Source organism: Rossellomorea sp. NPDC077527 (assembly GCF_044542955.1).
GTDB lineage: Bacteria > Bacillota > Bacilli > Bacillales > Bacillaceae_B > Rossellomorea > Rossellomorea aquimaris_E.
The window spans coordinates 173,015-229,253 of the sequence record NZ_JBITVL010000002.1 but is presented as its reverse complement, the minus strand read 5'-3'; the positions used below and the strand labels follow the sequence as shown (position 1 = coordinate 229,253).

Genomic DNA, 56,239 nt, shown 5'->3' with positions numbered 1-56,239 from the left:
AATCGTAGGCGTTGACCGCTTAAAAGTCCTTCATATCAATGATAGTAAGAATGAACGTGGAGCGGCTAAAGACCGACATGAAAACTTAGGGTTTGGTCATATTGGATTTAAGGCACTGAATTATATCGTGCATCATCCACAGTTAAAGGAAGTTCCTAAAATATTGGAGACTCCGTATGTAGGGGAAGATAAGAAAAATAAAAAACCTCCTTACAAGTTTGAGATCGACATGCTGCGTAATCAAACCTTTGATGAAGAGGTATTAACAAAAATATTGAATCAGTAAAATTTGGAGGAGGACATGGCTCAAGATTTGAGAATCCTCCTCTTTCTTTACTATCTGATGAGTTGCAAAAAGAGTTGGTTGATTTCCTTGGCCTTCGCAGGACCAATGACCCTGGCCAGATTCTTAACTAACCGGCTTCTTTTGCTATCATCAAAGATATTGATGTTTTTTCCTTTCACGCTTGCAACGATTGCATTCGCCTGTTCTGGCGTCAGTGAAATGTTATATTGTTTGGCATACTTGAATAATTCATCATTTGTAATATGGTTGATTTTGTGATTGATCACATTTTGTAATAGCTTCATGTTTATCACTCCTCAACTGATACATATGTCGCTCACACCAAGAAAGTGACACTTTTATTTGAAAAATAAGTGATGAAAGGATAGGAATTGACGATGACTCAAAGAGTACATAAGAAGGAAAGTCCCCTTCATTTTATTTACCGTCTGTTTTTCATTACACTCGGAGCTGGACTCGCAGCTGTATCAATTGAGCTGTTTCTCGTGCCGAATAATATCATTGATGGGGGAATCATCGGTATCTCGTTGATCTTAAATTATTTAGTTTCCGATTCCATCCCTTTCCTTAATTTTTCCACCCTGTTGGTTCTGTTGAATCTTCCCTTTATGTATTCAGGATATAAACAAATCGGAAAAACCTTTGTTGTATCTTCACTGTTTGCCATCGTCGCTCTGGCAATCATAGAAAGTCTCCTTCATCATATGGACCCATTCGTAACAGAAGAAATCCTTGCAACCGTCTTTGGAGGATTGATTCTTGGAGTGGGCGTTGGGCTTGTCATCCGTCATGGAGGATCATTGGACGGAACGGAAATCCTGGGAATTCTGTTAACGAAGAAATTGCCATTTTCCGTCGGAGAGTTTGTGATGTTCATGAATATTTTCATCTTCGGATGGGCGGCGTTTGTCTTCGGGATCGAAGAGGCTATGTATTCGGTCATGACCTATTATATCGCTTTCAAGACGATCGATACGGTCATTCAGGGTATGGACGAAACGAAAGCGGTCATCATCGTTTCCGATCATTATCTGGAAGTATCGGATGCCATTTTACAAAGGCTTGGACGGGGTACAACCATGTTAAAGGGACGTGGTGGTTATACGGATAATGATAAAGAGGTCATATATGTCGTGGTCACAAGACTTGAAGTCACAAAATTGAAATCCATCGTTGCCGATGTGGACTCAAATGCATTCATCACCATCATGAGCACCCAGGAAACAAAAGGGGCACGATTCAAGTCGGCCATCCATTGATCCGTTCAAAAGCGATTTGAAAGACGCTAAAGGACTACCCAAGTAGGGTAGTCCTTTTCTGTAATAAACAGAATCATTTACAATCAACTACACATCATGTATACTACCCTATGTACTTTTAAATCGTAATGATTCTTATAAAGAGAGTGGATGTTAATGGATACCTCAAATCCAGTGATTAAAATAGAAGATGTGAATTTCGGTTACGAGCGAGAGAGAGTGCTCGAAGATATAAACCTCAGCATACCAAAGGGTGCTTTTCTTGGGATCGTGGGTCCAAACGGTTCAGGAAAATCAACATTATTAAAGCTTGTTCTTGGTCTATTGCGTGTAAAACAGGGGAAGATTGAGTTGTTTGGTACACCTCAGCCTAAATTCAAAGAATGGGATCGGATTGGCTTCGTATCTCAGAAGGCCAACAGCTTCAACACGGGATTTCCGGCAACTGTCTATGAAGTGGTAGCGAGTGGTCTAGCCAAGAAGGCTGGATTGTTCAAGCGTGTGTCTTCTGCATACAAGCAGGACGTGTATCAAGCGATTGAATCTGTCGGCATGACCCGGTTCGCCAAACGGAATATCGGAGAACTATCAGGAGGTCAGCAGCAAAGGGTATTCATTGCAAGAGCACTGGTGAGTCATCCTGACGTATTGATCCTGGATGAACCTACGGTAGGGGTCGACGCCCGGAATGTCCAGAACTTCTACGATATGTTAGAAAGGTTGAATAAGGATCTGGGTATTACACTTGTGCTTGTCACCCATGATATCGGATCCATTTCAAACAAAGTGACTCATGTTGCATGTTTGAATAAACATTTACATTTCCATGGCAAAACAGAAGAGTTTGAGAAGCTCAAGGAAAATCAGCTTTCCTCTTTTTACGGTCATGATGTACATTTCTTGAATCATGAGCATGAACATCATTCATGATCGATCGGAGGGATTAATATGCTTCAAGCAATATTTGAATATGAATTTTTACAAAATGCTTTTCTTACAGGAATCCTGATAGGGATTATCGCTCCATTATTGGGGGCATTCATCGTCGTAAGAAGATTATCTCTCATTGCCGATGCACTGAGTCACGTTACCCTTTCCGGTATTGCAGCGAGTCTGTACCTGAGTAAAATGGTTCCTGGATTTGCAGGGTTGAACCCTCTATACTTTGGAATGGCGTTCTCTGTGATGGGGTCTTTATTCATTGAACGATTACGAATGGTATATAAGCATTATCAGGAGCTGGCCATTCCAATCATTTTATCTGGGGGAATCGGGATAGGTGTCATTTTCATTTCACTGGCAGACGGTTTCAACACAGATTTATTCAGTTATTTATTCGGGAGTGTCAGTGCAGTCAGCAGGGGAGACTTGTATCTGATTGGTGGTATCAGTGTCCTTGTCATTGCCGTGATTGTCTTATTGTATAAAGAATTGTTTCTTCTATCTTTTGATGAGGATCATGCAAAGGCGTCCGGGATACCGGCTAAGGCTATCCATTTTATCTTTATGATTATGGTTGCGCTAGTGATTGCTGCATCCATGCGCATCGTGGGAATCCTTTTAGTATCATCATTAATGACTTTGCCTGTAGCTGCAAGTATCAGGATTGCAAATGGCTTTAAACAGACAATTGGATATTCCCTATTATTCGGAGAGATTTCTGTCATCGTCGGATTAGTCAGCGCTTTTTATCTGAATCTTGCCCCTGGTGGAACGATTGTCATGACAGCCATATTGATTCTCCTCATGACAATTATGATAAAGAAGATCAACTCGTCCAGTCATACTTCTAAAGGTGAGGTGTAGAAATTGAACGTAACCGAAGCAATGGATTTATTAAAAACGAAAGGTTATAAACATACAGGTAAACGGGAACAACTACTTGAATTGTTTTCTAGTTCAAATAAGTACTTAACGGCAAGGGACGTATTGGAGTACATGAAAGCAGATTATCCCGGACTCAGTTTTGATACCATCTATCGTAATTTGAGCCTGTTCGTTGAACTTGGAATACTGGAAGAGACAGAACTATCCAGTGAAAGACATTTTAGATTCACTTGTGAAAGTCACCATCATCACCATCACTTTATCTGTATGGATTGTGGGAAAACGAAAGAAATTCACACATGTCCGATGGAAGCATTAAAAGAAAACTTATCTGAAACAGGGTATGATATTTCAGGTCATAAATTTGAGATATATGGAAAGTGCCCGCAGTGTCAATAGAGATCCTTTTAGGGTCTCTTTTTTTTTGCTTATAGTCGAAGTGTTTAACGACTCAAAAAGAAGGGGAAAAATAGTAGTATTGAAAGAAGAGGAGATGTAGCCATGGAATCTGTACCATTTAGTCACTGTCCTACGAATAAGAAAAATTGCGTCAGCACCATTGACCTTACATCCTATCATCGTATCGCACCTCTTCCCATCAACGGAGGGGTTGAGGATACGAAAGAACAAATTCATAAGGCACTGAATCAATTCGATCATGTGGAAATCGAAGAAGAACAGTCGCATTACGTGCATGCGGTATTTACTTCCAAATGGTTGAAGTTTAAGGATGACTTGGAAATTTACATTGATGAAAGCGCCAATCTTTTGCATATGAAGTCAGGCTCACGCCTTGGATATTATGATTTCAAGGTAAATAGGAATCGAGTGGAGCAGTTTAAATCATTTTTTAACCAGCAATAGAAAAAGCCTCTGGGTAAAGAGGCTTTTTTCTAAGATTGATTTCGAAGCCAGTCCTGAACCCAGGAGTCCGCTTCATGCCAATCATTTACCCTGATGACTCCATCGGGAATCGCTTTTTGATTGTAGGGTGTATTGAACAATACAACAGGGATGGAGAGTTCTTCTGATATGGCTACTGCATTATCATGTTTATCTTCAAAGAAGATATCGACATCATGTTTTTTAGCAGTGGAAATTTTATCATGTGATCCGATTAATTCTATATGGTGATACATGAGGTCCTGTTTATCGAACCATTCTTTCGTTATTTGAATAAGGTCCGTTCTTCTAGCGCTGATAAAATACAGCTCATGTTTTTCTTTCCATTGGTCTAGGATCTTCTTGGCACCGTGAGCAAGGGGAGATTCTTGGTATATGACAGGCTCCGCTTGTTTGAACCATTTTCCAAAAGTTTGGGGTGAAATGTCCAAAACCTCTGTCAGTTCGTACTGGGTGATGTCTTGTAAAGTTAAATTTAATTGAAAATGATCATTTATGTGAGGCAGTAAAGATTCTGGTGACGTTACTGTCCCATCAATATCGATTCCAAAACGTTTCATTCTTTATCATGCTCCTCTGTCTAAAAACTCCTTCAATTTTAACACAATCCCCACGTTGAAATAACCTTCAAAAAATAAATTCCCATATGAATGAAAAAAGGGAAGGGTCCGCTAACAAAAATGACAAAGATTAGCATAGTAAAATGGGCGAACTGACACACAATAAGAAGGCTCCCAAACACAGAAAGTGAGGGATTGCTGTATGAGTGATGAACGACGCGAATTAAATAGCGTTGATCGAAATCTTCAAGATATCGACGTGTATTACGACAATCCGGAAACAGATGTGGATAGAGATGATTATCGTGAAGAAACAGCAGCAGAAATTGCTGCTCCAATGAATGTCAGCCGCGACTTTGAACATGATGCCGTAGAAGATACGACAACGTCAGGTCGTGTGTTAGGGTACTCTGCCCTTGCACTATCCATTCTTTCCTTGTTTATTCTTCCGGTCATAATGGGAGCAGCTGGAATCGTACTTGGATTTGTGGCAAGGCGCAGGGGAGCAGAAATGCTTGGTGCCTGGGCAATCGGAATTGGGGCCGTATCAATAATCGTAGGATTATTTGTACTGCCGTTCTTTTAAAATCAATCGTTTTTCTTGAAATTGGGAGCGTTTCAAGAATTAAAAAGAAGAGGACTGACATAAGTCAGTCCTCTTTTCATTAATCCGATTAAACTTCTAGTTCCTTTTCGTCCTTTTCAGCTTCCTGTTTCGCGAAATATTCCTCCGCGATCTTGTCAATTTCTTTCTTTAATTCCTCTACCATCGTCTCTTCAGGAACTTTACGGACTGTTTTTCCTTTGCGGAATAGAAGTCCTTCTCCGCGTGCTCCAGCTATACCGATATCTGCCTCTCTGGCTTCACCTGGTCCATTCACTGCACATCCAAGAACAGCTACCTTGATAGGTGCCTTAATGGTTGAAATGTATTCTTCCACTTCATTGGCGATTGAAATCAGGTCGATTTCGATCCGGCCGCATGTTGGGCAGGAAATCAATGTAGCGGCATTTGACGCTAATCCAAATGATTTTAATAGTTCCCTTGCGACTTTTACTTCTTCTACAGGATCCGCACTCAAGGAGATACGAAGGGTATTGCCGATTCCAAGGCTAAGGATAGCGCCTAGACCTGCCGCACTCTTTACGGTTCCAGCAAATAATGTGCCTGACTCTGTGATACCAAGGTGAAGAGGATAGTCAAATGCTTGAGCCGCTTTTGTATAGGCTTCAATAGCTAAATTAACATCAGATGCTTTCATGGATACAATGATGTCATGAAAATCAAGGTCCTCGAGGATTTTAATGTGATGAAGGGCGCTTTCGACCATACCATCAGCAGTTGGGTATCCGTATTTCTCAAGGATTTTCCGTTCCAGGCTTCCTGCGTTTACCCCGATCCGGATCGGGATACCTTTCTCTTTCGCTGCTTTGACGACGGCTTCAACCTTTTCGCGGCGACCGATATTACCTGGATTGATACGGATTTTATCAGCACCGCCTTCAATGGCTTTCAAAGCTAATTTATAATCAAAATGTATATCGACAACAAGTGGGATATTGATTTGTTTCTTAATATCAGCAATGGCATTTGCAGCACGTTCATCAGGGCATGCAACCCGTACGACCTGACATCCAGCTTCTTCAAGCCGATGGATCTCTTTAACCGTTGCTTCAACGTCATGCGTTTTTGTTGTAGTCATACTTTGGATGACAAGTTCGTTATTTCCGCCAATAGTTAAATCTCCGACTTTGACCGGACGTGTTTTTGAACGATGTATAATTTCACTCAAGTGTAATTCGCTCCTTTAGAAAGGTTCTCAAAGTTTCATTATAAGTAATACGAAGCTATTGTAACAGTGTTTTGTGTGAAATGACAAGAAATAGGTGTTTTTTTGGAGCAAGGGTTCATTGATAATTCGGTATTTTATAGGTTTTTCCTATTTGTATTTTTGCAGGGGACACCTCATTTAATTCCTCAAAGTCGCTAATCACTTGATCAATGGAAACGGGTATGGATCCATCAAGAAGGTCTTCCACTAGGCTCAATACTGTGTCACCTGGCTTGATTTCCATTTCCACATAAGGGAGGGAGGAAGAAGTTTCTTCTCTTTCAGCAGGGACTGAAGGCTGCTGTGGATTGGCATTTACTTGGGGCTGTGTGGTTGCGACGGTCGCTTCTTTATACAGGAGCCTTAACGTTCCCTCATTTAAATCATAATACACACTGTATAGAAGAATGATAATACCAAAGAATATAGCCATTCTTTTCATCTATATTTCCTCCCGATTAGTTTGATGTCTGAATGGTCTCAAGAAGGAGTTGTAAGAAATATGAGGGATAAGCTTCTCCCCTTTATCATTGGTTTACTTCCTATATTGATGGTACTGGGAAATTCAATGCTCATTCCCATCATTCCCAGAATAGAAGCAGATTTGCATTTAAGCAGCGGTTGGTCCGGATTTATTTTAAGTTCATTTACGATACCTGCAGCCCTGGTCATTCCATTTGCAGGGGCATTGTCAGACCGTTATGGAAGAAAACGGATCATTACGATTTCACTATGGGTGATGATTCTAGGAAGTGTCCTTTGTATCTTTAGTCGAGAGTATGTCGGTCTTTTTATGCTAGGTAGAGGATTACAAGGTGTAGGGGCAGCGGGAACGACACCTCTTGCCATGGCGTTGATCGGTGATCTTTATCAAGAGCAGGAACGGTCAAAGATGCTCGGTTCATTGGAGGTTTTTAATGGTATCGGCAAAGTAGTTGCCCCGATTACAGGTGCCACTCTCGCTCAACTTGTATTGTGGAATCAATCCTTTTGGGTCTTCCCGTTATTATCGATCCTGATTTTGCTTGGTTTACGAAATACGGTGGAATCTAAAAAAGAAAGTCATAAAATGGACAAAAAAGCATTTTTTACCCTTTTCATGTCAAAGAGCCGTTTATTGATACCTCTCTATTTGATTGGGGGAACAGGCTTATTTTTATTATTCGGCATGCTCTTCTATCTTTCCTACCATATTGAAAATACTTTTCATATTGACGGATTTTTTAAAGGATTTTCTTTTATTTTCCCATTAGGTGCGATGACAATGTGTTCCTATTGGTGCGGGAAGAGATTGAAGACCGATGAAGAGTTAGGGTGGGCATATTTAAAGTACGGTGTGGTTATGATGTCCATCCCATTAGGGCTGTTAAATCTGCTCTCTGCATTAGGGTTTCTAATGTTTTTCATCACGTTAAGTTTTGGAGGATTAGGTTTGATGCTGCCTGTCATCAATACATTCATTACAGGCAGCGTACCTGAGCAACAGAGGGGGCTTATTGTAAGTCTCTATGGAGCGGTGAGATTCGGTGGTGTGGCAATGGGGCCGATTGCCTTTGGGGTATGGAGGGTGGATCCTACACAGATGTATGCGATTGCCTTCAGTTTCTCAATCATCAACGTCTTTCTTTTTATTTTTCTTTCTTTACGGACAAAAGGTGAGTTCCACCCTGAAATTCAATAGTTTCAATTAACAAAACAAAGTCCCCATCCAGAGGAACGGGGACTTTGTTTAATGGCGTATTTTCCTTTGAGGAATTTCTTTCACTACTAAATAAAGGATGATGGTAATGACAAACCAATCCAATATGGGAGCGGCTGGAATCTTGGTTTGCAATAATTCCATTAGGGTAAAAAACAAGGTAGATACAGTAGCTGAATAGGCTGTGATTCGGAAGCTTTGTCGATATTGTAAATTCCGCTTAAGGACATTTGCGAACGTAACGCCTATAAGAGCAAAAATGGTTATCTTTAAAAACGTCATCCCCGAGGTAAACAGGTAAAGGATAAATAGCGCAACGGGGATCAGTATCCATTTCAAATCGATTAAGGAATCAAGCAAATCAAGCAAACCTTCTTTCGATAAGGCTGTATCACCGAACATAGAATAGGAAGAAGATTGAACGTTACCCTGATTAATGACAACGAATTCCTTCTGTAAGAAAGCAATCGTATTTTCATTCTTGTCAAGATCTTCTTCATTCACATGACCGGTATCGTCAAGTATGATGGTGATGTCATCCTTTTCCATGGTAAAGGGTTTTGTCCATTCAGAAGATAAGGAACCGTTCTTAATAGAAAAGGATGGCAATTCTTTTTCGACAGACTCTCTTAGTGTATCGAGGGCATTTGTGGTAAACGATACAAATTGGACTGCTACAGGGAGGATGGAAATAAGTGCTAACAGGAAGATGAAACGAATCGTTTTTCCTATTCCCTGGAACCGGAATTTTGCAATATCTTTTGGGGAATAGATACTTTTATACAACTGCTGAAATACATTCATTAAGTTTTTTTCTCCTTTCGTGCATACCTCTTCTATTTTATGCTTGTCTCTATACTTCATCAAGTATAGACAGCCTAAAATAATTTAAAATGAATATCATTTGTAACATAAATGTAATAAAAGTCGACTTTTATTAACCTATTGTAAATTTGGGGTAAAAAGTATTTACGTTTGAACCATTATGTATTAAAAATGATATGGGGTTTTTGTTGTTTAATGTCGAAAATATATGTAGGGGTTGAAAAAATGGAATTAAATTGGCAAGAAATGTTGTTTCAGTTCTTTGGAGGACTGGGTATTTTCCTCTTTGGGATAAAGTATATGGGGGACGGACTTCAGAAGTCTGCCGGTGAACGCCTGAAGGAAATTCTGGATAAGTTCACGACCAATCCATTCATGGGTGTATTGGCAGGTATTTTTGTTACAGTCCTGATCCAATCGAGTAGTGGTACGACGGTTATCGTTGTCGGACTGGTAAGTGCCGGTTTCATGACCCTTAGACAAGCAATCGGTGTCATCATGGGTGCAAATATTGGTACAACGGTGACAGCCTTTATCATTGGTGTTGATATTGGAGAATATGCCCTTCCGATCATTGCGGTCGGTACCATCATGCTATTCTTCTTCAAAAATAAGAAAGTCCATAACTTTGGTCAAATGATTTTTGGATTTGGAGCATTATTCTATGGTCTTGAATTAATGGGTGGAGGGATGAAACCTTTACGATCCCTTGAAGCATTTCATGATTTGACCGTAAGTATGAGTGATAACCCAATTCTTGGTGTAGTGGTCGGTACATTATTTACTGTCATCGTTCAAAGTTCTTCCGCAACAATCGGTATCCTGCAGGAGTTATACAGCTCCAACCTGGTTGACCTGCAAGCAGGATTACCCATTTTATTCGGGGATAATATCGGTACAACCATTACAGCCGTTCTGGCAGCCCTTGGTGCATCTGTAGCAGCAAGACGTGCAGCAGCGGTCCATGTACTATTTAACTTAATCGGGACAACTATTTTCTTAATCATATTGCCGTTTTTCACTAAGTTTGTAGTCTTCCTACAATCTACATTTAATCTAAATGAACCAATGACGATTGCATTCGCACACGGAACATTCAACCTTACGAATACAATCATTCAATTTCCGTTCATCGCCATCTTGGCGGTCATCGTAACAAAGCTGATTCCAGGTCAGGACTCTATTGTCGACTATAATTCAAAGCATTTAGATCCTGTGTTTATCGAGCAATCTCCATCCATTGCATTGGGACAAGCGAAAGAAGAAGTTCTACGTATGGGAGCATTTGCGGTTAAAGGTTTGCAGGAAACAAATGAATTCTTAAAGTCGAAGAGCTCTAAAAATGCAGAAGCTGCTTATCAAATTGAAGGTGCCATCAATAATCTGGATAAGAAGATTACGAACTATCTCGTCGATTTATCTTCTGCCTCCCTTTCAGAATCAGAATCTGAGCGTCATTCGATTCTGATGGATACAGTACGCGATATTGAACGGGTAGGGGACCATTTCGAAAACATCATTGAATTAATCGAATATCAACAATCAAATAAAGTGAAAATTACAGATGATGCCATGTCTGATCTTGAAGTCATGTTCAATTTGACTATTGAAACAGTTGAAAAGGCCATCAAGTCATTAGATTTGAACGATATTGAAATTGCCAGAGAAGTGGCTGAAAAAGAAGATCAGATCGATAAGATGGAACGTAAGCTCCGTAAACAACATATCCTTCGTCTGAATGAAGGGAAATGTTCGGGCCAAGCAGGTATCGTATATGTGGATATCATCAGTAATTTAGAGCGTATTGGTGATCATGCCGTTAATATTGCTGAAGCAGTATTGGGAGTAGAATAAGGCAAGTCAAACTGACCTCTTTGATAATTGTCAAAGGGGTCAGCTTTTTTTATACTCAAAGTGAGGTGTTGAGACGTGGAGATCGTTTACTGGAGTATCATTATCATACTCATGGTTTTATCGTTTGTCGGTTTGGTGTACCCGATATTGCCAAGTGTCATCTTTTTAGTGGGCAGTTTCTTATTGTATGGCGTGTTTTTCAGCTTTGAGCCTTTTAGTGGGCTGTTCTGGACTGTGCAGATCCTCTTTGTTGCCCTTTTATTCGGTGCCGATTATATGGCGAACCTGATAGGAGTCAAAAAATTCGGCGGAACGAAGGCAGGTATATGGGGAAGTACCATCGGACTACTGGTTGGTCCATTTGCCATACCTGTAGCAGGAATATTAATCGGTCCCTTCCTGGGTGCTGTCATAGGAGAATGGGTCGTCCATCGGACAAACCTGAAGACTGCCGTAAAAGTGGGAATAGGATCCGTGGTAGGCTTCATCTCAAGTGTATTTACAAAAGGAGTCATTCAAATCATTATGACAATCTATTTCTTTTGGATCATTTAGTCCGCTGTGTTTAGGGATTAGGGTTAAGACATTTACCTTTTGTTGATTGGAGTGGAAGGTGCTCGACTCCTGCGGGAAACGCTGGACAGGTGAGACCCCACAGGGCTTTAGCCCGAGGAGGCTCACCGCCAGCCCCGCGGAAAGCGAGCACCTGGAGCGCAAATCAAACACTCCTTTCTTAATTTGAATAATGACAAAAAAATTTTCAAATGACTAGTCAGCAGATTATAGGGTATTTTATTCTTGTAAGAAAAAAGTAAGAGATTGAAGGCAAATTATTTGAACAGCTATAGTTGTTTTGGTAATCTTATACTGAAACGGCCTGAATATTGCTATTCAGGAAACTATACATAGGGAGGAATTTACAATGGCTTACGAATTACCGCAACTACCTTACGCATATGATGCATTAGAACCTCATATCGACAAGGAAACAATGAACATTCACCACACAAAACACCATAACGCATACGTTACAAAAGTAAATGATGCACTTCAAGGACACGATGATTTATTAAGCAAATCCATCGAAGATCTTGTTTCTAACTTAGATGCTGTTCCTGAAGGTGCTCGTACGGCAGTACGTAACAATGGTGGCGGTCACGCTAACCACTCTCTATTCTGGACGGTATTATCACCGAATGGTGGAGGCGCGCCATCTGGAGAATTAGCAGATGCTATCTCTTCTAAATTCGGAAGCTTCGATGCATTTAAAGAAGAATTCGCGAATGCTGCTGCAACACGCTTTGGCTCAGGCTGGGCTTGGCTTGTAGTAAACAACGGTGAATTAGAAGTAACAAGCACACCAAACCAGGACAGTCCTTTAATGGAAGGGAAAACGCCTGTTTTAGGTCTTGACGTTTGGGAGCATGCTTACTACCTGAACTATCAAAACCGTCGTCCTGATTACATCGGTGCTTTCTGGAACGTTGTAAACTGGGATGAAGTAGCGAAGCGCTACTCAGCTGCAAAATAATTAAATCTATGCCAAAAGAGAGGTTCCTTAAGGAACCTCTCTTTTTTTTGTATAAGTTCCTTCCCTTTTTCAAAAGATAGGGATACGTTAAAGGGGAGTTTTCACATGAGTAGCTTTAAAAAGGTATTAGGCGACATTGAATTAACGAGGGATCTGACTTTGCTCCTGTTAATCGGGGGATTGTACTCATTGAGTATTGCCCTCTCGAACACATTTGTGAACATCTACCTGTGGAAGCAATCAGGTGAATTTATTGATTTGGGTATATATAACTTAACCGTTGTCATCTTTCAGCCTCTGACGTTTATATTGGCTGGAAGGTGGGCAAAGAAAGTGGACCGGGTGATTGTTTTACGCTTCGGTGTTATTTTTTTGGCTCTCTTTTACATATCCGTATTGGCATTCGGAGAATCGGCAGAGGATTTTCTTGTCGTATTGGGGGCGTTACTGGGTATTGGTTATGGCTTCTACTGGTTAGCGTTCAATGTGTTGACCTTTGAAATCACCGAACCGGAAACGAGAGATTTCTTCAATGGCTTCCTTGGGACTCTCACTTCGGCCGGAGGAATGATCGGCCCGATCCTTGCCGGTTTCATTATTTCACGGTTTGCTTCCTATAAGGGATATACCATTGTATTTGGACTCTCTCTTTTATTATTTACCATCGCGGTGATAATGAGCTTTTTCTTGAAAAGAAGGCCTGCATCGGGGAGGTATTTATTCCTCAGAATTCTGGAAGAAAGAAAACATAATCACAACTGGCGTCTCATCACCAATGCTCACTTTTTTCAGGGACTCAGGGAAGGGACCTTCATCTTTATCATTTCTGTCTTTGTTTTCATCAGTACGGGAAGTGAATTTGCCATAGGTACCTTCGGCTTGATAAACTCAGGTATCGCTTTTATTGCGTACTATGTTGCTTCCAGAGTCATAAAGAAGAACTTGAGGAAACGTGCCATCCTACTTGGTGGAGTGCTACTCTATCTGGCCATATTCCTGATTGTATTTGATGTAACCTATACGAAATTATTGCTTTATGCAGGCGTCATTGCCATTGCCTATCCGATATTATTGGTACCTTATATATCTATGACCTATGATGTCATCGGGACAGGATGGAATGCGGCTGAAATGAGAATCGAATATATTGTCGTAAGGGAAATTTTCTTGAACCTCGGAAGAATTGTATCTGTTCTTTCCTTCATTGTAGCCGTGACCTTTTTTAACCAGGAAGAAAGTATTCCCATTCTCCTGTTGATTCTCGGGGCAGGACATACGCTGATCTATCTGTTTGTACGAAAGGTCGTTCTGCCTTTATAAGGAACTTTAAGCAAAGAGAGGGAAAGATTTCCTCTCTTTGCTTATGGCTAGATTATCCTTGAAAAATTCTATAAAATAAGGAGAGAAGAATCGTGATTCTGTAAATCCTTCATTGCACAACATAAAAGGTAACAGAGCAGAGATAAGAAGAATTTTTACATAGAGGAAGGGCTGGAAGAATTGAAAAAAAATAAGAAAAAAAGAAAGACGCATGTTCCCGTTCGGATGAATTTGCTGTTCTTTGCCGTGTTCTTATTGTTTTCTCTTCTTGTTCTTAGACTTGGACTTGTTCAGATTGTGAATGGGGAGAGCTATAAGAAAGAAGTGGAAAGAACAGAAGATGTAGTGGTCAATACAGGTGTACCACGGGGGAAAATGTATGACAGGTACGGCAATGTGATCGTCGATAATGTCCCGCTGAATGCGATCACGTATACCCGGGCGAATAATACAAAGATCGAGGAAATGATGGAGGTTGCATCGAAGCTTTCTGAGTATATCGAAAAGGATACAGAAGACGTAACGGAGAGGGACAAAAAGGATTATTGGTTAATCAATCATAAAGATGAAGCAGATGCAAAAGTGTCTGATGCTGAAATCAAAAAGCTGCAAAACAATGAAGAATTATCGGAAGATGATGTAAATAAAAAAGTGTATCAAATGAGATTGGATCGAATCACAGAGAAAGAGCTTGCCTCACTCACAGAAAAAGATCTGGAAATCATCGCAATTTATCGTGAGTTCTCAAGTGGATATGCATTGAATCCACAAATAGTGAAGAATGAAGGAGTCACACCACAGGAGTTTGCAGCTGTCAGTGAACACTTAAGTGAACTTCCTGGTGTCAATACCACTACGGATTGGAAGCGTTCATATGTATTTGATGATACATTACGAACCATCTTAGGAAATGTTTCTTCTGCAAGGGAAGGACTTCCGAAGAATCTGGTAGATTCATATTTAGCTCAAGACTATAACAGGAATGACCGTGTAGGAAAAAGCTATGTTGAGCTGCAGTATGAAGACGTGCTGCAAGGGCAGAAAGAACAAATCAAAAACGTGACAAAAGGCGGCAGTGTGCTTGAATCCGTTCTAGTGCAACAAGGACAGCGTGGCAAGGATATTGTCCTGACCATTGATATGGAGCTGCAGCGTGAAATCGAAAAAATCATCGAAGAAGAATTAAGCAAGCAGATTGTCCATCGGGGGGCATCACCCAACCTTGATCGTGCGTTTGTCGTGATGATTGACCCGAATACCGGAGAAATCCTGGCTATGGCGGGTAAACAATATGTGAAAAATCCTGAAACGGGTAAATATGAGATGCGTGATGCAGCACTTGGAACGTTTACTTCTTCTTATGAAGTAGGTTCAGTGGTAAAAGGTGCAACCGTACTAACAGGCTATATGACCGGTAAATTGACGCCAGGGGAAGTTCTGATCGATGAACCTTTAAGAATCAAAGGGACAAAACCGAAAACTTCCTGGTTCAATAAATACCAGCAAATTCCCATGACAGATTTATATGCACTGGAGAAATCCTCGAACGCGTATATGTGGAAAGTCGCTTTAAAAATTGCTGGTGGCAGATATGTACCGAATGAACCGATTGTTAATAATCCCGAAGCATTCGATATTTTTAGAAACCACTATGCTCAATTTGGTTTAGGTGTCCCGACTGGAATAGATTTACCTGGTGAATCTGCGGGTCTTACAGGAACGAAGACAGATCCCGGTTTCTTACTGGACTTGGCGATTGGACAATTTGACACGTACACAACCATGCAGCTTGCACAGTACGTTTCCACAATCGCCAATGATGGGTATCGTGTACAGCCTCATATTATGAAGGAAATAAGGGAACCTACAAATGAAAAGGAAAGTCTCGGTCCAATTCTTTTTGAAAAAGAAACAAATGTACTGAACCGAATCGATGCCACACAGGCACAGATCGAACATGTTCAAAATGGCTTCTATCGCGTCTACCACAACCCTGAAGGTACGGGTTACTTGTTTCATGACGCTCCGTATAACGCGGCGGGGAAATCCGGTACAGCCGAGACGTATGTTGATGGGGAATTGAACTATAACACCACCTTGATCGGATATGCTCCTTTTGACAACCCTGAAGTAGCTTATGCTACGTTGGTTCCTTCATCACATATCCAGGCAAGCGGCGTGTCCGATCCTTATGTAAATAAATACATCTCTAGACGGGTAATGGATAAATATTTTGAGTTAAAGAAGAAACGTGCTGAAGAAATGAAAGATCCGACTTCAGTTAATAAGAAAGTAGAAAATGCTGAAGAAGCAGAAGAACAGATGCAACAGGAAAGAGAAAAGAATAACTAATTAAAAAAGCTGATTTATGGGAAAATTGTTCCATAAGTCAGCTTTTTTTGGAGGAAATTTGAAAGGAAAGGGAAGTTTAAACAGAAAAATCCAAGAAATTGGTGTATTTTTTATGGTTAATACATAATTCGTTGAATGTTGTTCAATACTAGTGATATAAGGGTTTTAAGCATTTATGAACCGCGGAATCATGAAGGAAAATGTCGAATTTACAAAACCTTTACAATCGATTAAAACACAATTAACACTCATCTATTAATCTATTACTCGTAGGACAAAACAACCAATATTCTAGGGGGAATTAAAGAATGAAGAACTTCAAGAAATACGGTCTGCTTTTAATCATCGCAACGCTAGTAGCATTTGCTGCTGCATGTGGGAATGGAAGTAGCACAGATGAAAATGCTGGAGACGAAAAAGAAGGTTCAGAAACAGCTTCTGGTTCAATCGTAGTTTCAGGTTCTTCTGCAATGCAACCACTTGTTGCAGCAGCAGCTGAAGAATTCATGGCAGAAAATCCGGATGCAGATATCCAAGTTAACGCTGGAGGATCTGGTACAGGATTATCTCAAGTTTCTGAAGGATCAGTTCAAATCGGTAACTCAGACGTATTCGCTGAAGAAAAAGAAGGAATTCCAGCGGATGAGTTAGTTGACCATAAAGTAGCGGTTGTAGGTATGACAGCTGCAGTTAATCCTAATGTTGGTATCGAAGACATTTCTAAAGAAGATCTTAAAAAAGTATTCACAGGTGAAATCAAGAACTGGAAAGAACTTGGTGGTAAAGATCAAAAGATTACTCTTGTAAACCGTCCAGACTCTTCTGGTACTCGCGCAACTTTCGTGAAATTCGGTCTTGATGGAGAAACTCCTGCTGAAGGAATCACTGAAGATTCATCAAATACTGTCAAGAAAATCATCAATGAAACGGATGGAGCAATCGGTTACCTTGCTTTCTCTTACTTCACAGATGACAGCGTAACTCCATTGTCAATCGACGGAGTTAAAGCAACTGACGAAAATGTTCAAAAAGGTGATTTCCCAATCTGGGCATATGAGCACTCTTACACTAAAGGTGAGCCTGATGGTTTAGCTAAAACGTTCCTTGATTACATGATGAGTGAAGATGTTCAAAGTGGTTTACTAAAGGATCAAGGTTACATTCCTTCTACAAAAATGGAAGTAGAACGTGACGCTGAAGGAAAGCAAACGAAGAAATAATTGGTGAGTAATTAAATAAATTGATAGGGTAAATGCGGAAGGGCATTTACCCTATTATCTCGTATTTAGGGGTGTTTACGGATATGGAAAACAAGTTACCTGCCTCAAAGAGGCTAGTCAAAAGTAATAGATCTTGGATGAACGGTGAATTTAAGGGAAGATTTTTAGTGACACTAAGTGCAATCATTATGATTGCCGCGACACTATCTATCACCATTTTCTTAACTTCAAAAGGTTTACAATCATTTATTAAGAATGGTGTAAGTCCAATTGAGTTCTTAACCAGTCCTGATTGGAATCCTACAGGTGAGAATCCACTATTTGGTGCTCTGCCGTTTATATTTGGATCGTTTGCTGTTACGATTCTTTCTGCCTTAATAGCAGCTCCATTAGGAATAGGCGCGGCTATTTTTATGACAGACATCGCACCATCATGGGGAAGAAAAATCATGCAGCCGATTGTCGAACTCCTTGTCGGAATTCCTTCCGTTGTTTATGGATTTATAGGGCTTACAGTATTGGTACCTTTTATTCGCAATCATACTTCTGGTATTGGATTTTCACTTCTGGCGGGGATGATTGTTTTATCCGTGATGATTTTGCCTACCATCACGACGATTGCCACTGATGCTATGAGTTCATTACCAAAAAGCTTGCGTGATGGGTCATATGCTTTAGGTGCAACAAGATGGCAAACCATTAGAAAAGTATTAGTTCCAGCTGCTTTACCAACCTTATTGACAGCTGTCGTATTAGGTATGGCAAGAGCATTTGGTGAAGCATTAGCGGTACAGATGGTAATCGGGAATACGAGGGACCTTCCTCAAAGTTTAGTGGATGCATCAGCGACATTAACAACGATCATCACATTAAACATGGGCCATACAACGTATGGAAGTGTGGAAAACAACACGCTATGGTCAATGGGTCTTATTCTGTTGATTATGTCTTTCGTATTTATCTTATTAATCCGTTACTTATCATCTAGGAGGAAAATCTAATGAATAGTAAGAGAGCAGACAAGATCGCCACAGGTTTTTTCATTGGGATAGCAACGATCATCATTGCGCTGTTAGTTGCTCTATTTTCTTATATATTGATTAAAGGTCTCCCATATGTGACATGGGATTTCTTGACAACACCATCGAGTGCGGTACGTGCCGGTGGAGGAGTACGAGATCAATTATTCAATTCATTCTACATCTTGGTCATTACGATGATCATAACGGTTCCGCTTGGTGTTGGCGGAGGTATTTATATGGCTGAATACGCAAAGCCGGGTAAAATAACGAATACGATCCGTTCTTGTATTGAAGTATTGGCATCATTACCATCTATCGTCATTGGAATGTTTGGATTATTGGTGTTTGTTAATACAACAGGTTGGGGATATACCATTATAGGTGGAGCATTGGCCCTTACGGTGTTTAACCTCCCTGTATTAGTACGTGTGAGTGAAGATGCCATCAGAGGTGTACCTCGTGAGTTGAAAGAAGCAAGCCTTGCTCTTGGAATTACAAACTGGCATACGGTGAAAACGGTACTCATTCCAGGTGCATTCCCATCTATTCTGACAGGTGCGATCCTGGCATCCGGACGTGTATTCGGAGAAGCAGCAGCACTATTATTTACAGCAGGGCTGTCTACTCCGAGATTGAACTATATGGATTGGAATCCATTCTCGCCTACTTCACCGCTGAATTTGTTCAGACCGGCTGAAACACTGGCTGTTCATATATGGGCAGTCAATACCCAAGGGTTAATTCCTGATGTAGACGAAAAAGCAGCTGGTGCATCAGCTGTCTTGATTCTTTCTGTCTTGATCTTTAACCTGGGTGCACGGTTCATCGGAAGCTACATTCATAATAAAATGACAGCGACAAAATAATAGAAGGTGTGATAGTACATGTCTGTTCAATTAGAAACGAAACAGGAGCGCTCTTCAAGAGTAGCGGATAGAATCAAAAAAGAGACCATCATCGATGTTCAGAATTTAGACTTCTATTACGGTGATAATCACGCAGTGAAAAATATAAATATGGAAATCGAAAAAAATGCTGTAACGGCTTTGATCGGACCTTCAGGTTGCGGAAAATCAACATTTTTAAGAACGGTCAACCGCATGAATGATTTAGTGCCGATCGCCCGTGCAGAAGGGAAAATCATGTATGAAGATGTCAATCTTCTAGGAAAGGACATTGATGTCGTTGCCCTGAGGAAAGAAATCGGGATGGTTTTCCAAAAACCGAATCCATTCAGCAAGTCTATATATGAAAACATTGTTCATGCTTTGAAATTCTCTGGAATCAAAAAGAAGAGTGTGTTGAATGAACTGGTAGAAGAAAGTCTGACAAAAGCGGCACTTTGGGATGAAGTAAAAGACCGCCTTCATACTTCAGCACTGTCACTATCTGGTGGGCAGCAGCAGCGTTTATGTATTGCAAGAACGATTGCGATGAAGCCTACTGTCATGTTATTGGATGAGCCCTGCTCGGCGCTTGATCCAATCTCAAATGCCAAGATTGAAGAATTGATCACCGATTTAAAGAAAGAATACACGATTGTCATCGTAACCCATAACATGGGGCAGGCATCACGTGTCTCTGATAAAACGGCATTCTTCTATAATGGGGATTTAGTGGAGTTTGACCAAACCGAGAAAATCTTCACAAATCCATCGGAAAAGAGAACAGAAGACTATATTTCAGGGCGTTTCAGTTGATCATTTAGTTGGAGGGGTTTCGTGTGTCAGTATCAACAGCAAAAAAAACGGCTTTTAACGTTAACGACTTAAATTTATGGTATGGAAATAACTATGCATTAAAAAATATTACATTTCCTATTTACGATAAAGAGGTAACAGCCATCATTGGTCCATCGGGTTGTGGAAAATCAACATTTGTCAAAACATTAAATTTGATGAACCGTTCGGTACCAGGAATCAAAATGTCTGGTGAAATTAATTTTGATGGGACAAATATTCTTTCTGATAAAGTTGATTTGGTTGAATTAAGGAAGAAAGTGGGGATGGTATTCCAAAAAGGAAATCCGTTTCCTCAAAGCATCTATAACAACATTACGTTCGGTCCGAAAGTACATGGGGTCAAAAAGAAGAAAGAGCTTGATGAAATTGTCGAGTCCACTTTGAAAAGTGTTGCGTTATGGGATGAAGTAAAAGATCGATTGGATGCCCCGGCTATGGGTCTTTCAGGTGGTCAACAGCAGCGTCTCTGCATTGCCAGGGCACTCGCAACCAAACCTGATATCCTTTTGATGGACGAACCGACGTCTGCTTTGGATCCGATCTCTACAGTCAAAATCGAAGAGCTTATCGGTGAACTGAAGAAACAATATACCATCGTTATCGTCACTCATAATATGCAGCAGGCAGCGAGGGTTTCAGATAAAACCGCCTTTTTCTTACTAGGGGACTTGATTGAACTAGACGAAACGGATAAAATATTCTCTAATCCTACAGACAAAAGAACGGAAGATTATGTGTCTGGTCGATTTGGATAATGCATACTCAAAGAAAAAAGGTTCTTCAACATTACTTAGCAAAGGGGAATAAGTATGGCGATAAGAAGAAATTTTGATAATAATTTAAAAGAGTTAAAAGACAAGCTATTTGATATGGCTGATCTTGCTAAAACGTCTTTAAAAGAGTCCGTGGTTGCCTTAAAGACTCAAGACATGGAAAAAGCAGAGGAAATCATTAAAAAAGACCATCTCATTAACCAATATGATAATGAAATCAATAATCTTGCCATTATATTGATTGCGAAAGAATCTCCAGTAGCAACCGACTTGCGAAAAATCATCTCTGCACTGCGAATTTGTTCAGAGATTGAACGGATCGGGGATATGGCTACGAATATCGCTAAGTCTACGCTGCATATAGGGAATCAAAAATTGATCAAACCGATTGAAGAAATCCCTAGAATGCTCTCGATTGCTGAAGAAATGCTTGAAGAAGCTCTGACGGCTTTTTATTCTGAGGATGCATCCATGGCCAAAAAAGTGGCTGACCGTGATGACGAAGTAGATGAATTATATGGTCAACTAGTGAAGGAATTGATGACCTATATTCCGAACTATCCAAATGAAATCAGCCAGATCACGCAACTTGCCTTTACGTGCAGATATATCGAACGCGTAGCGGATCATGTGACGAATATTTGTGAAAACGTCATTTTCCTAGTGACAGGTGAACGTTTTGACTTGAATAATTAAAATGACAAGCGTCTCTTCATGTGAAGGGGCGCTTTTTTTATTGATTTATCTGTAATGGGCTCCTTTGTAAAGATTATATTAAGATAACGACGAAAGTATAGAAAAAATGGGTATTTTGGTACATATTCTTAATAGACACAAAGTTTTACATACAGGAGGATCCAATGTTGAAAATATCTATTCCTATTAGAAAATATGTACCAAGAATAAAAGTTAATCTATTTTTTTCAAGGATTTCATATCATCATTCCATAAAAAACAAACTTGCCTACACGTTTCTATTGAATGCCATGCTGTTTATTTCATGTGTAGGATTAGCCCTATTCAGTTTGAATCATTTGATGCAGGATATGAGATATATGAAAGAGACAGGAGAACATTCCGTGGAAATCACGGAACTGAGCAGGCTGATTAATGCCAAGGATATCCGAATTGCTGATTACATAACGTTTTTAAAAGATGCAGATGTGAAAGAGTATCGTAAATTACGAGTAGAGCTTAACCAAAAGACCGATGAAATACTAAAAGGCCTGAATAAAGAAGATCAAGCACTGATTCAGACATTTTCTCAGAATAATAACACCATCGATGAGCTGTTCATTAAAGAAATTGCACCAGCCGTCGTCCGCTTGGATGAAGGCATTTATACGGATGCAAGGATGGAAATTAGTCGCCTTAGGGACGAAAATAACAATCTTCTAATGGAAATAAGAGAACGGACGCTTCAGAAACAAGACTCTGTATTGAATACAACGGAAAATAATATGAACTCACTCTTTTTCTGGTTGATTGGATTTGTACTTCTTTCCATGGTCGCAAGTGGATTCATTGTAACGATTGTTTCAAAGAAGATAAATAGGAGCATTGGAAAAATCCTGACCGTTACTAAAGCTGTTGCACAGGGTGATTTAACCCAATCTGTTCCTCCAACAAGGAGCAAGGATGAAATAGGTCAGTTAAACTTCTCCATCAGACATATGGTAGAACGTCTAAGGGAGCTTGTAGTTGCAATTAAAGACGGATCTTCTACCGTCCAGGGAAATAGCCAGCATATCAAATCCCTGGCGGATTCTATCAATGCTTCAAGTCACCAGGTAGCTGATTCCATGTATCGGTTATCCAGCAGTTCAGAAGATCAAGTGGCAGCTGCCCATCAACTCAATCATCAGTACCAAACTTTCAATGATCAGGTCACTCAAGTAGAAAGAAATGGGCACTCACTTTCAGAACTCTCTACCTATATGCAAGGGATTACAGTAAAAGGATTCGCATCCATGAATTCTACAACGGATCAAATTGAAATGGTGTATAAGAAAATAAAGAAAACATACGATCTTCTGGATCGATTAGAGGGTAGTGCAACCGATATCAGCAATTTGACAAAGAGCATCAAAAAAATTGCCGATCAGACCAATTTACTTTCACTAAATGCATCAATTGAAGCTGCAAGAGCGGGAGAAGCTGGTAAAGGGTTTTCAGTGGTAGCCAACGAAGTGCGGAAGTTGGCACAGGATGTAGATTCATCTTTGATTGAAATGAATCATAGCGTTTTGAATGTTCAACAAATATCAAGTGAAGTTTCCAGTTCGTTAAAAGATGGATACAAAGAGCTTGGTATCGGGAAGGTGAATATCCAAACAACCGGAAATCATTTCAAGGAAATGAAGGAGCAGGTATCTGGTATGGATCAAAATATTACGGATATTTCAGGAAGCCTGGAGCTGTTGAAAGAATATATGAACCATATTCAGGGAGCATTTCAAAGTGTTTCTGCTGTCGGGAAAGAGTTTAACAACGGAACGATTACCATAAATTCTTCTGTCCAGGAACAAAATGGGTTAATTGAAACCTTATATGGGCAGTCGGATGACTTGATTGAAAAAGCAAATCAGCTTTCGGATTTGGTCAAAACGTTTAAAATGTAAAAAAACGGCTTACTCCAGAATAATGGAGTTGGCCGTTTTTTATTGAAATAGATTAGTCGCATTTAAGAGTCTTTAATGACGGACAGTACTTCTTGCTTGGACAAAGTGGATTGTTTTGTAATCTGATCTACGTTTACACCCTGTTTATGAAGTGAAATGACTTGATTCTTAATGATTTCATTAATCGGGTTTTTGCGAAATGAAATATCTCCATCCATCATCAGTTCTTCTTCCAAAACGCTTATTCGCTTCTTTAACTTATAATGCTCTTCTAGAACATTCATCGATAATTCTTCTATATCTTTCTCCATATCACGATACCGATCCCGTTGAAAAAACGAAATGACTAATAATAAAATAGAGAAGCTGACTAATCCAATGAATAGTAAAGTCACTATATCACCCCATGCTGATTTCTTCTTCTTTATTTATAGCATAGTTAACGCGCTAACTCTATAAGACAGCAGGATGAATTTGTGGGATATACCAAAAATTTGTCGAAAATCTCGAAAGAAAATTGTCGGTTCTCAATTGTAAACGCTTTATAACCATTTCGGCATAATAATTCACAAAAAAAATGCAGGTTGAATCCTTCTATCACTGCGTGTAACAAGATACGACAAAATGCGTTTATTGTAGGTTTTTCAATACGGTGTTACGATAAATTTAAGTATAATTGTCATAATATTTAGATTGAAATCATATAATATACGTTTACTCTTTAGGAGGAATTGTTTTGATTACAGAAATTATCAAGTTAAAGGAACAAGGAGTGTCTTTCAGGAAGATCGCCAAGGAATTGAATACTACCGTTGGGAAAGTTCAATATCAATGGGTGAAGTACCAGAAAGCATTAGAGAAAAGCCAGGAACCTCAAGAATTGCAAGCAGTTGATGTGTTGGATCAGGAATTACCCAAAAAACGTGTCGGAAGAGCTTCATTCGGCAGGAGGATGCCAAAGAAGAGGGCCAAGAATCCAAGGTCTACCGAGTTATCAATTATGTTTTCTACTTCTTCGAGAATCTATTGTCACTGGAACATTCCTCATGATTGGATACGGCATGTGAAAGAACATTTTAATATGGGCACCGCTCCTCAGCCATTTGTTCTTCGGCTATACGATATTACCTCAATTTCCTTTAACGGACATAATCACCATCACCATTCAGACTCCTATGTGCCTTTTACTGAAAGCGATTGGTTCGTAAACGGTTTGAAGGAAAACCGGAGTTACTGCATGGAAATCGGACTGCGGTTACCCTCAGGTGACTTTGTTGCATTCACTCGTTCCAATGTCCTTCATACACCAAGAACATCTCATCATCAGGAGGTTCATAGTATGAAAGAGCTGATTGAATATGAGCAAGGGCTAATAAAGGAGCCAAAGTGGGTCGAACATGTGAGCACGTATTCATATTATGTTATGAATGGGGGGGAGAAAGCATGAAGTCTTTAGCGGAAATCATTGTTTATCCAGCATACAATGGGATGAAATTCTCTCAATGGAATGAGCAGGAAGAGGTGCTTTCTTCCATGCTTATTGAGAATAGCGAGTTGATCGATTTCCTGGAAAGGAATGATGGACCTTCCATTCCTGTTGTATTGAACCCTCTCATCTTTTCCCTTTTTATGAGTAAGGAATTTAAAGAGAAGGCCAATGAATTCATTCAAACCAATCTTCTGCAAGCAGGAGCCAATGATAAACATAAATGGCAGCGCATCTATTCACAGTGGACAACATATGACATGAATCTTGTACAAGCCTACAAACACCTTACAGTTGATGGGAAGGTCCACGTCATTCCTACGACGGTAAGTACGTTTCCTTTAACCCATTACAGGACCCCGCGAGCCATTGAATCCCAGGTGAGGATGAGTAGTTTACTATTCAAACATTATTTCCAGATGATCCCTAAAGCATTCTGGTTACCTCAAGCTGCTTATGTACCAGGAATCGATCTCTATCTTATCCAGCAAGGAATTGAATTCAGCTTCATATCGTCCTTTTCTTATGAACATAGTGAGAAAGAACAGGACAGCGGTGTTACAAGGACACCAAGAGGATTGAAGCTTCTTCCTATTTCACGGGGAAGCATAGGGGCGCGTGGAGAGAGCAATCATCCACTGTCGATCATATGTATAAAAGAGCTTTCAGACTACGAGGAATTAAAGACTTTTGATAAAGGGAATGCTCATCATGAACTAGAAGTGATGATGGAAAAATCAACCTCTCTATCAAGAATAGGATTCGGGTATCTTGGTATGGAAAAGCAGATCCCAATCATGCCTGACTCAGCAATCAGAAATGTTCGTGTTATCCACCGCATGGAGGAGCAACTAGAGGATCTGTTAACCTTGACAGGTGAATCAGAGTGGACTTATCAGCTCATAAGAGAATGGGTTTCATCCATGGAAGGATACAATGACGAAAATGGAATATCGACGGTCCATTTTGACCGGCTGATGGAACAAGTCAAAGATGGCCAAAAAGATGGCCATCTGCTTCTTCATCGCAAAGGGATGGTTCCATTTCCAAATGATGAAATACTTGAGAAACTCTCATCAGACAAAAGGACCGACGTAGAAGAGATGATTGAATCAGTCCTGATCCTTTCCTGGGAGTATCCTCCAAATATCGTAGGGGGATTGTCGAGGCATGTGTATGACCTTGCTAACAACCTTGTGAAGAAGGGTAAACATGTGCATGTTCTGACGACCAAAGCGAATGATGCCCTCTCCCTCGAGAAAATGGAAGGTGTCACGATTCACCGTGTTCATCCATTGCATCCGTACGAAGAAGATTTCTTTAAATGGGTATTCGATTTAAATCAAACCTTTATCCATTACGCCCATGATTTAATAAAGGATGAAAGGATCACACATATTCATGCCCATGATTGGATTGTTTCGACATCAGCGATGAAGCTGAAAGAATACTATTCCATCCCGTTGATTACCACGATACATGCTACGGAACATGGCAGAAATCAAGGGATCTATACCGATTTACAACACAAAATCCACAGAGAAGAACAGCTTCTCATCAAAGCATCTGATCACCTGATTGTGTGCAGTGAGCATATGAAAGAGGAAATCAAGAGTCTATTCACCATTGAAGCACCGATAGCCGTCATCCCAAACGGTGTTGAACTGGAGAAGTTGGATCAGTCTTCCCCATATGTCTTTAAGCAACCATCGACACCGTACTTCTTTTCGATTGGTAGAATGGTTCATGAAAAAGGGTTTGATACAATCATCCGGGTAGCTTCTCGATTGAAGAATGAAGGCAATCATATCTTGTTTATCATAGCAGGGAAAGGGCCGATGCTTGAACATTATCGAAAGACGGTCGTTCAAGAAAACCTTACAGATATCGTTTCTTTCGTAGGATATATATCCGATAGAGAACGGAACGATTATTTGAAGAATTGTTTGGCAGTCATCTTCCCAAGCCTGTACGAACCTTTTGGGATCGTTGCTCTGGAAGCGATGGCGTTCCGAAAAGGAGTGGTCGCTTCCAATACCGGAGGATTGAAGTCCATTGTGAAGCATGAACAGACCGGTTTATTATTCGAACCCAACCATGAACAAAGTCTTTATACCCAATTGGTTTCTTTAATCCAAGATCCTCAAAAGTCGGAGCAGTTGGGAAATCTGGGCTTTAAAATGGCACAATCCATGTTCAGTTGGGATCGGATCGCAGATCAAACCATCCATATATATGAAGATGTCCTTCTTCAATCGAAAGTAGAGGGCGTAAAGAGATGAAGGCGGTTATATTGGCGGGTGGTGAAGGCAAGCGATTAAGACCTTATACAATGTCCATTGCGAAGCCGATGGTCCCGATTTTGAATAAGCCAATACTTGAATATAGCATTAATCTCCTTAAGTCACATGGGATTAAAGATATCCTGATCACAACATGTTATAAAAGTGAAACAATTAAAGAGTATTTCGGAGATGGGAAACGGTTCAATGTGAATATCACATATCTTGAGGAAAGATCCCCGCTGGGTACAGCTGGAGGTCTCTTCCTTGCACGTCACAGGCTGCGTGAACCGTTCCTTGTCCTGAGCGGTGATGCCTTTACCAATATTCCCATTGATAAGGTCATTGAATTCCATTATGAGAAGAGAGCAGTTATGACCGTGGTATCAAAGGAAGTGTCGAATCCGAAGGAATATGGTATCTGTCATACAGACGAGAACCGGAAATTGGTCGATTTCATTGAAAAGCCAGAAGAATGGGAAGGGAATGAAGTCAACACCGGTGTATATATGCTGGACCCACGTCTTCTTGATCGCTATGCCCATATCGGGGCAAGGGATTTTGGGCAGGATTTTATTCCGCGTCTCCTATTGAACAATGAAGAGGTTTACGTTTTTAAGACCAGTGCTTATTGGCGGGACATTGGTAACCCAGAAGAATATAAGTGTGCCAGGGAAGATCTCATGAGGGGACAGTTCTCCCCGCCCTCTTTAAAAAAAGGATCCCCTTATTCAAAGGGCTTTATGGAACCTTTCATCACCCGTCTTCAAGTGGCGTGTCCAAACGGAAAGAAGCCGATGGTCCTAGCTAAGCTGCTGGAGACAGTACCTTCTTCATCTAATCAGGAAGAAATCGTTTTTGACCATAGGGATGGAGGGCGCACGAAAATCATCAGTGATCCGAAAAGAGGGTTCATCATATATTCAAAGGCTGATAGACGGAATTTGGCAAGGGAGCTTGCAAGGTATTATGGAATGAAAATAAAAATCTGGCAAAAGGTGTAGAGGCTAATGAAAGAGAATCCTAATCGTACGTTCCATATCCAAGGGATAGCCTGGAATAAGAAAGATGAATATGTGCCCATTCATTCTGAAAATGTGTCCTCTCTTTCGAATATTAAAGTAAGAGTGAAAGATGAAGTGGAAGGGTGGGGGGGATCCTGTACATTCGAATTGGAAAATACGTCAAAAGAAACCCGTCAATTAAAGGTATTCTTTCTGATTGAATGGCTCTCATGCAAGGAAGACGGAGTGGGGGTCCTGTCATTGTCGAAGGATACGTTCTGGAATTACAGCGGTAAAAACGTAGCCATCACCAATATCGTTTCCTGTTCCGAATCTGTCGAGAAAACCATTTATCCACTTAATCTCAAAGGGCTCAAACTCTGGAAGAGATCCTTAAGCAAGGGTAGCTTATTTTATTATCCCATAACAAATGGTCAAAATATGATGGTGTATATGCTGGACTTTTCTTTCAAACCATTTGAAGTGAAACAGGGGAAAATATATGCCATTGAAGGTGAATTGGAAGAAGAGGTTTCAAATTTAAGTGATAGAATTAAAAACGGACTAGCATTTCCCTGAAAAAAGTGATATTATAGAAAAGTCGTATGAATAGTAGAAGATGTATATGTTTGGAGGGAAATCATAATGCGTGTAAACATTACTTTGGCTTGCACAGAAACTGGTGAGCGTAACTATATTACTACTAAGAATAAGCGTAACAACCCAGACCGCCTAGAGCTAAAAAAATATTGCCCGAAATTAAAGCGTGTGACTCTTCACCGCGAAACGAAATAAGCAGCCGGATTTTATCCGCTGCTTTTTTTTATGCCTTATTTGATGTATGGTCGTTTTGAACGTCATGATCAGATCTGTATTGAACGTCATGATCAGATCTGTAGATTGGAAAGACATCGCATTTCTTTAAGAAATCCATTAAAATAGAGTATCAGTACAGCATGCAAGGAGGGATTGTATGTCAAAAAAAGAACAGCGCAAATCTCAGCTGCAAACATTAAAATCCATAGACCCAATATCATATCAACAAAAATGTTTTCAAATAGAACAGCGTCTCTTTCATTCTTCTGAGTGGAAGAATAGCCAAGTGGTTGCGGTAACCGTTTCTAAACCCCCTGAACTTGATACTTGGAATATCATCAAGAGAGGCTGGGAAGAGGGGAAAACAGTGGTTGTTCCCAAGTGTCTCCCGCAGAAAAGGCAATTGATTTTTTATAAATTGAGTGATTTTCACCAATTGGAACAATCCTATTTTCACTTATATGAACCAGATCCGGATGAGTCCACATCCGTACATAATGAATCGATACAATTAATGATTGTCCCGGGTTTATCCTATACCATAAAGGGTTATCGACTTGGATTTGGCGGAGGATATTATGATCGTTTGCTTGCTGGTTTTTCAGGAACGGTGATGTCCCTTGCATTTGAAGAACAAATGGTCGATGCTCTGCCGGTGGAACCCTTCGATATGAAAGTTTCAACCATCCTTACGGAAAAGAGACGGATTCACTGTGATGAGTGAGTATTCTTTTCTTATTCTTTTTATTCTTGCCATTTCCTTTGGTGGGTGGAAGACTAAGAATTTAAGTCCATCAGGGGCTGTGATGGCTGTGGTGATCGGCCTCATCATTGGTAGTGCTTATGGATTCAAGGGGCTGTTTGTATTAGGGGTCTTCTTTCTTTCAGCGAGCATTTGGTCCCGCCTATTTAAGAATAGCAAGGTCGGAATCGAGGACAGGCTGGCCAAGACGTCTATCAGGGATTGGCAGCAGGTATTGGCAAACGGAGGTCCAGCTGCCTTATTCGCCTTGCTGTTTATTATGACGGGTGAAGAGGTCTTCACATTTGCTTTTGCCGCGTCGATTGCAGGTGCGAATTCAGATACATGGGCTTCTGAAATTGGACCCCTAAGTCACAAAAGGCCGCTTTCTGTCAGGTCGTTAAAGAGAGTTCCAAAAGGAACATCGGGAGCCATTTCTTTCATCGGTACTTTAGCGGCTGTCGCTGGGGCCGCCATTATTTCTCTGACTGCACTTCTCATGCTTGGCACGATGGATCTCACCCTGTTTATACTGATCACTCTTTCTGGTTTTGCCGGAAACCTCCTGGACACGTTTCTAGGTGCATTCGTGCAACTGGATTACAGGTGTAGAGTGTGCGGTTTTCATACCGAATCAACGGTGCATTGCGGAAGACAAACCGAGAGAACGAAGGGCTACTGGATGAATAATGAGCTTGTGAATGCTCTTTCAAGCCTTTTGGCGGGAGTGCTCCTTCTTTTCGTCTTCTGGAAGTAGTAAAAAAATACCGGAAAGTATCATTTAGGTGGATAAGCGAATCGGTTATGAACCAAACTACTATCAGGAGGGATCATGATGAACGGATGGACAAAATGGATAGTGTTGGGCGGTTTGGTACTCTTTCTGATTCCAAATCGATATCGCTTGTTAAACCTGTTATTAGGGAATTTCCTTATTCGCAAATTTGCCGTGAAAGCAGTGATGGGAGTACCCGGTATCCGCTCTAAATTCATTCAAGGTGCATTTCGGTCTTGATTGAAGAGAAGACTGCAGAAGGGAATATCCTCTTCCTGCAGTCTTTTTTGTTTACACTTTAAAAACAGGTTCGGTATAGTATGGGTATATATATGCTCTTTAACATAAAAGAAATCAGAAGTACATCAATCATTCGAGTAATCTGAAGGGAGTATAAGAAAGTAGTGGATGTTGTGGATTTACGGTATCATTATTTATTTTGGAAAGCCGCCTACTATCTGGTGGAATATAAGCATTATCGAATAGTAAAGCTTTCCCCAGACCAGGATGAGATATGGCTGGAGAATTCGAGAATCAAAGAAGCAAATATCGTCCGAATCGTGCGAAAGGACCTGGATTGGGGAAACTGGGTCAAGCGGGATTTGGAATTGACTTCTGTCAATGGAGAAAAAATTAAGAGATCCCTGGGGAAACGTCAATTACATGTTAAAAACCTTTACATATCAACTTTTCCCCCTGTCGATGGTGATCCAGATTTATTCCAGGATCCTGTGGAACGTGGAAAGACAATTATTCAGCCAATCCTTCTTCATGGTGACGAAAGTGTAAAAGTGCTGAAAAATGATCCTTTATTCAACGGAGGGGACTGGGAGCTTCCGCCTGAAGTACTTGAAGCGAATGTCAATTGGATTAAAAATATGACACTGACTTCTTCTAACAAACAGCTTCAGAAAGAGAGACAGCTATTTGAGAGGGGAAAGCCGTTTTTCACTTATTTCTTCATAGCCGTTCAAGTGATCATGTTTTTTATCCTAGAAATGAATGGTGGGAGTAAGGATCCCCAAACTCTCATACAGTATGGTGCAAAATATAATCCCCTTATGATTGAAGGGGAGTGGTGGCGCCTCATTACCCCCATCTTCCTCCATATAGGATTATTACATCTGCTCATGAATACACTGGCCCTGTTTTATCTGGGAACGGCTGTGGAGAAAATGTTCGGACGGATACGGTTCGTTCTTATTTATATGCTGTCGGGAATTGCAGGGACGCTTGCCAGCTTCCTGTTTACATCCAATCTTTCAGCCGGGGCAAGTGGAGCGATCTTTGGATGTTTTGGTGCTCTCCTTTATTTTGGCGTATTGCACCCAAACGTTTTCTTCCGTACCATGGGAGCCAATATCATCGGAGTTATCCTCTTGAATCTTGCCCTCGGTTTCTCGCTGCCCGGCATTGATAATGCAGGGCATATCGGAGGGCTGATAGGAGGATTTCTTGTAGCAGGTATTGTCAGCCTGCCTCACACTTTCCGTCCTGTCCGTCAGATTCTATTTCTTCTGGTGTGCATTTTACTCACGGGGATATTGATCTCTCGTGGGATCGGAACGGATACAACGAAATGGGATGTTGATACTGTTAACGGGGTAGCGCAGGAAAAATTATCGAACCAAGAATGGGAAGAAACCGAACAGCTTCTTCTTCCGGTGGTGGAAGAAGGGGCCCCGAATGCCCAAACCTATTTCTTCCTATCCTATGCTGAAATCAAGCAAAACAAACTGTCACTTGCGAAAAAACACTTGATGGCAGCAGTAGATGAAGATGATACGTTTCATGAAGCTCATTATAATCTGGCATTGATCCTGATTGATACAGGGAATAGGGAAGAAGCCCTCCTACATGCAAAAAAAGCCTATGAATTAAATAGGCAGGATGAAAAATATGAAAAGCTTTATAAAGAATTACAGCAGGATCGTTAAGGAGATACCTGCTGCCTGAGTAGAGAAGCTTCCCCGTTTTGATCGATGAGCAACACGAGGACTTCTGATTTGTCTTTTTTTACTAATAGTAGGGGGAGGGCACTGTCGATGGAATCGACAACAGAGCCGTCCTCTTTTTTTATACCCAGATAATAGTTTTTATACAGTCCCTCCCATAGGTTACCTATCAAACGATCCCATTCTTGCCGGGAGAAGCCTTCCAAAGGACGGTTATCGAACTTTGGCAGTTCAGTCAGCGGAATGGATGTATATTCATCAACGTGGAGATCCATGGAAGTGAGCGCTTTTTCCCATAGGTACTCAAGCTGTTGGGTCGTCACTTTGTCCAGGATGTCCTTCCACTCTTTTTCTGCATCCGTCCCGGGTTGCCTGAAGGCATTTAACGGACTGAAATTCGAATCAATTACGTACAACGTATCTTCAGACATCTTCTGAGCACTGGTGAAATCTGTATCTGTTTCATGTATTTCGGAATAATGGAAAGAAACCGCTTGGAGAAGACTGCTTTCTTTCCCCTTTATGGTCGATTCCTCTACGATTTGATCAGTATCTTGTTCCCACTCATTCATCTTCCCTTTCAATCTTCCATTCATATATATAAAGCCGACATCCTGACGTAAATAAGCAGGAGTGTCCAATTTTGAAGAAACCTTCCAATCTACATAATAATGATCATTCTTCTTCTTTGGATCTAGCATCAGGATCGTTGTTGCCGATTCATACGAGACATTTTCATTGATAGGAAAAAAAATGATGCTTTCTCTCGTTTGGGGTTTGTAAAAAAATTGAATGCCGAGAGCGACTATACACATGATCACCAGAAAGGGCATTGCTTCCTTCAGTCTATGCTTCATATCTTTCACTCCAGTGGTTTGTCCATTTTGTACATAGTATGAAGTGAGGCAAATGAATATGATTGGATGTATGGTTTCCGGTTTCATTGTCCAATATGGTAAAGATGGAAATTCATGTAAAGGTACTAGGGGTGAAGGCTAATGTCAAATGAAAAGAAGAAGCCTGTCTCTACTCAGATTGAAGAAAACACCAATTATTTAAGGGATACCTTGGCTGTGGACAAGAGCTTTGATGTCATTCAATTGGATCTGGAGTATGCTGAGCGCAAGATGGCCATGTTTTTAGTGGATGGCTTTGTGAAAGATGATATTATGCATTATCTGATGAAGCTTTTATCAGGGCTCAGTCCTGAACAATTAGAAGAAGATACATTAGAGAAGCTATTGAAGACGTACATTCCTTATATAGAGATAGAACAAGTAGATGACTTGAATCAGGTGATTGATTTAGTATTAGCAGGTCCGACAGCCCTTGTGGTAGACGGTATTGATAAGGTCATTATGATCGATGCAAGGACGTATCCGGCCAGGGGTCCGCAGGAGCCCGATATCGAACGGGTTGTCAGGGGTTCAAGGGATGGATATGTGGAGACGATTGTCTTTAATACGGCATTGACGAGAAGGCGGGTGCGGGATCCTTCTCTTCGCATGGAATACATGCAAATAGGGAGAAGGTCGAAAACCGATATCGTAGTCAGCTATATAGAAGATATAGCCGATCCGAACCTGGTGCATAAAATCAAGGATGCCCTTTCAAAGATTGATACAGACGGACTTGCGATGGGTGAGAAGACGTTGGAGGAATACATCGCCGGACGTCATTGGAATCCCTATCCTTTGGTCAGGTACACAGAAAGACCCGATACAGCGGCAGCGCATCTTTACGAGGGTCACATCCTGATTATGGTGGATGGCTCCCCGAGTGTCATGATTACACCGACAACCTTTTGGCATCATCTGCAGCATGCCGAGGAGTATAGGAATAAACCTTCTGTAGGAGCTTACCTTCGCTTCGTAAGGTTCATTGCCGTATGGTCTTCGATCTTTTTACTGCCGCTTTATTATTTGTTTGCGATTCATCCGGAGCTTCTTCCGGATTCTTTGGCCTATGTGGGCCCTAATGACGTTGGGGAAGTCCCCTTATTCCTACAATTTCTAATCATTGAAATCGGAATAGATATATTAAGAATGGCGGCCATTCATACCCCGTCATCTCTGGCAACTGCCCTTGGACTCGTAGCTGCATTAATGATCGGTCAGGTTGCGGTGGAGGTTGGCCTCTTCATTAATGAAGTCATCCTTTATCTGGCAATAGCGGCGATCGGAACGTTCTCCACACCTAGTTATGAGATGAGCCTGGCCAATCGCCTGGTAAGGATATTCTTATTAATATGTACGGCTTTATTTGGAGTTTACGGGTTTGTAGTAGGTGTATTCATGTGGATCATCATGCTGTCAAGAATGAATTCGTTTGACATTCCATATATGTGGCCATTTATACCATTCAACTTCAGGGCGTTCAGAGATGTATTCCTCCGTTCACCCATGCCCCTTAAGAACAGGCGTCCGCGATTTCTTCATCCGAAAGACCCGGACCGGTAAAACAGAGATTTCCCTATAGGATCTTCCTTTAGGGAAATCTCTTTTTATGTTAAATGAACCTTTGGCAAGCGTCTGTTTTTTGATTGAGAAGAAAGCGGTTTTCACTTATACTTTATAGTGATGAATAGAAAGCAGGTGTATGGCATGAAAACGATTTATGATATCCAACAGTTACTAAAAAGTTATGGAACGATCATATATGTTGGACATCGTCTTTCCGACCTGCAACTGATGGAAGGCGAATTAAAAGAACTGTATCAATCTCAATTGATCGATACCCGTGATTTTCAGACTGCTTTATTGTTGTTGCGTCATGAAATAGAAATCGAAAAAGAAAAACAGGACAGGTGATCACAATGAAGGAAAAATGGTTAGTTGGAGTGGATTTAGGAGGAACGACTACAAAGATTGCGTTCCTGAGTAAATACGGTGAGCTTCTACATAAATGGGAAATTCCCACTGATAAATCGGATAACGGAAAAAACATCATCGTGAATATTGCCAAAGCGATTGATAAAAAGCTTGAAGAACTGGATCAGAATAAGGATAAACTGGTCGGTATCGGAATGGGAGCACCGGGCCCGGTTGATACGTCCAAAGGGATTATTTACGAAGCGGTCAATTTAGGATGGGAGAATAATACACCGTTAAAAGATCTGCTTGAAGTCGAAACGGGATTGCATGCAGTCATTGACAATGATGCAAACTGTGCTGCTCTGGGTGAAATGTGGAAAGGTGCAGGAGATGGTGCGAAGGATCTCGTATGTGTCACTTTAGGAACAGGTGTAGGAGGCGGCGTGATCACAAATGGAGATATCGTCCACGGTGTGAAAGGGGCTGGTGGAGAAATCGGCCATATCACAGTGGTTCCTGAAGGTGGATTCCAGTGTAATTGTGGAAAGACAGGTTGTCTAGAAACCGTTGCATCTGCCACCGGTGTCGTTCGCTTAGCCAATGAAAAACTGGATGCTGTTTCGGATGATTCCTCATTGCGGAAGCTTAGAGATTCTCATGGGTCGATCAATGCCAAGGACATCTTTGATGCAGCAAGAGAGAATGATGAACTTGCTCTGGCGGTCATCGATCAGTTAGCATTTTACCTCGGGTTATCCCTGGCTAATCTCGGGAATGGGTTGAACCCTGAAAAGATCGTAATCGGTGGAGGAGTCTCGAAAGCAGGGGACATCTTATTAGAGCCGGTCGTGAAATTTTTTAAACAGTTTTCATTTCCGACAGTACGTACTTCAACGAACTTGAGTATCGCTACCCTTGGAAATGATGCAGGAGTAATCGGTGCTGCGTGGTTAGTCAAGAATAAGATTTAATCTTTAGAAACCAAATAGAAATGCAAAGAGAACTTTCCTGTATGGAAAGTTCTCTTTGTGTATAGACTATTCATTCTGAGTAGTCTGAAACACCTAGTGACCATTGGACTGTTTTTTTATAATCGTGTTTTTTTGAAACTTTTAACGGTTTCAACCGTCTAATAGGATGGGTAAGAGAATAAGACTTTAACCATTATACTCTTTCAATATGAATCTCGGTTTGACGATTTGTAAAAAAAGTATTAATATAAGTCAATAAATCACCGTTTAATACCTTATTTTACCAATAAAGAAAGTGTTACATACGATTGAACCGTTTGTAGCAAGGAGGTTGAGTAAATGAATATAAGAAAGACACCAAAGGTACCGCTGGTTATTATAGCGGCCATTCTCCTCTGGATTAAAACGTATATTGTCTACAAAACTAGTTTCGATATAAAGATTGAAAACACACTACAGGAACTGATTTTATTTATTAACCCACTTAGTTTCTTACTTTTTACCTTCGGGATAGGATTACTTCTAAAGAAGGATAAGACACGAACCCGCTATATCATCACTGCGAGCTTCATCCTCTCTTTTATCCTATACGGAAACGTAGTATTTTATCGTTTCTTTGATGACTTTTTGACTTTGCCAGTCCTCTTTCAAACAAGCAATTTTTCTGATTTAGGTACGAGTGCCAGCGCCATCATGAGCTGGAAAGATCTATTCTATTTTTCTGATCTAATAGTGTTGATTCTCATCATTAAACTGAAACCAAGCTGGTTTTCTTTACAGAACTACTCCAGGGTCAATCGAAGAGCGTATTTCCTTGTTGCAACCGCGCTTGTTTTCTTTAACCTCGGTTTAGCTGAATCGGAAAGACCTCAATTACTAACCAGGACATTCGATCGTGAAATGCTGGTTAAGAATATCGGAACCTACAATTATCATGTATATGATATCTTCCTACAATCCAAATCATCTGCACAAAGAGCACTGGCAGACGGAAGTGAATTGGCGGATATTGATAACTACGTCAGGGCCGGTTACATCGAACCTAATAAAGAAATGTTCGGGGTAGCGAAAGACAAAAATTTGATCATTGTGTCACTTGAGTCACTACAAGATTTTGTCATCAATAGTGAAGTGAATGGACAAGAAATCACTCCTTTTTTGAATGATTTCATTGGTGAAAGCTACTACTTTGATCAATTCTATCATCAAACCCAACAGGGAAAGACGTCAGATTCAGAGTTCATTCTGGACAACTCCCTTTACCCATTGAACCGTGGTGCTGTATTCTTCACTCATTCAGGGAATGAGTTTGAGTCCATGACGGAAAAGCTTAGGGAAAACGGATATTATACAACAGCCATGCATGCGAACAACAAAAGCTTCTGGAACCGGGACATCATGTATGATTCCTTGGGGTATGAACGTTTTTATTCCTTACAGGATTATGATGTAACAGAAGAAAACTCAGTGAACTGGGGCATGAAAGATATTCCGTTCTTCGAGCAGTCGGTAGAGCATATGAAAGAAATGCCTCAGCCGTTCAGTACTAAGATGATCACGTTAACGAATCATTATCCGTTTACATTAGACGAAGAAGATAAATTGATCGATCCCTACACTTCGAAAGACGGTACGGTGAACAGGTACTTTCAAACCGTCCGTTATATGGATGAAGCTGTAAAGAACTTCATTAGGGACTTAAAGGAAGCAGGATTGTATGATAACTCGGTCATCGTGATGTACGGAGACCATTATGGGATCTCTGAGAACCATAATAAGGCGATGAGTCAATATTTAGGTAAAGACATCACACCATTTGTGAGCACTCAGCTTCAACAAGTGCCGATGATTATCCACGTCCCTGGCCAAGAAGGAAAGACCATTTCTAAAGTTGCTGGACAAATTGATTTAAAACCGACGATCATGCATCTTCTAGGAATTGATACGAAGAAGGACATTCAGTTTGGTTCGGATATTTTCTCCAAAGGTCATGAAGATCTGGCCATCCTCAGAGACGGCCGCTTCATCACCAAAGATTATGTCTATGCAGGAGAGCAATGCTGGAATAAAGAAACAGAAGAAGAAACAGATATGAAGTATTGTGAACCTTTTAAAGAGCGAGTGAATAATGAACTGGAATACTCTGATAAGATCATTTACGGTGATCTACTTCGCTTTTATGGAAAAACCGAATACAGGGATAATGATGAATCATAGATGAAAGGCTTGCGAATATTTCGCAAGCTTTTTTTGTCATGAATTTTAGAACCGTTCATACATGTAAGTAAGGACGTATGAATGGGGAGGTTCCATCATGAAAGTGAAAGTTCGTAGTGGCGATACCCTATGGTACTACAGCCAGCTGTTTTATATCCCGATCGCGCTCATCATTGATTCAAATCCTTCCGTCGATCCGAATAAATTGAAAATCGGTACAGAAATAGACCTTCCCGGTTTTAGGGAAGTAGACTATTCGATCAGACAAGGTGATACTTTTTGGTCCATCGCGAAAAAATGGAATATTGGTGTCGATGCCTTACTTCTTTTAAATGAAGGAGTAAATGCGAACGGCCTTCAAATAGGTTCAACGATTATCCTGCCGTCCAGGGTTGTGTCACCCATCGTCAATGGAAAACAGGCATATCATTCTAAGATACTCGGCGAAGATATTAGAAACCTTAAAAAGATTTATCCATTTATAAAAATAAGGAGTGTTGGTGAGAGCGTCCTCGGCATCGACCTTACGGAAATCAGGATAGGAACAGGAAAAAAGAAGGTTCATATGGATGCCTCTTTCCATGCGAATGAGTGGATTACCACCTCCATCCTCATGACCTTTATCAATGATTATTTGCTTTCCCTGACCAATAGCAGTCCGTTAAGAGGTATACAGGCAATGCCGATTTATGGTGGGGTGACAGTATCATTTGTACCTATGGTGAATCCGGATGGCGTTGATCTTGTACTGAATGGCCCCCCGAGTGAAAAAAGAAAAGAGTTAATTGCAATGAATCGTGGAAGTACTGATTTTACAGGCTGGAAAGCCAATATCAGGGGAGTCGACCTGAATAATCAGTTTCCTGCAAAATGGGAAGTAGAGAAGGAAAGAAAAGAGGAAAAGGAACCGGCTCCAAGAGATTTCCCAGGATATAAGCCCCTCTCAGAGCCTGAATCCATCGCAATGGCTAAACTTGCCCGTCAGGAGAATTTCGACAGACTCCTTGCTCTGCACACCCAGGGAAAAGAATTTTATTGGGGATACGAGGGACTTGAGCCTCCGGAAGCAGCCAAGCTCGCTGCGGATTTCACCAGGGTGAGTGGATATGAATCTGTCAGATACATTGATAGCTATGCAGGCTATAAAGACTGGTTCATTAAAGAATTTAAGAAAGCAGGATTTACTCTTGAGTTAGGAAAAGGGATCAACCCACTACCCCTCTCGCAATTCAACGAAATCTATCAAGACGTACTCGGCATCCTCCTCGTATCAATCTATCGATGGTACTAACAAAAGCGCAGGCGGCTTGCACAGGCCCGACAAGCACAATTAGGAAATCCCAAAAGGTGTACTTTGCCTTATGGGATTTTTTAATGTGCCCTCGCTAGCTATCCACCACCCGACAAAAAGCAACGTAAAAGATAAGAAAATCCTCGAAAAGTCTTTTTGCATGTACAATAAATAACTATTGTAGAAAATCAAAATCAGGAGTAAAATAAATCATCATCCTACGATTACTAAACCATCGTGGTGACCAAAAAGGTGTGTATGGGAACATCTGGTCATCACTTTTTGAATTTTTTGTCATGTTTTTTTAATAGAATTGAAACATTCTTGCTTTTGAAACGTACTAATTAATATGGAATAAAAAAGGAGGGGGAAGTGGATGGAAAAAACGCAAATAAGCATTATTATGCTATTGATGATGTGTCTTCTATGGTTATCGGCATGCCAGCCGGAAGTAACGAAAACGTCCCCCTCTGAGAAAGTGAAGGCAGAGAAGAGAGAAATAGTGGCGGAAAGCCTACCAACCGATGGGTTTATCGAAAATGTCGGATGGATATCAAATTCAGAAATCCTTTCAATAAAAGAGGAGCAAGGACTTACTTCCCTTTACATCTACAATCTATACGACGATACCAGTCAGAAAATCTATGATGTCGAGTCCTCTTACGTGAGTTCAAGCATTTCACCGGATAAGACAAAAATCTTCATCCATTCATCTCCAACGTCCTATTCAGCAAAGGTGACAATCATAGACAAATCAGGAGATGTACAATTTCAAGAGGATGTTCCTTCCTACGACTTAACTCATGCTTGGAATCAATTCAATGAAGATGCAGTCTTAATGACAACTTTCAGTGAAGATTGGAGCTTTCAGGTATTTGAAATCAATATAAGGGAAAAGACAATGGACCCGATTGAAGTAGAGCAGCCATTTGTTCAGTGGCAATCAAAATCCTCCGTCCTTTATCAGGATTGGAATAAGAAAGAAGTGAGTGTTTCAGCTCCTCTGATATCTCAAAATATCCTCGATAATGAGAAAGAAATGATTGTGGAGAATAGTGTCCACTTCAATCAATTTAGAAGTGTTTTGTTATCGGTCAATTCCCGTGAAGATGAAGGGCCGTTTACTTATCAGTTCATTAAACCAAACGGGGAGATCCAATCTCAATTCACAGTAGAATTATTGAGCAGATACTCTGATTGGTTAATCCCATATTATGATATGATAGAAAAGAGTGATCGATTGATTACCTTCGTATCAAACGAGCCTGGCTCCTTTGATACGTACACAGGGACGTTCTCTTTAAAGAGCTGGGACACAGTTACCGGTGAGGAGGAGGTTCTGTTTGAAAATCTTCCTTTAGAACCCATTCAGTGTTCACCGGATGGAGAGTTGTGTTTATATGGCAACCAGTTTGAAAAAATAATTGATATGAAGAAACAGAAAATCGTTCAACTACTAAAAGAAGAAGGAGCAGATATATAATGGCGATTGTCGATGTAACAGTTATACCAATCGGAACGGAATCCCCGAGTGTAAGTTCGTATGTTGCAAATCTGCACAATATTCTAAAGGGATACGAAGAGGAAGGAAAGATCCGGTTCCAGCTTACTCCTATGAATACAATTATTGAAGGGGAACTTCCCATTCTTTTTCAAGTGATACAGGAAATTCATGAATCCCCGTTCCAGCAGGGAATTCAAAGGGTGGCCACTAATATCAGAATTGATGACCGTAGGGATAAGAAAACGACCATGGAAGGTAAACTGTCCTCCGTTCAAAGTAAATTAGAGAAATAGAGTATAGAAAAGAGTGGGCACTTTCATTAGTGCCCACTCTTTTTTTAGGATCCGTCAAGCTTCTTCGCTTTCTATAAGGACTTCATTTTTGTCAGGGTAGGTTTTTTCAATATGCTGCTCCCCCCATGCACATAGCATATCCAATGGCTCTTTAAGTGACCATCCGTACTCCGTCAGTTCGTACTCCACCTTTGGGGGCACTTGGTTATAAATAATCCGGTTGATGACTCCATCCGCTTCCAGTTCCCTCAATTGCTGGGTAAGCATTTTCTGTGTTATGCCGGGCATCAGCCGTTTTAATTCACTGGTCCTCCGCTTGTTTTTAATCAGATGACAGAGGATCACAACTTTCCACTTGCCGCCAATTACTTCCAAGGAAGCTTCTACGGGAATATTGTATTTCTTCATTGTATAAACCTCCTCTTCATGATTGAACTATTTATAGAATCGGCTTCTGTGAAAGGGTTTATCCCAAACACTCCAATGTATTTTTCACTATGATTATAACGTACATATTCAAAAGGTCCATAAGGTACTTTTTAGTGCCTATACAAGTCAGACAATTAAAAAGCCTTCCATTCAAAATGGAAGGCTTTTTAAAGTGAAACATGTTTAATTAATGACCACCTGGGTAACCAGAGTGAAGGACAGTCATAATTGTAAACCATCCAAAAACTCCTAATGTTGCCAATGAGAACAGGATTCCCATTGCATTCTTGTTTTTGAAAGTGCTTACTACTGCGAATAAAGCTAATAATGTAACCAGTGAAGTAATAATTACAAGACCCATTTATATGACCCCTTTCATTAAAATGCGTTTTACTGACTCTATTGTAACAATATGTACATAAATGCACTCATTAACATTTTATAGGTTTTTGATCCGTTTGTCGAGGTCTAAAAGTTTGACACTTCTATGTCGAGTAAATGGACCATATTTTTATGAAGATGAAAGTTCTGATACAATAATAGTATTACAAATGGAGGTGGAAGCGTTGCAGTGGAAACAAATTCCTTTAGGACCTTTGCAAACTAACTGCTATATCATATGGAATACAGATAACGAGTGTCTGGTAATCGACCCAGGTGGAGAAGGGGAGAAGCTGATTCATTGGCTGGAAGGCGAGTCGTTGTCCCCGTTAGCCATTCTTCTCACACATGCTCATTTTGACCATATCGGAGCGGTCGACCATATCAGGGACCACTTTGACATCCCAGTTTATATACATGAGAAAGAGGCTCAGTGGTTATTAGATCCCTCGTTGAATGGTTCACAGTTATTCATGATGAGCGAATTAATCAGAATAAAACCTGCGGATTACATATTAACAAATGAAAAACAGTTGAACATTGGAGGCTTTCAGTTGCAATTATTTGAAACGCCTGGCCATTCCCCAGGAAGTATTTCTTATTATGTACAAGAAAGTGAAATTGTATTAGCAGGAGATACATTATTTATGGGAAGCATCGGACGATCTGACTTACCGGGAGGAAATCAGAAAGAGCTGTTGGCAAGCATCCATGATAAGTTATTGACCTTGCCTGAAAACACAGTAGTTCTACCCGGTCACGGCCCTGAAACGACCGTAGAATCTGAGATGGATTCCAATCCATTCTTAAACGGATTCTAAAAAAATCCCTTCAGCAATCAGCTGAAGGGATTTTTTTTAGTGTCCTCCTGCACCCGGAGTCATCATAAAGGTCGTCCAATAAGTAAAACCTGCAAAGAACACTGTTAAGTATGCACCGAAAACATAAATATACATGCGTTCGGACAGTTTTAAGTAGCTAAGCATAATGAAGAATCCAGTTTGGCCTAAAAAGATTAGTGAAGTTGTGGTCATATCACCTAGATAGAACATAACAGCAAAAATCCCAGTCCAAAACCCAAGAACTCTAAACATACGATCCATATGTAACCCTCCTTTGCACCCTAAGTCCATCACTCAATATTATAAATGAATACTACCATAAAAGTAAATAAGTGTTTGATGTTAGTTTGTGACGAATACGTGTTATCTAGTCGTAAAACAAATAATTCTATGAAATTTCTCCTTGTTAGTCCGTTCCCTATGCAATGATTTGTAAACCCTTGTGAAAAATTGTTCACAAATTACCAAGTGAAAATACTGTACAAAAGTTATACAGTTAATGTACAATTTGTTTAACAAAGAAATGTAAGCTTAATTTTAAGGAGGTCAAGAAAGTGAATAACCTGACATTCTTTACTTATCCAAGTTGTACCTCTTGCCGTAAAGCCAAAAAGTGGTTAACTGCACATTCCGTAGATTTTGATGAGAGACACCTATTTAGAGAGACGCCAACTCCTAGAGAGTTAATGGATCTTTTATCCCTTACGACCGATGGACTTGATGAGATTCTTGCAACTAGAAGCCAAACCTTCAAAGATCTGGGGAAAGACGTAAACGATTTGCCTCTATCGGAAGTGATTAAATTGATCATTGATGAACCAAAGCTTCTTCGCAGACCTCTACTGACGGACGGGAAAAAACTGGTGGTCGGCTACAATCCGGAAGGACTACAGAGCATTGCTACAAAAAACAGGTCATTGAAGAAAAGTAGTTGAATATTGAAATTGAAAAGGCAGACACTTGAATGTCAAGTGCCTGCCTTTTTGGTGTGTTTTAGGGTCGGGGGAAACCCCTACCGCTTTTTGATTGTCTAGCTCCAGGGGCTTGGGGCTCGAGGTCATAAGCCAAGTAACCCAAAAAGGCAAAGAACGCCTTTCTGGGTTACTCGTCTTATGCTTGTCGCCCCAGTGCGAGCCCCTTCCGCTTTTCTACATGTCCAGCTCCGGCGGCTAGCCCCTCGAGGTCACAACTGAAAAATCCCATAAGGCAAAGTGCGCCTTTTGGGATTTCCAGTTGTGCTTGTCGGGGCTGAACAAGCCGCCTCCGCTTTTCTGTTATCCAGCTGCGGGGCTTAGAGGCTCGAGGTCATAAGCTAAGGCACCCAAAAAGGCAAAGAACGCCTTTCCGGGTGCCTCATCTTATGCTTGTGGCCTCTGGGCAAAGCCCCTCCGCTTTTTGATTGTCTGGCTCCAGGGGCTTGGGGCTCGAGGTCATAAGCCAAGTAACCCAAAAAGGCAAAGAACGCCTTTCTGGGTTACTCGTCTTATGCTTGTCGCCCCAGTACGAGCCCCTTCCGCTTTTCTAACTGGGCTAGCTGGATTCGAACCAACGCATGTCGCAGTCAAAGTGCGATGCCTTACCGCTTGGCTATAGCCCATTGAATAATCTTTACAAAATATAGTATGGATTTATTTCCACGTTCTATTCATGTGTTTTTTTAAATATCAAGAATCTTTTTATATGATTCTTGGGATGCATGGTCTTCGGTGAAAATGGTTTGGTTGATAGTGAAAGTAGTATGGGGAATAGGTGAATTGTGTTTCCCGTGCTGGAGGATACCTCTCCGGTTCTAAGCAACTCGGACCGATGTAAGTGCTTGGCTTTACTTTTTCTGTCGTTTTGATCCATGCGCTTTCATTCATGCAATAATTCTTGGCCATGACGCTCGAGGGGGTGAATGTTAATATATCAGACCCCAGGATCACTTCGGGGACAGGAGAATTGAATATGGCAAGTAGGTGAGTACGATCCTTTGTTGCTTCCTCATAATGCCACCATCCTTGAGGTATATTTGCCACTTGTCCTGGAGACAGACGATAATTCAGTATTTCCTTCGTGAATGGATTGAGAATGGACACAGTGGCCGCTCCTGAAATGCAATAAACAAGCTCTGCTGCATTTTGATGGTAGTGGGGCTCCACGAAATTGTTTTTACTTAAATAGATATCGAGAAGAGAAGTATTATCCAATGTATTTAACTGATCGACACCTAAAATATTGATCAGGTTTTGGTTATCTTTTTTAAAAAGGGGACTATTGTTCACATCATATGAAAACTGTGCTTCGGGTGAAGTGTAATCCATATATTTGGTCATGGGAAGGGTCACCGCTTTCTTTTCAATGAAGGTTTTAACTCTTTTAATATATGGTTAGGCATGTAAAATGTGAATGCTTCATAAGAGATAGCTAAAAAAGGTCGAAAGAAAAAACTGGAAAAAAGAAGGATTTTGCCATTTAATGTCGTATATCTTAAGTTAAGAATTCAGAAAGGTGGTGCACCTCCATATTTCATTCAGTAGAATCCTTATCGGAAGTGATGATCGGAGAAGCTTTCAGCGATGATGCGACAGATGTTCATCTTATTCCAAGAACGAAAGATTACTTGATTCAATTCAGAAAACCGGGGGGATTGGTTCCCTTCCAGACCATAGACCCGGATCAGGCGGATCGCTTGATTGCCCATATGAAATTCAGGGCTTCCATGGATATTGGAGAAAAACGCAAACCTCAAAGCGGATCCTTCACCCTTACCGTACGAAACACCCCTCTTTCTCTCAGAATCTCCACCCTGCCAACAACCCACTTGAAAGAAAGTCTCGTCATTCGGATACTCCCTCAAAAATATCAGATTCCTATTGAGAAGATGTCACTTTACCCATCTTCCGCAAAAAAACTGCTTGCTTTTCTCATGCATTCACATGGCCTCATCTTATTCACAGGACCGACAGGCAGCGGCAAAACAACTACGCTGTATTCACTTGTTCATCACTGTTCCGTCGTCTTGAACCGTAATGTGATCACCCTGGAGGATCCCGTGGAGAAACAGCATGATGAAATGGTACAAATTCAGGTGAATGAAAAAGCCGGGATTACGTATTCCACTGGATTAAAAGCGATTCTGCGGCACGATCCAGACATTATCATGGTGGGAGAGATCAGGGACCGGGAGACGGCTGAGATTGCAATAAGGGCAAGCCTTACAGGCCATTTGGTGATTTCAACCATGCATACAAGAGATGCAAAGGGCGCGATTTATCGCTTAATGGAATTAGGGATCGAGTGGCATGATATTGAACAGACGCTGCTCGCTGTGTCTGCTCAGAGACTGCTGAAACTCGTTTGCCCTGTCTGCCAAAAAGAGTGTGGCGGTCAATGTATTAGAGGGGATAGGCGGAACAGGGCATCTGTCTATGAAATCATTACTGGCAGTGCGCTTAAGGAAGTACTGAAGGAAGCGAGGGGGGAGAGGGTCCAACACCAGTACCGAACATTGCAGGTCTTGATTCGTAAGGGGGTGGCACTCGGTTATGTTTCAGAACATGAATATAGGAAATGGGTTCACGAAGAAAAACGATGAGCAGGGAAAGTTCTTAAAGAGGCTCGGGGACCTTCTTCAAAAAGGATATACTTTTACAGAAGCCATTGATTTTCTTTTACTCCCAAAAGAAAAGAAAATCATTAAATTAAAAAAGAGATTGGTCGGATCATTGCACAAGGGTGAGTCGATTTCATCTGTGATGAATAAATATTTGAACATTCCTGATCATGTCAGTGCACAAATTTTTTTCGCCGAGCATCATGGACAAATGGGCCACACCCTTTCAGAAGCTGGAAGTTACCTTATCAAAAGAAGAAAGAATCAGCAGCAATTGCAAAAGGTCTTTCAATACCCGTTAATGCTGATTTTCTTTTCCGTGATGATGATGGTGTTGCTTCGTAAGGTGTTATTTCCAAGATTTCAATCCCTTTATTCCTCAATGGGCTATGAACCCTCAGCAAAACTTACGTATCTTTTACACTTTATTGAAAACTTCCCGGTCATATTCACCGCAGGTTTACTGTTCCTCCTTTTCCTTACCATTCTCTATTACGTTTTTAAGAAGAAGATTTCCCCTGTAAGACTTTCTCTTGTATTAAGCAGGCTTCCGTTCACCTCCTCATACATGAAGCTTGGACACTCCTACTTTTTTTCAAGGGAATTAAGCTTCCTGCTTTCAAACGGGGTATCCATTACAGAATCCCTTCTCATTATCGAAAGTCAATCATTCCGACCGACATTACAGTATATTTCGAACCATTGCGTCAAACGACTAAAAGCTGGGGTTCCTTTTCATGAGTGTTTTGCATCTCTGCCTTTTTTTCAGGATGAACTGAATTTCGTTGTCCATCACGGTCAAACGAATGGAAGATTGGCAGAAGAACTTAAAGTTTATAGTGATATTTGCTTTCAGGAATTAGAGGAAAAAACAAGCGCATGGCTTAAGTTTATCCAACCTGCTATCTTTACGTTTGTCGGTCTATTCATCATGGCAATATATTTCTCGATTATGTTACCGCTCTTTCAAATGATGCAGGGAATTTAGAAAATATTCGAATAACAGGAGGGAAAATATGCTCAATAATGAGAAAGGTTTTACCCTAATCGAAATGATGATCGTTTTGCTGGTCATTTCCGTTTTGCTATTCATTACAATCCCTAATGTGACAAATCAAAGTAACTCCATCAATTCCAAGGGGTGTGAGGCATTCATTCATATGGTAGAGGGACAGATTGAAGCATATAAAATGGACGGAAATACGGACCCTGTGACCATTGATTCTCTTGTTGCCGACGGGTATCTTAACGATGAATACAAAGCATGCCCTGATGGAAGTGTCATTACCATTAATACGGAAGGGAAGGTGGTGACTTCTAATTAATGTATATAGAACTGAGGAAGCAGGATACACCCTCATTGAAATGCTCATCGTCTTATTCATTTTCACAATCCTTCTCTCGTGGGTGGGTTTTTCCGTTCTTCCTTTAAAAAGCCACATTGAAAAGGACCTCTTCATTTCTCAACTTGAATCGGACCTCTACCAGATTCAAAGCTACAGTATCCATCATCAAACACCGATTTTCCTTACGTTTTATCCGTTTACCAACAAGTATGTTGCCAAAACGGGAGAGAGACAAACGATCGTATCAAGGGATCTTCCAGTGGGGATTCAAATGAACTCCAACAATAGCCTTGAAGAGATCACATTTTATCCTAGTGGAAATACAAGCCGGTTTGGCAGGGTGAATTTTCAAATGGGAGATATCACCATGCATTTGATGTTCCAAATTGGGCAAGGGAGATTTTATGTACAAGAATACTAAAGGTTTCTCACTTCCTGAAACACTTGTCGCATTTAGTTGTGTCCTTATGATTTGCGGAATGTTCATTCCCTTTCTCATGCTTTATGCTTCCGGTCTTCAGAAGCTCCAGCGTGAAGTGGAGGCGTTGAAATACCTTCGGGAAGGTGTGGAGCAAGCAATCGTTACACATGAATTTGTTGACCATACAAGAATCTATAAGGGGGTCAGGTATGAACTTGTTTGGAAAGGTAGCGAAGATGGTGAAGCATGTGTGCATTATGATACGGAAGAGGTATGCATATCGTCGGAAGGATGAGTCGGGCTTCACATTGATCGACTCCTTGTTAAGCTTTAGTTTGTTTTGCATGATTTCCTTCAGTCTTCCACTTATCATGAAGGGCTTTTCAGTGATTAAGAACGAGTTGATACCTCCCCGTTATTACGAATGGAATTTATTCAATGAAAGTGTAAGGAATGAGTTAAAAAAGGCAGATCAAGTAGAAGTCCTGCCAGGGCAGATTTCTTTTGTAATTGACGGGGACACAATCCTATATGAACAATACGATCAGTCTATACGGAGGAGGGTGAACAATAGAGGGCATGAAATCGTACTACAGGAAGTGGGTCAGTTTGCTTTTGCTTCAATTCAAGGAGGCGTGCATTTGGATTTGGAATTTGAAGGTGGTGAAAAAGTGGAAGGGGACTTCTTTTGTTTTTCTGCATTCAGTGGGTCTACCTCCCCTTAACAATAAAGGGTTTATCTTACCGTATACGCTGTTTCTGATGATGATAGTCCTATTTGTAGCATTCGCTTCGAAGGATTTGTATGTAAGTAAATATCGGTATCTCTCGAATATGAAGAACATTCATGAGAGAAACGTAAGCATCTCCCACGTTGTTTTAATGGAGATGGGGGATGAACCCGTTTCCACTGGAGTCATAAAAAATAATTTTGGTGAAGTCATGACCTCCAGCACCGTACTTACTGACGAAGACGTGAAAATAGAATTGACATTCAAAAGGGATGAGAAGGTTTTTCTTCCTGTGACGGTTGTGTATAATAGGGAAACAAAACAAATCATACGTTGGGAGTAGAATATGAAACCAATTTTCTTTATAGGCTTTATGGGGGTAGGAAAGACGACGATTGGAAAACGTCTGGGGGAAGTATTGAATCTTCCGGTCATTGATATGGATCAATACATTGAAGATAAAGAGGGAAAATCGATTAAGGACATCTTTCATCAGCATGGAGAAAGGTATTTTCGGGATTTGGAAACGAAAGTACTTCAGGAATTAGGAAAGGAAAAAGCCATAATCACTACCGGTGGGGGAGTGGTGGAAAGCAAGGAGAATCGGGAATTTTTACGAAGAAATGATTCCGTGTTTCATCTCACATGTCCTTTCGATGTGTTGTGGGGAAGATTGGAGGGTGATCAGGACCGTCCTCTTGTTCAAAAAAATTCAAAGGACAGTTTAATGGAACTGTTTGACCGCCGGTTGCCCCTTTATGAAAATGGGTGCTCTGTAACCATTCAAACGGAGAATAAATCAGTGGATGAAGTGGTAAGAACGATTTTGCCATATCTTGAACGTTACGTAGTATAATTCCGGTGATTATTGGGAATACTGATAAAAGCGGAGGGTGGTGCTTTTATGTCAGTAAATGATTATGTTAAGTTCATAACACAAACATTTGTCCAACATTATGAAAAATCACCTCATGAACGTAAAACATTAAAAAAGCAGAGAAAGAATGAGCGGGAACCTTTCCTATTCAGATGGTTTGGTATCATTCCTTATGCTTTCATGATTCTCTTTAAAAAGCATAAATAGTGTATAAAGGCTACCTGAAAAGGTAGTCTTTTTTTTATGCCTCTAAGTCAGAGGGAGCACAATGGCCTCCCTCTGATTCCTCACTTAGACTGCTGCAGATAAAAAATTCCGCCGTTTATGACCTCGATGGTGATTTTCGGTTCATACTGTTCCTTCAGCGCCTGCTGTTCAAGGAAGTAAGATTCAGGCTTTTCTTCCTGATCGCCATAAAAATGATTTAGAAGTTGAAGGTCTTCTTCCCAGGTTTTCCTGGCTTGTTCCGCCCACTCGACAGGCTCCCTTTTGATTTCTTCATAAAGAAATGCCTGAATCCGGTTTACCCCGCTTTTAGGTTTGATGATTGGTGTTAAAGTAAAAGAAAAGTCAGGAATTTTAGGTGTCAGGTTCTTGGACAATAGTATGGAGTGAAAGTTTTCTTCAATCACTCCATTGATCAGGTTTAACCCAACACTTTGGATGCTGTCTTTCTTCCTGTTGGATTGATACGAGACTTTAACATTCAGCCCGAGCCAAGGGTGCAGGGGTGTCTGCTGTCCGCTTGGTGTGTATCGGTTTTCATACAACCTTATATAGCCCGCTAAATTCCTTGTCGAGTGGAAGATTTGGTGTAATCTTGGAGAACCGAAGTGAATCGGTTCTCCTTTCATCTCCTCAGGAGTATGATCCGGATTGGTGATGAGAGATAACGTCATCGGGTTCGGCGTTCCCCCGGTTTTCTCAAGATAATGCCAGTAGAACGGTCGATTCATCAGTTCTTTATCCAATTCAATGGTAAGTTGAACGGTCATATATCCATTCCCGTTTGCAACCATATCACAACCGTTTGCGACGAAGTATCTCTCAAGAAATCGATGAATTTCGTGCTGCTGCATTTGATTTTTCCTCCTTTAGCTGTTCCGCGAATTGAATCATACTCGTCAAATTCTCCATTTTAATCTTCATTTCACCCTCTGTACGGGATGAAGAAAGGATATCTGTCACGTGATCTTCAAAATCCTTGAAATCGAGGCGGGTCAGGATTTCATCCAATTGACCGATCACCCGTTCAAAGAGATTGATTTTCTCATACAAGAGTTTAAGGATGTGTTCTTCCACAGTATTTTTAGTTGCAAAGTTGTAGATATGGACATCTTCGGTCTGCCCGAGACGGTGGACACGGCCGATTCGCTGTTCCAATCTCATTGGGTTCCAAGGAAGGTCAAAATTAATCACATGATGGCAGAATTGAAGGTTGATTCCTTCTCCGCCGGCTTCAGTGGCAATCAGTACTTGTGCATGCTTCTGGAATAATTCCCGCATCCAGTCTTTTTTGCCTCTTTTGAAGCCGCCTCTGAATGGAACAGAGCTGATCCCATGCTGCTTCAAAAACCATTGTAGATAAAGCTGTGTTGCCCGGTATTCAGTGAAGATAATCACCTTATCATTAATGGATTGGACTATTTCCAGGGCTTCCTGGGCTTTGGAGTTCATCGTCACATTTTCCACTTTCTTCATCAGAGTACCGATCATCTGTTCAAATGAAGCACTTGGAGCTTCCTTCTTTTCAAGCATGTTTTTTAATGTATAAAACACAGCTTCGCGGGAACTGCACGCTTCCCTCTGTAAGGTCAAAAGCGAGAATGAGCTTGAATTTGCCCAATCATCATATCTGCCTCTTAGCAGATCAATGCTGTTATACAACTCTCTCTCTGCTTCGTTAAAATCAATCAATACGGTCTTCACATGTCGTTTCGTCCATTCAATTCCTGTATCACCACGCCTGTTACGGATCATCACCTTGTTAATGAGACTTTTTAAATGTTCATCTTCCTGGAGCGTACGATCGCCTTTTTTATATCTGTCTGTAAATCCGGATTCATTCCCAAGATGCCCCGGTTTCAAAAGGGAAACAAGGTGGAAGATTTCTTCTACACGATTTTGGATGGGTGTTGCTGTCAGTAACAAGCAGAATTTCTTCTTGAGATTTTGGACAAATTCATAGTTTTTTGTTTTATGATTTTTCAGTTTGTGAGCTTCGTCGATGATCACCAAGTCATAATCCTGTTCATACACTTTTTCCCTGTGAGGGCTCCTTTTAGCTGTGTCCATGGACGAAACGACAATGTCACATTGATCCCATACGTAACTCTTACGCTGAGGCACCGCAGGAATGAAGAACTTACTGTTTAATTCATATGCCCATTGAGAAACAAGTGAAGCGGGGACAAGAATCAATACCTTTTTGACTAATCCCCTAATCATGTACTCTTTCAATATCAGCCCAGCTTCGATTGTTTTACCAAGGCCAACCTCGTCTGCAAGAATCGCTTTTCCGTTCATTGTTTCCACGACCTGCTTCGCTGCTTCCAGCTGATGGGGGAGTGGAGTGACATTTGCCAAATGTTTTGGAGCCTGAAGGCCTTCAAAGTTCGGAATTGCAAGATGGTGCTCAAATTCAATGGCGAGTTTATAGAGCTCCCAGTTTCCCCAGGGTCCATCGTTTTCGATTAAACTTTCAAGACCTTCTCCCCACTCTTCATCAAATATAACCTCAACATTCATCTGAAAAACATCTCCTTATTTCTAATAAAAATGATTGCTCAAAACTCGTATTTAATGGTAGGATGAAAATAGATTTTCAATAGTTAGAAAAACTCGAAAATCCGAACATTCACATTTACAACATTTCTTCTGTATATTTCTAGTATGACCAATTGTTTCAAGGAATATTGGCGAATGATAACAAGGGGAGAGACTGTGCAGACAGCGCCGAAGGAGCAAACACTTCTATGTGTGAATCTCTCAGGCAAAAAGACTCTTGTTGGACGCAACTCTGGAGAGTGTTTCCGTGCAGGAAACCACCAAAGGGGAAAGCCGTTCTTCGGTAAACTTTCAGGTGCAAGGACAGAGAAAACTTCTTTATGAAAAGGGGTTTTTCTGTCCTTTTTTCATGGGATAAAACTTGGTTAAGAAAGAATGCATGTAAGGAATAAAAGGGGGAAAAGTCATGTCAGAGTTAAAACAAACACCTTTATACGAAGTGTACAAAGAGTATGGAGGAAAGACCATCGACTTCGGTGGCTGGGCTTTACCAGTGCAATTCTCAAGCATTAAAGAAGAACATGAAGCGGTAAGAACCCGGGCAGGACTATTTGATGTTTCTCATATGGGAGAAATTGAAGTGAAGGGTGAAGGGGCTCTTGACTACTTACAAAAAATGATGACCAATGATGTCTCCAAAGTAAAAGATGGAGGCGCACAGTATACGGCCATGTGCTACGAAAACGGTGGGACGGTCGATGACTTACTAGTGTATAAATTGAAAGACAATGATTATTTGCTCGTTGTGAACGCAGCAAATATAGATAAAGATTTTCAGTGGTTGAAAGAACATGAAACAGATGGCGTTGAAATCAACAATATCTCTGAACATATGGCACAATTGGCACTTCAAGGGCCAATTGCGGAAGAAGTTCTGCAAAAAATCACCAATGAACATACATTGAGCGATATCGGATTTTTTAAATTCCAGACTGAAGTGAATATAGATGGTAGGTCTGCACTTGTTTCCCGTACCGGTTATACAGGTGAAGATGGGTTTGAAATCTATTGTGCCGCAGCTGATGCATCGGCAATCTGGAAGGCAATCCTTGCTTCAGGTAAGGAGCATGGAGTCCTTCCGTGCGGGCTTGGTGCACGAGATACCTTACGTTTCGAAGCGAATCTTGCACTTTACGGGCAAGAATTATCTCAATCCATCACGCCAATTGAAGCCGGAATCGGATTTGCTGTAAAAGTGAACAAAGAGGTTGCGTTCATTGGTCAGGAAGTACTGAAACAGCAAAAAGAAGAAGGTGCCACGCGAAAAATCGTGGGAATTGAAATGATCGATCGCGGTATTCCGCGTCATGGCTATAAAGTATTTTCCGGCGAAGAACAAATTGGGGAAGTCACAACCGGGACCCAATCTCCAACCTTAAAGAAAAATGTGGGATTAGCTCTCTTAAATAAAGAGTTTACTGACATTGGTACGGAAGTGTTGGTTGAAATCAGAGGCAAAAAGTTAAAAGCGACAGTTGTAGCGACACCTTTTTATAAAAGACCAAAGAAATAGGGGAGGAATGACGGTCATGAAGCATCGTTATTTACCGATGACAGAGCAAGATCAAAGGGAAATGTTAGACAGCATAGGAGTAGACAGCGTTCACGATCTATTTGAGGATATTCCTGAACAGGTCCGTTTCAAAGGGGATTACAAAATCAAAAAAGCGAAGTCGGAAACGGAATTGGTAAAAGAACTCACCAAAATGGCCGCGAAGAATGCGGATTTGAAAAGTCATGCATCCTTCCTGGGGGCAGGGGTATACGATCATTACATGCCGATCATTGTGGATCATGTATTATCTCGTTCAGAGTTCTATACAGCATACACACCTTACCAGCCGGAAATCTCCCAAGGAGAGCTGCAAGCGATCTTTGAATTCCAAACGATGATTTGTGAACTAACAGGTATGGATGTAGCCAATTCATCCATGTACGATGGGGGAACGGCCCTGGCAGAGGCAGCTATGTTGAGTGCGGGTCAAACCCGCCGTAAGAAAGTTCTCGTTTCGAGTACAGTTCACCCTGAATCTCGTGATGTTTTAAGATCCTATGCAAAAGGTCAATATATCGAAGTAGTTGAAATCCCGCACAATAATGGTGTAACTGACGTGGAAGAATTGAAGAAATTAATGAGTGATGAGATTGCAGCGGTCATCGTTCAATATCCAAACTTCTTCGGCAGGGTGGAAGAGCTGAAAGCGATCGAAGAAATCACTCATTCCGAAAAAGCCATGTTTGTGGTTTCGTCCAATCCGCTTGCTCTTGGTGTACTTACACCTCCTGGGCAACTCGGAGCCGACATCGTCATAGGGGATGCTCAGCCATTCGGTATCCCAAGTGCATTTGGTGGACCTCACTGTGGTTACTTTGCCGTGAACAAAAAACTTATGCGCAAAGTACCGGGGCGTCTTGTCGGTCAAACGATGGATGAAGACGGAATAAGAGGATTCGTGCTGACTCTACAAGCGCGTGAACAGCATATCCGTCGCGATAAAGCCACATCGAATATCTGTTCCAATCAGGCATTGAATGCGTTGGCAGCATCAGTAGCCATGACCGCTTTAGGAAAACAGGGTGTCAAAGAAATGGCTATGCAAAATATCCAAAAAGCGCATTACGCCAAAGAAGCCTTTAAAAGTAAAGGATTTACCATTGCATTTGAAGGACCATCTTTTAATGAATTTGTCGTGAAAGTGAATAGACCGGTGAAAGAGATCAATCAAAAGCTTCTTTCCAAAGAAATAATCGGTGGATATGATTTAGGGTTGATGGACGACAGCTTATCGCATCATATGCTGATTGCTGTTACAGAACTTCGCAGCAAAGAAGAAATTGACGCATTTGTAGCAGAATTGGGGGATTGTCATGAATAAGAAAGATCAGCCTCTTATTTTCGAATTAACGAAAGAAGGCCGCACAGGCTATAGCCTGCCAGAGATGGATGTACCACAGGTGGAACTGTCAGATCTGATTCCGACCGATTATATCCGTACTGAAGCACCTGAACTTCCTGAGGTATCGGAACTGGACA

At 40.9% G+C, this 56,239-nt stretch carries 63 protein-coding genes, 1 tRNA gene and 2 riboswitches (2 of these 66 cut by a window edge); of the genes, 50 read left to right on the top strand and 14 right to left on the bottom strand.

Translation table 11 applies throughout. The features are described from left to right. A protein-coding gene (locus ACIGG7_RS06390; RefSeq protein ID WP_224940111.1) for a deoxyribonuclease IV crosses the window boundary here: on the top strand, positions 1-286 show its 3' portion. It extends 608 nt beyond the left edge of the window; the window shows 286 of its 894 coding nt (coding positions 609-894); its start codon lies beyond the left edge, outside the window; its stop codon occupies positions 284-286. A gap of 50 nt (positions 287-336) precedes the next feature. Here ACIGG7_RS06390 and ACIGG7_RS06385 read toward each other — a convergent pair whose 3' ends face one another. Continuing rightward, positions 337-591: a DUF2624 domain-containing protein gene (locus tag ACIGG7_RS06385; protein ID WP_224940112.1), complete on the bottom strand. Its 255-nt coding sequence runs from the start codon at positions 589-591 to the stop codon at positions 337-339. A 93-nt stretch (positions 592-684) separates the two neighbouring features. Here ACIGG7_RS06385 and ACIGG7_RS06380 point away from each other — a divergent pair, with 93 nt between their 5' ends. From ACIGG7_RS06380 to ACIGG7_RS06360, 5 genes are all read left to right on the top strand, one after another. Further along, complete coding sequence (locus ACIGG7_RS06380) at positions 685-1,566, top strand: YitT family protein (RefSeq protein ID WP_224940113.1); 882 nt, start codon at positions 685-687, stop codon at positions 1,564-1,566. A gap of 156 nt (positions 1,567-1,722) precedes the next feature. Then, the gene (locus tag ACIGG7_RS06375; RefSeq protein WP_224940114.1) at positions 1,723-2,496 is read left to right on the top strand and encodes a metal ABC transporter ATP-binding protein; all 774 of its coding nucleotides are present in this window, start codon (positions 1,723-1,725) and stop codon (positions 2,494-2,496) included. Between the two features lie 18 nt (positions 2,497-2,514). Next, positions 2,515-3,372: a metal ABC transporter permease gene (locus ACIGG7_RS06370; protein ID WP_224940115.1), complete on the top strand. Its 858-nt coding sequence runs from the start codon at positions 2,515-2,517 to the stop codon at positions 3,370-3,372. Between the two features lie 3 nt (positions 3,373-3,375). Next, complete coding sequence (locus ACIGG7_RS06365) at positions 3,376-3,792, top strand: Fur family transcriptional regulator (RefSeq protein ID WP_224940116.1); 417 nt, start codon at positions 3,376-3,378, stop codon at positions 3,790-3,792. Positions 3,793-3,894: 102 nt separating this feature from the next. After that, on the top strand, positions 3,895-4,257 hold the full coding sequence (locus ACIGG7_RS06360) for a DUF1499 domain-containing protein (protein WP_224940117.1): 363 nt from the start codon (positions 3,895-3,897) through the stop codon (positions 4,255-4,257). 29 nt (positions 4,258-4,286) lie between these two features. Here the strand turns inward: ACIGG7_RS06360 and ACIGG7_RS06355 are convergent, their stop codons facing one another. Next, positions 4,287-4,856: a hypothetical protein gene (locus ACIGG7_RS06355; protein WP_224940118.1), complete on the bottom strand. Its 570-nt coding sequence runs from the start codon at positions 4,854-4,856 to the stop codon at positions 4,287-4,289. 202 nt (positions 4,857-5,058) lie between these two features. Between ACIGG7_RS06355 and ACIGG7_RS06350 the strand changes: the two genes are divergently transcribed. Continuing rightward, positions 5,059-5,442 carry a DUF4190 domain-containing protein gene (locus ACIGG7_RS06350; RefSeq protein ID WP_206849957.1) on the top strand — a complete coding sequence of 128 codons (384 nt, stop codon included), beginning with the start codon at positions 5,059-5,061 and terminating at the stop codon, positions 5,440-5,442. A gap of 88 nt (positions 5,443-5,530) precedes the next feature. Here the strand turns inward: ACIGG7_RS06350 and ispG are convergent, their stop codons facing one another. Then, positions 5,531-6,640, bottom strand: a complete 1,110-nt coding sequence (gene ispG, locus ACIGG7_RS06345; RefSeq protein ID WP_397549661.1) for a flavodoxin-dependent (E)-4-hydroxy-3-methylbut-2-enyl-diphosphate synthase — start codon at positions 6,638-6,640, stop codon at positions 5,531-5,533. A gap of 124 nt (positions 6,641-6,764) precedes the next feature. Then, positions 6,765-7,130: a hypothetical protein gene (locus ACIGG7_RS06340; RefSeq protein WP_224940119.1), complete on the bottom strand. Its 366-nt coding sequence runs from the start codon at positions 7,128-7,130 to the stop codon at positions 6,765-6,767. A gap of 60 nt (positions 7,131-7,190) precedes the next feature. Here ACIGG7_RS06340 and ACIGG7_RS06335 point away from each other — a divergent pair, with 60 nt between their 5' ends. Next, positions 7,191-8,369, top strand: coding sequence for an MFS transporter (locus tag ACIGG7_RS06335; protein ID WP_397549196.1), 1,179 nt, complete (start codon positions 7,191-7,193; stop codon positions 8,367-8,369). A 48-nt stretch (positions 8,370-8,417) separates the two neighbouring features. Here ACIGG7_RS06335 and ACIGG7_RS06330 read toward each other — a convergent pair whose 3' ends face one another. Further along, complete coding sequence (locus ACIGG7_RS06330) at positions 8,418-9,191, bottom strand: DUF1189 domain-containing protein (RefSeq protein ID WP_224940121.1); 774 nt, start codon at positions 9,189-9,191, stop codon at positions 8,418-8,420. Between the two features lie 246 nt (positions 9,192-9,437). Here ACIGG7_RS06330 and ACIGG7_RS06325 point away from each other — a divergent pair, with 246 nt between their 5' ends. From ACIGG7_RS06325 to ACIGG7_RS06270, 12 genes are all read left to right on the top strand, one after another. Then, positions 9,438-11,066, top strand: a complete 1,629-nt coding sequence (locus ACIGG7_RS06325; RefSeq protein WP_224940122.1) for a Na/Pi cotransporter family protein — start codon at positions 9,438-9,440, stop codon at positions 11,064-11,066. A gap of 75 nt (positions 11,067-11,141) precedes the next feature. Beyond that, on the top strand, positions 11,142-11,621 hold the full coding sequence (locus ACIGG7_RS06320) for a DUF456 domain-containing protein (RefSeq protein WP_224940123.1): 480 nt from the start codon (positions 11,142-11,144) through the stop codon (positions 11,619-11,621). A gap of 367 nt (positions 11,622-11,988) precedes the next feature. After that, the gene (locus tag ACIGG7_RS06315) at positions 11,989-12,597 is read left to right on the top strand and encodes a superoxide dismutase (RefSeq protein WP_224940124.1); all 609 of its coding nucleotides are present in this window, start codon (positions 11,989-11,991) and stop codon (positions 12,595-12,597) included. Positions 12,598-12,702: 105 nt separating this feature from the next. Then, positions 12,703-13,917 (top strand): MFS transporter, encoded by a 1,215-nt coding sequence (locus ACIGG7_RS06310; protein ID WP_224940125.1) that lies wholly within the window; start codon positions 12,703-12,705, stop codon positions 13,915-13,917. A gap of 159 nt (positions 13,918-14,076) precedes the next feature. After that, positions 14,077-16,269, top strand: coding sequence for a peptidoglycan D,D-transpeptidase FtsI family protein (locus ACIGG7_RS06305; protein WP_397549660.1), 2,193 nt, complete (start codon positions 14,077-14,079; stop codon positions 16,267-16,269). A gap of 308 nt (positions 16,270-16,577) precedes the next feature. Next, entirely contained in the window at positions 16,578-17,489 is a 912-nt protein-coding gene (locus ACIGG7_RS06300) for a phosphate ABC transporter substrate-binding protein (protein WP_397549195.1), read from the top strand. Between the two features lie 83 nt (positions 17,490-17,572). Further along, a complete protein-coding gene (gene pstC / locus ACIGG7_RS06295; protein ID WP_263628052.1) occupies positions 17,573-18,490 on the top strand; it encodes a phosphate ABC transporter permease subunit PstC in 918 nt (305 codons plus the stop codon). Further along, positions 18,490-19,377 (top strand): phosphate ABC transporter permease PstA, encoded by an 888-nt coding sequence (gene pstA, locus ACIGG7_RS06290; protein WP_224940127.1) that lies wholly within the window; start codon positions 18,490-18,492, stop codon positions 19,375-19,377. Before pstC ends, pstA begins: the two co-directional genes overlap by 1 nt. 18 nt (positions 19,378-19,395) lie before the next feature. Beyond that, positions 19,396-20,211 (top strand): phosphate ABC transporter ATP-binding protein PstB, encoded by an 816-nt coding sequence (gene pstB / locus ACIGG7_RS06285; RefSeq protein WP_224940128.1) that lies wholly within the window; start codon positions 19,396-19,398, stop codon positions 20,209-20,211. Between the two features lie 23 nt (positions 20,212-20,234). Further along, complete coding sequence (pstB, locus tag ACIGG7_RS06280; RefSeq protein WP_224940129.1) at positions 20,235-21,008, top strand: phosphate ABC transporter ATP-binding protein PstB; 774 nt, start codon at positions 20,235-20,237, stop codon at positions 21,006-21,008. A gap of 54 nt (positions 21,009-21,062) precedes the next feature. Then, positions 21,063-21,722, top strand: coding sequence for a phosphate signaling complex protein PhoU (gene phoU, locus ACIGG7_RS06275; protein WP_224940130.1), 660 nt, complete (start codon positions 21,063-21,065; stop codon positions 21,720-21,722). A gap of 164 nt (positions 21,723-21,886) precedes the next feature. Beyond that, positions 21,887-23,647: a methyl-accepting chemotaxis protein gene (locus tag ACIGG7_RS06270; RefSeq protein WP_397549194.1), complete on the top strand. Its 1,761-nt coding sequence runs from the start codon at positions 21,887-21,889 to the stop codon at positions 23,645-23,647. A gap of 62 nt (positions 23,648-23,709) precedes the next feature. On the opposite strand, the gene ACIGG7_RS06265 is transcribed toward ACIGG7_RS06270, so the two are convergent. Beyond that, the gene (locus ACIGG7_RS06265; protein WP_397549193.1) at positions 23,710-24,042 is read right to left on the bottom strand and encodes a hypothetical protein; all 333 of its coding nucleotides are present in this window, start codon (positions 24,040-24,042) and stop codon (positions 23,710-23,712) included. 341 nt (positions 24,043-24,383) lie between these two features. Between ACIGG7_RS06265 and ACIGG7_RS06260 the strand changes: the two genes are divergently transcribed. From ACIGG7_RS06260 to ACIGG7_RS06220, 9 genes are all read left to right on the top strand, one after another. Beyond that, entirely contained in the window at positions 24,384-25,094 is a 711-nt protein-coding gene (locus tag ACIGG7_RS06260) for a DUF4912 domain-containing protein (protein ID WP_397549192.1), read from the top strand. After that, a complete protein-coding gene (locus tag ACIGG7_RS06255) occupies positions 25,091-27,415 on the top strand; it encodes a glycosyltransferase (protein ID WP_397549191.1) in 2,325 nt (774 codons plus the stop codon). The genes ACIGG7_RS06260 and ACIGG7_RS06255 overlap by 4 nt, the downstream gene beginning before the upstream one ends. Continuing rightward, positions 27,412-28,419 carry a nucleotidyltransferase family protein gene (locus ACIGG7_RS06250; RefSeq protein WP_224940135.1) on the top strand — a complete coding sequence of 336 codons (1,008 nt, stop codon included), beginning with the start codon at positions 27,412-27,414 and terminating at the stop codon, positions 28,417-28,419. The genes ACIGG7_RS06255 and ACIGG7_RS06250 overlap by 4 nt, the downstream gene beginning before the upstream one ends. 6 nt (positions 28,420-28,425) lie before the next feature. Next, on the top strand, positions 28,426-28,998 hold the full coding sequence (locus ACIGG7_RS06245) for a hypothetical protein (RefSeq protein WP_397549190.1): 573 nt from the start codon (positions 28,426-28,428) through the stop codon (positions 28,996-28,998). A 66-nt stretch (positions 28,999-29,064) separates the two neighbouring features. Beyond that, positions 29,065-29,214: a 50S ribosomal protein L33 gene (rpmG, locus tag ACIGG7_RS06240; protein ID WP_064091498.1), complete on the top strand. Its 150-nt coding sequence runs from the start codon at positions 29,065-29,067 to the stop codon at positions 29,212-29,214. 178 nt (positions 29,215-29,392) lie between these two features. After that, positions 29,393-29,959, top strand: a complete 567-nt coding sequence (locus ACIGG7_RS06235; protein WP_397549189.1) for a 5-formyltetrahydrofolate cyclo-ligase — start codon at positions 29,393-29,395, stop codon at positions 29,957-29,959. After that, the gene (locus tag ACIGG7_RS06230; RefSeq protein WP_397549188.1) at positions 29,952-30,734 is read left to right on the top strand and encodes a DUF92 domain-containing protein; all 783 of its coding nucleotides are present in this window, start codon (positions 29,952-29,954) and stop codon (positions 30,732-30,734) included. Before ACIGG7_RS06235 ends, ACIGG7_RS06230 begins: the two co-directional genes overlap by 8 nt. A gap of 75 nt (positions 30,735-30,809) precedes the next feature. After that, the gene (locus ACIGG7_RS06225) at positions 30,810-30,992 is read left to right on the top strand and encodes a hypothetical protein (protein WP_397549187.1); all 183 of its coding nucleotides are present in this window, start codon (positions 30,810-30,812) and stop codon (positions 30,990-30,992) included. Positions 30,993-31,156: 164 nt separating this feature from the next. Continuing rightward, the gene (locus ACIGG7_RS06220; RefSeq protein WP_397549186.1) at positions 31,157-32,689 is read left to right on the top strand and encodes a rhomboid family intramembrane serine protease; all 1,533 of its coding nucleotides are present in this window, start codon (positions 31,157-31,159) and stop codon (positions 32,687-32,689) included. Here ACIGG7_RS06220 and ACIGG7_RS06215 read toward each other — a convergent pair. Continuing rightward, positions 32,686-33,564 (bottom strand): hypothetical protein, encoded by an 879-nt coding sequence (locus tag ACIGG7_RS06215; RefSeq protein ID WP_397549185.1) that lies wholly within the window; start codon positions 33,562-33,564, stop codon positions 32,686-32,688. The two genes, ACIGG7_RS06220 and ACIGG7_RS06215, sit on opposite strands and share 4 nt — an antisense overlap. 141 nt (positions 33,565-33,705) lie before the next feature. Here ACIGG7_RS06215 and ACIGG7_RS06210 point away from each other — a divergent pair, with 141 nt between their 5' ends. From ACIGG7_RS06210 to ACIGG7_RS06180, 7 genes are all read left to right on the top strand, one after another. Then, on the top strand, positions 33,706-35,166 hold the full coding sequence (locus tag ACIGG7_RS06210) for a spore germination protein (RefSeq protein ID WP_397549184.1): 1,461 nt from the start codon (positions 33,706-33,708) through the stop codon (positions 35,164-35,166). Positions 35,167-35,310: 144 nt separating this feature from the next. Continuing rightward, on the top strand, positions 35,311-35,517 hold the full coding sequence (locus ACIGG7_RS06205) for a YqgQ family protein (protein WP_224940143.1): 207 nt from the start codon (positions 35,311-35,313) through the stop codon (positions 35,515-35,517). Between the two features lie 5 nt (positions 35,518-35,522). Then, complete coding sequence (locus tag ACIGG7_RS06200) at positions 35,523-36,491, top strand: ROK family glucokinase (RefSeq protein WP_397549183.1); 969 nt, start codon at positions 35,523-35,525, stop codon at positions 36,489-36,491. A 339-nt stretch (positions 36,492-36,830) separates the two neighbouring features. Next, positions 36,831-38,708, top strand: coding sequence for an LTA synthase family protein (locus ACIGG7_RS06195; protein ID WP_224940145.1), 1,878 nt, complete (start codon positions 36,831-36,833; stop codon positions 38,706-38,708). Between the two features lie 97 nt (positions 38,709-38,805). Then, on the top strand, positions 38,806-39,999 hold the full coding sequence (locus ACIGG7_RS06190; RefSeq protein ID WP_397549182.1) for a M14 family metallopeptidase: 1,194 nt from the start codon (positions 38,806-38,808) through the stop codon (positions 39,997-39,999). Positions 40,000-40,375: 376 nt separating this feature from the next. Beyond that, complete coding sequence (locus ACIGG7_RS06185) at positions 40,376-41,482, top strand: YqgU-like beta propeller domain-containing protein (RefSeq protein ID WP_397549181.1); 1,107 nt, start codon at positions 40,376-40,378, stop codon at positions 41,480-41,482. Beyond that, the gene (locus ACIGG7_RS06180) at positions 41,482-41,796 is read left to right on the top strand and encodes an MTH1187 family thiamine-binding protein (RefSeq protein ID WP_224940148.1); all 315 of its coding nucleotides are present in this window, start codon (positions 41,482-41,484) and stop codon (positions 41,794-41,796) included. Before ACIGG7_RS06185 ends, ACIGG7_RS06180 begins: the two co-directional genes overlap by 1 nt. A gap of 54 nt (positions 41,797-41,850) precedes the next feature. Here the strand turns inward: ACIGG7_RS06180 and ACIGG7_RS06175 are convergent, their stop codons facing one another. Further along, positions 41,851-42,204: a winged helix-turn-helix transcriptional regulator gene (locus ACIGG7_RS06175; protein ID WP_224940149.1), complete on the bottom strand. Its 354-nt coding sequence runs from the start codon at positions 42,202-42,204 to the stop codon at positions 41,851-41,853. Between the two features lie 208 nt (positions 42,205-42,412). After that, complete coding sequence (locus tag ACIGG7_RS06170; RefSeq protein ID WP_034757672.1) at positions 42,413-42,586, bottom strand: DUF2759 domain-containing protein; 174 nt, start codon at positions 42,584-42,586, stop codon at positions 42,413-42,415. A gap of 205 nt (positions 42,587-42,791) precedes the next feature. Between ACIGG7_RS06170 and ACIGG7_RS06165 the strand changes: the two genes are divergently transcribed. Further along, complete coding sequence (locus tag ACIGG7_RS06165; RefSeq protein WP_224940150.1) at positions 42,792-43,427, top strand: MBL fold metallo-hydrolase; 636 nt, start codon at positions 42,792-42,794, stop codon at positions 43,425-43,427. A gap of 36 nt (positions 43,428-43,463) precedes the next feature. Here ACIGG7_RS06165 and ACIGG7_RS06160 read toward each other — a convergent pair whose 3' ends face one another. Next, a complete protein-coding gene (locus ACIGG7_RS06160; protein ID WP_034757675.1) occupies positions 43,464-43,709 on the bottom strand; it encodes a DUF2626 domain-containing protein in 246 nt (81 codons plus the stop codon). 293 nt (positions 43,710-44,002) lie between these two features. Between ACIGG7_RS06160 and ACIGG7_RS06155 the strand changes: the two genes are divergently transcribed. Then, positions 44,003-44,383, top strand: a complete 381-nt coding sequence (locus ACIGG7_RS06155) for a Spx/MgsR family RNA polymerase-binding regulatory protein (protein WP_224940151.1) — start codon at positions 44,003-44,005, stop codon at positions 44,381-44,383. 590 nt (positions 44,384-44,973) lie between these two features. On the opposite strand, the gene ACIGG7_RS06150 is transcribed toward ACIGG7_RS06155, so the two are convergent. Then, positions 44,974-45,045 (bottom strand) — tRNA-Gln (locus ACIGG7_RS06150). Positions 45,046-45,124: 79 nt separating this feature from the next. Beyond that, positions 45,125-45,763 carry a cupin domain-containing protein gene (locus tag ACIGG7_RS06145; RefSeq protein WP_397549180.1) on the bottom strand — a complete coding sequence of 213 codons (639 nt, stop codon included), beginning with the start codon at positions 45,761-45,763 and terminating at the stop codon, positions 45,125-45,127. Between the two features lie 221 nt (positions 45,764-45,984). Between ACIGG7_RS06145 and comGA the strand changes: the two genes are divergently transcribed. The 9 genes from comGA to ACIGG7_RS06100 all read left to right on the top strand — a co-directional run bounded on the left by comGA (position 45,985) and on the right by ACIGG7_RS06100 (position 50,625). Beyond that, positions 45,985-47,025: a competence type IV pilus ATPase ComGA gene (comGA, locus tag ACIGG7_RS06140; RefSeq protein WP_397549659.1), complete on the top strand. Its 1,041-nt coding sequence runs from the start codon at positions 45,985-45,987 to the stop codon at positions 47,023-47,025. Continuing rightward, positions 46,976-48,031: a competence type IV pilus assembly protein ComGB gene (comGB, locus tag ACIGG7_RS06135; RefSeq protein WP_397549179.1), complete on the top strand. Its 1,056-nt coding sequence runs from the start codon at positions 46,976-46,978 to the stop codon at positions 48,029-48,031. Before comGA ends, comGB begins: the two co-directional genes overlap by 50 nt. Before the next feature lie 28 nt (positions 48,032-48,059). After that, positions 48,060-48,368: a competence type IV pilus major pilin ComGC gene (gene comGC, locus ACIGG7_RS06130; RefSeq protein WP_397549178.1), complete on the top strand. Its 309-nt coding sequence runs from the start codon at positions 48,060-48,062 to the stop codon at positions 48,366-48,368. After that, positions 48,364-48,810, top strand: coding sequence for a competence type IV pilus minor pilin ComGD (gene comGD / locus ACIGG7_RS06125; protein ID WP_397549658.1), 447 nt, complete (start codon positions 48,364-48,366; stop codon positions 48,808-48,810). Before comGC ends, comGD begins: the two co-directional genes overlap by 5 nt. Beyond that, the gene (locus ACIGG7_RS06120) at positions 48,794-49,105 is read left to right on the top strand and encodes a hypothetical protein (protein WP_397549177.1); all 312 of its coding nucleotides are present in this window, start codon (positions 48,794-48,796) and stop codon (positions 49,103-49,105) included. The genes comGD and ACIGG7_RS06120 overlap by 17 nt, the downstream gene beginning before the upstream one ends. Continuing rightward, the gene (gene comGF, locus ACIGG7_RS06115) at positions 49,020-49,535 is read left to right on the top strand and encodes a competence type IV pilus minor pilin ComGF (RefSeq protein WP_397549176.1); all 516 of its coding nucleotides are present in this window, start codon (positions 49,020-49,022) and stop codon (positions 49,533-49,535) included. Before ACIGG7_RS06120 ends, comGF begins: the two co-directional genes overlap by 86 nt. A gap of 109 nt (positions 49,536-49,644) precedes the next feature. Then, positions 49,645-49,884: a hypothetical protein gene (locus tag ACIGG7_RS06110; protein WP_397549175.1), complete on the top strand. Its 240-nt coding sequence runs from the start codon at positions 49,645-49,647 to the stop codon at positions 49,882-49,884. Between the two features lie 3 nt (positions 49,885-49,887). Then, on the top strand, positions 49,888-50,397 hold the full coding sequence (locus ACIGG7_RS06105) for a shikimate kinase (RefSeq protein ID WP_397549174.1): 510 nt from the start codon (positions 49,888-49,890) through the stop codon (positions 50,395-50,397). A gap of 48 nt (positions 50,398-50,445) precedes the next feature. Beyond that, positions 50,446-50,625 carry a YqzE family protein gene (locus tag ACIGG7_RS06100; RefSeq protein WP_224940217.1) on the top strand — a complete coding sequence of 60 codons (180 nt, stop codon included), beginning with the start codon at positions 50,446-50,448 and terminating at the stop codon, positions 50,623-50,625. An 80-nt stretch (positions 50,626-50,705) separates the two neighbouring features. Here ACIGG7_RS06100 and ACIGG7_RS06095 read toward each other — a convergent pair whose 3' ends face one another. After that, on the bottom strand, positions 50,706-51,497 hold the full coding sequence (locus ACIGG7_RS06095) for a YqhG family protein (protein WP_397549173.1): 792 nt from the start codon (positions 51,495-51,497) through the stop codon (positions 50,706-50,708). After that, positions 51,466-53,166, bottom strand: coding sequence for a DEAD/DEAH box helicase (locus ACIGG7_RS06090; protein WP_397549172.1), 1,701 nt, complete (start codon positions 53,164-53,166; stop codon positions 51,466-51,468). Before ACIGG7_RS06090 ends, ACIGG7_RS06095 begins: the two co-directional genes overlap by 32 nt. Before the next feature lie 174 nt (positions 53,167-53,340). Then, a riboswitch (glycine riboswitch) is annotated at positions 53,341-53,432 on the top strand. A 3-nt stretch (positions 53,433-53,435) separates the two neighbouring features. Beyond that, positions 53,436-53,514, top strand: a riboswitch (glycine riboswitch). A gap of 97 nt (positions 53,515-53,611) precedes the next feature. Between ACIGG7_RS06090 and gcvT the strand changes: the two genes are divergently transcribed. The 3 genes in view from gcvT to gcvPB are tightly spaced (at most 16 nt apart) and all read left to right on the top strand, a layout consistent with a single transcriptional unit that may run on beyond the window. Further along, positions 53,612-54,718, top strand: a complete 1,107-nt coding sequence (gcvT, locus tag ACIGG7_RS06085; protein WP_397549171.1) for a glycine cleavage system aminomethyltransferase GcvT — start codon at positions 53,612-53,614, stop codon at positions 54,716-54,718. A gap of 16 nt (positions 54,719-54,734) precedes the next feature. Further along, positions 54,735-56,081 (top strand): aminomethyl-transferring glycine dehydrogenase subunit GcvPA, encoded by a 1,347-nt coding sequence (gene gcvPA / locus ACIGG7_RS06080; RefSeq protein ID WP_224940221.1) that lies wholly within the window; start codon positions 54,735-54,737, stop codon positions 56,079-56,081. Further along, positions 56,074-56,239 carry the start of an aminomethyl-transferring glycine dehydrogenase subunit GcvPB gene (gene gcvPB, locus ACIGG7_RS06075; protein WP_224940222.1) on the top strand. It continues 1,298 nt past the right edge of the window, so the window shows 166 of its 1,464 coding nt (coding positions 1-166); its start codon is at positions 56,074-56,076; its stop codon lies off the right edge, out of view. Before gcvPA ends, gcvPB begins: the two co-directional genes overlap by 8 nt.

Excerpts from the sequence above, each read along its gene's own strand:
- ACIGG7_RS06385 (WP_224940112.1), bottom strand. The coding sequence starts at position 591 with ATGAAGCTATTACAAAATGTGATCAATCACAAAATCAACCATATTACA.
- ACIGG7_RS06380 (WP_224940113.1), top strand. The coding sequence starts at position 685 with ATGACTCAAAGAGTACATAAGAAGGAAAGTCCCCTTCATTTTATTTAC.
- ACIGG7_RS06375 (WP_224940114.1), top strand. The coding sequence starts at position 1,723 with ATGGATACCTCAAATCCAGTGATTAAAATAGAAGATGTGAATTTCGGT.
- ACIGG7_RS06370 (WP_224940115.1), top strand. The coding sequence starts at position 2,515 with ATGCTTCAAGCAATATTTGAATATGAATTTTTACAAAATGCTTTTCTT.
- ACIGG7_RS06360 (WP_224940117.1), top strand. The coding sequence starts at position 3,895 with ATGGAATCTGTACCATTTAGTCACTGTCCTACGAATAAGAAAAATTGC.
- ACIGG7_RS06355 (WP_224940118.1), bottom strand. The coding sequence starts at position 4,856 with ATGAAACGTTTTGGAATCGATATTGATGGGACAGTAACGTCACCAGAA.
- ACIGG7_RS06350 (WP_206849957.1), top strand. The coding sequence starts at position 5,059 with ATGAGTGATGAACGACGCGAATTAAATAGCGTTGATCGAAATCTTCAA.
- ACIGG7_RS06340 (WP_224940119.1), bottom strand. The coding sequence starts at position 7,130 with ATGAAAAGAATGGCTATATTCTTTGGTATTATCATTCTTCTATACAGT.
- ACIGG7_RS06335 (WP_397549196.1), top strand. The coding sequence starts at position 7,191 with ATGAGGGATAAGCTTCTCCCCTTTATCATTGGTTTACTTCCTATATTG.
- ACIGG7_RS06330 (WP_224940121.1), bottom strand. The coding sequence starts at position 9,191 with ATGAATGTATTTCAGCAGTTGTATAAAAGTATCTATTCCCCAAAAGAT.
- ACIGG7_RS06325 (WP_224940122.1), top strand. The coding sequence starts at position 9,438 with ATGGAATTAAATTGGCAAGAAATGTTGTTTCAGTTCTTTGGAGGACTG.
- ACIGG7_RS06315 (WP_224940124.1), top strand. The coding sequence starts at position 11,989 with ATGGCTTACGAATTACCGCAACTACCTTACGCATATGATGCATTAGAA.
- ACIGG7_RS06310 (WP_224940125.1), top strand. The coding sequence starts at position 12,703 with ATGAGTAGCTTTAAAAAGGTATTAGGCGACATTGAATTAACGAGGGAT.
- ACIGG7_RS06300 (WP_397549195.1), top strand. The coding sequence starts at position 16,578 with ATGAAGAACTTCAAGAAATACGGTCTGCTTTTAATCATCGCAACGCTA.
- pstC (WP_263628052.1), top strand. The coding sequence starts at position 17,573 with ATGGAAAACAAGTTACCTGCCTCAAAGAGGCTAGTCAAAAGTAATAGA.
- pstA (WP_224940127.1), top strand. The coding sequence starts at position 18,490 with ATGAATAGTAAGAGAGCAGACAAGATCGCCACAGGTTTTTTCATTGGG.
- pstB (WP_224940128.1), top strand. The coding sequence starts at position 19,396 with ATGTCTGTTCAATTAGAAACGAAACAGGAGCGCTCTTCAAGAGTAGCG.
- phoU (WP_224940130.1), top strand. The coding sequence starts at position 21,063 with ATGGCGATAAGAAGAAATTTTGATAATAATTTAAAAGAGTTAAAAGAC.
- ACIGG7_RS06270 (WP_397549194.1), top strand. The coding sequence starts at position 21,887 with ATGTTGAAAATATCTATTCCTATTAGAAAATATGTACCAAGAATAAAA.
- ACIGG7_RS06255 (WP_397549191.1), top strand. The coding sequence starts at position 25,091 with ATGAAGTCTTTAGCGGAAATCATTGTTTATCCAGCATACAATGGGATG.
- ACIGG7_RS06250 (WP_224940135.1), top strand. The coding sequence starts at position 27,412 with ATGAAGGCGGTTATATTGGCGGGTGGTGAAGGCAAGCGATTAAGACCT.
- ACIGG7_RS06245 (WP_397549190.1), top strand. The coding sequence starts at position 28,426 with ATGAAAGAGAATCCTAATCGTACGTTCCATATCCAAGGGATAGCCTGG.
- rpmG (WP_064091498.1), top strand. The coding sequence starts at position 29,065 with ATGCGTGTAAACATTACTTTGGCTTGCACAGAAACTGGTGAGCGTAAC.
- ACIGG7_RS06235 (WP_397549189.1), top strand. The coding sequence starts at position 29,393 with ATGTCAAAAAAAGAACAGCGCAAATCTCAGCTGCAAACATTAAAATCC.
- ACIGG7_RS06230 (WP_397549188.1), top strand. The coding sequence starts at position 29,952 with ATGAGTGAGTATTCTTTTCTTATTCTTTTTATTCTTGCCATTTCCTTT.
- ACIGG7_RS06225 (WP_397549187.1), top strand. The coding sequence starts at position 30,810 with ATGATGAACGGATGGACAAAATGGATAGTGTTGGGCGGTTTGGTACTC.
- ACIGG7_RS06215 (WP_397549185.1), bottom strand. The coding sequence starts at position 33,564 with ATGAAGCATAGACTGAAGGAAGCAATGCCCTTTCTGGTGATCATGTGT.
- ACIGG7_RS06210 (WP_397549184.1), top strand. The coding sequence starts at position 33,706 with ATGTCAAATGAAAAGAAGAAGCCTGTCTCTACTCAGATTGAAGAAAAC.
- ACIGG7_RS06205 (WP_224940143.1), top strand. The coding sequence starts at position 35,311 with ATGAAAACGATTTATGATATCCAACAGTTACTAAAAAGTTATGGAACG.
- ACIGG7_RS06200 (WP_397549183.1), top strand. The coding sequence starts at position 35,523 with ATGAAGGAAAAATGGTTAGTTGGAGTGGATTTAGGAGGAACGACTACA.
- ACIGG7_RS06195 (WP_224940145.1), top strand. The coding sequence starts at position 36,831 with ATGAATATAAGAAAGACACCAAAGGTACCGCTGGTTATTATAGCGGCC.
- ACIGG7_RS06190 (WP_397549182.1), top strand. The coding sequence starts at position 38,806 with ATGAAAGTGAAAGTTCGTAGTGGCGATACCCTATGGTACTACAGCCAG.
- ACIGG7_RS06185 (WP_397549181.1), top strand. The coding sequence starts at position 40,376 with ATGGAAAAAACGCAAATAAGCATTATTATGCTATTGATGATGTGTCTT.
- ACIGG7_RS06180 (WP_224940148.1), top strand. The coding sequence starts at position 41,482 with ATGGCGATTGTCGATGTAACAGTTATACCAATCGGAACGGAATCCCCG.
- ACIGG7_RS06175 (WP_224940149.1), bottom strand. The coding sequence starts at position 42,204 with ATGAAGAAATACAATATTCCCGTAGAAGCTTCCTTGGAAGTAATTGGC.
- ACIGG7_RS06170 (WP_034757672.1), bottom strand. The coding sequence starts at position 42,586 with ATGGGTCTTGTAATTATTACTTCACTGGTTACATTATTAGCTTTATTC.
- ACIGG7_RS06160 (WP_034757675.1), bottom strand. The coding sequence starts at position 43,709 with ATGGATCGTATGTTTAGAGTTCTTGGGTTTTGGACTGGGATTTTTGCT.
- ACIGG7_RS06145 (WP_397549180.1), bottom strand. The coding sequence starts at position 45,763 with ATGACCAAATATATGGATTACACTTCACCCGAAGCACAGTTTTCATAT.
- comGA (WP_397549659.1), top strand. The coding sequence starts at position 45,985 with ATGATCGGAGAAGCTTTCAGCGATGATGCGACAGATGTTCATCTTATT.
- comGB (WP_397549179.1), top strand. The coding sequence starts at position 46,976 with ATGTTTCAGAACATGAATATAGGAAATGGGTTCACGAAGAAAAACGAT.
- comGC (WP_397549178.1), top strand. The coding sequence starts at position 48,060 with ATGCTCAATAATGAGAAAGGTTTTACCCTAATCGAAATGATGATCGTT.
- ACIGG7_RS06120 (WP_397549177.1), top strand. The coding sequence starts at position 48,794 with ATGTACAAGAATACTAAAGGTTTCTCACTTCCTGAAACACTTGTCGCA.
- comGF (WP_397549176.1), top strand. The coding sequence starts at position 49,020 with ATGAACTTGTTTGGAAAGGTAGCGAAGATGGTGAAGCATGTGTGCATT.
- ACIGG7_RS06110 (WP_397549175.1), top strand. The coding sequence starts at position 49,645 with ATGAAGAACATTCATGAGAGAAACGTAAGCATCTCCCACGTTGTTTTA.
- ACIGG7_RS06105 (WP_397549174.1), top strand. The coding sequence starts at position 49,888 with ATGAAACCAATTTTCTTTATAGGCTTTATGGGGGTAGGAAAGACGACG.
- ACIGG7_RS06100 (WP_224940217.1), top strand. The coding sequence starts at position 50,446 with ATGTCAGTAAATGATTATGTTAAGTTCATAACACAAACATTTGTCCAA.
- ACIGG7_RS06095 (WP_397549173.1), bottom strand. The coding sequence starts at position 51,497 with ATGCAGCAGCACGAAATTCATCGATTTCTTGAGAGATACTTCGTCGCA.
- ACIGG7_RS06090 (WP_397549172.1), bottom strand. The coding sequence starts at position 53,166 with ATGAATGTTGAGGTTATATTTGATGAAGAGTGGGGAGAAGGTCTTGAA.
- gcvT (WP_397549171.1), top strand. The coding sequence starts at position 53,612 with ATGTCAGAGTTAAAACAAACACCTTTATACGAAGTGTACAAAGAGTAT.
- gcvPA (WP_224940221.1), top strand. The coding sequence starts at position 54,735 with ATGAAGCATCGTTATTTACCGATGACAGAGCAAGATCAAAGGGAAATG.